This window comes from Streptococcus oralis, assembly GCF_001578935.1.
GTDB lineage: Bacteria > Bacillota > Bacilli > Lactobacillales > Streptococcaceae > Streptococcus > Streptococcus oralis_R.
Genome location: NZ_KQ969522.1, coordinates 239659 through 295660, shown reverse-complemented (window position 1 = coordinate 295660; position 56002 = coordinate 239659). Strand labels below are relative to the sequence as shown.

Below are 56002 nucleotides of genomic sequence, written 5' to 3'. Positions count from 1 at the left end.
TCTATCCAGACTTTATCAGACGTTGCATCCTCTTTGTGGAGAATGTAGGAGATTATCAAGTTAAGCAACATTCTGAGAAATTAGTGGAAGTTTGTCTAAGCCAACGAGATGAGGACGTAGAGACAGCAATTTTAGCACAGTTCCAACTCTTGGCCCAGCAAAAAGAGTTCATAGTTCCTCAAATCCAATTTTCAGATTATCACTGGGATACTAGCCGTAAACTCAAACGTATCCAACGCTTATGAAAGGAAAAAAGACAATGGCAGAAGTAAAAAGACATGTAGAAATCGCAGGTTATGGCATTTGCCTTCCAAAGCATACAGTGCAATTTAAAGATCAGACCCGTTATCGTGTAGTTGAAAATGAAGAAACGCAACTTGACTTGGCAGAAGGAGCTATCCAGCGTGCACTTGAACATGCAAATCTGGATATTAAAGATATCGATTGTCTTGTATCAGCTAGTGCAGTTGGTGTTCAGCCTATTCCTTGTACGGCTGCCTTGATTCATGAGCGCGTGGCAAAAGGACTCTCAATTCCAGCAATGGACATCAATACGACCTGTACCAGCTTTATTTCTGCTCTATCGACCATGTCCCACTTGATTGAGGCGGGCGAATACAATCGTGTCTTGATTGTGTCTAGTGAGGTTGGAAGTTTAGGGCTAAATCCCAAGCAAAAAGAAAGTTTTGAACTCTTTAGTGATGGGGCAGCAGCCTTTATTTTCCAAAAAAGTCATCAGGAAAAAGGGGTCATTGCGAGTCTCCAACGTACTTGGTCAGAAGGGGCTCACGATACGGAGATTCGTGGAGGTCTGACTTCTTTTCAACCAAAAGAGTACTCTGAAGCGACGAAGACCAACTATATGTTTGACATGAAGGGGAAGAAAATCCTCCTCTTGTCTGCTCGTAAAATCCCAGTCATGTTTGAAGAGTTTCAAGAAAAACACAGCTAGCCTTGGCAGACGTGGACTATATCATTCCTCACCAAGCAAGTCGTGCTCTTCCTTTGGTCATGGAAAAACTAGGTGTGGCCGAGAATCAGTACCCCAATCTCGTTACTGACTATGGAAATATGGTGTCAGTCTCTGTACCGTTTGCCTTGGCTTATTCTTTGGAGCATGGACTTATCAAGGAGGGAGATGTTGTCTACCTTATGGGGACTGCAGCTGGTATGACGGTCAATATGTTGGCTCTAAAATTGTAAGAATTACCTAAACACGGAACGACTGGAACTTGAGCAAAGGCAAAAGGTTGCCATCTACCCCTGAACTGAGGTATACTAGTAGAAACATTAGTTTATCAAGCAGTTAAGGAGAATGTTAGAAAAGGAAGGGGATGTATGACAGCTAGAAAAATGCAGCTACTCATGTCCAAATATGGTTTTAGTATTACCATCATGTTGGCAGAGTTGTTTATCGTCTTTGGTTTGTTTCTCTATCTAGGCCAGATGGCTCCAATTGTCTGGATTATCCTAGTCATTTTAGTGAGTTTAGCGACCATTGTATCGATTGTCAATCGATCTATGAATCCTGAGAGTAAGGTAACATGGCTGTTAGTAGCCTTTGTGCCAGTGTTTGGACCATTGCTCTATATCATGTTTGGAGAGCGTCGTTTATCTAAAAAAGAAATGAAGCAGCTAAAGCAGCTTCAATCAATGGTTGATCGAGAGGACAATAGCAGAGCTCTCCGTTTGGAGCTAAAAGAGCAGGACAAGTCGGCTTACGGAGTTATCAAATCGCTCCTCAGCATGGACACAAATGCAGATGTCTATAATCGAACGGATACCCATTTTTTCTCTTCAGGTGAGAATATGTGGCACCAGATGTTGGAGGATCTCAAAAAAGCCGAGAAGTTTATCTTCCTAGAATACTATATCATCGAAGAAGGATTGATGTGGAACAGCATCTTAGAGATTTTGGAAGAAAAGGCAGCTCAAGGAGTAGAGGTGAAACTTCTCTATGATGATATTGGTTGTATGGCAACCCTGCCAGGGGATTATACTACTCACCTTCGTAGTCGAGGGATCGAAGCTCATAAGTTTAATAAAGTGATTCCGCGATTGACTGTTGCCTATAATAACCGTGATCACCGTAAAATCATGATTATCGATGGTCAAATTGCCTATACAGGTGGTGTCAATCTGGCAGATGAATATATCAATCATGTCAAACGCTTTGGCTACTGGAAGGATAGTGGTATCCGCCTAGATGGATCGGCTGTCAAGGCTTTTACCAGACTCTTTTTATCAGCCTGGTATATCAACCGTGGAGAGATTAGTGACTTTGACCAATACCATCTTGAAAATCAACCCAAAGATGGGATGGGGCTCTGTATTCCCTATAGTAGTGGACCAAAGCCCATCTACAGAGCTCAAGTTGGAAAAACGGTCTATCAAAATCTTATCAATCAAGCTACAGATTACGTCTACATCACGACTCCCTATCTGATTGCTGACTACGATCTAACTGAAAGTATCAAAAATGCTGCTTTGAGAGGGGTAGATGTGAGAATTGTGACGCCGTGTATCCCAGATAAGAAGGTTATTCAGTTAGTTACCCGAGGAGCCTATCCAGACTTGTTATCTGCGGGGGTTCGAATTTATGAGTACAGTCCGGGATTCCTTCATAGCAAGCAAATGCTTGTCGATGGAGAGGTAGCTACTGTGGGAACCATCAATTTTGACTATCGGAGTTTGCTTCATCACTATGAAAATGCCGTCTTGCTTTATAGAACGCAGTCTATCATCGGTATTGAAAGGGACTTCGAAGAGATTTTTAAAGTTTCTCAAGAAATTTATCCCCACACTATCAAAACCAGCTGGTATCAAAGCCTCATCAAGGAAATTGTCCAGTTGTTTGCACCTATGCTCTAACTATTCATCAAGATCTAGCCCAAGGCTGGATCTTTTTTGTCTTCTTACGAATAGATAAGTAAAGGAGAAAACCATGCTTAATCTAGAAGATGATGATTTTATCAGAGAGTATAGAAATAGTCGATTCCACCGTTTTCGTGAAATCGAACGCTTTGCGCTATTGGATAAGAAATTCAGCAAATATCAATCCCAAGCTGACATTCCTGTAAGATTTTGATATACTAAAACAGATAAACTTAGAGGAGAAATTGAATGAACGTATACGGGAAAATAGATGAGAAGCAAGAAGAATCTCATTACCAAGACTGGTCGGTACCAGAAAAACGAGAAGGAGCTCCCATTCCCTTTTTTAGTATTTTGCTTTGGAGTTTAGTGGCCACAGCCATTTCGGTTGCCCTGTCTATTATTTTTGGTTTAGTCAGTCCGCAACAAACTCAAGAACTTTATACCGGTTGGGCCTTGCATCAAAATGGTCAAATGTATACAGATTACTTTGGGACGGAGGGATTGCTCTATTATGTGCTAACCTACCTTTTTCAAGGCAGCATTCTGATTGCTTTGGTTGAGTGGTTGGCCTTGTTTGGAGCAGGTGTTTTTCTTTTTAAGGCTGCGGATACTCTTGTCGGCCAAGAAAAGGAAGCGAAGCGAGTTGTCTTTATTTTATACTTGCTTGTAGCTGGCCTCGCTTTTGGTGGCGGTTATGCTCTCTTGCTAGCCCTACCTTTCCTATTTTATTCATTGAGTATCGTTACAAATTATCTAGCTTTTCCAAAGGATGACAAAGGATTTGTACGAGTGGGTATGAGCCTTGCTCTTGCTTTCTTCCTTGCACCAATCCCAACCGCCTTGTTTGCAGCTGTACTGGCCTTGGGCATCATCGGCTTTAATCTAGCTAAAGGTCACTTTGTTCATGGTCTATATCAGTTCTTTGCGTCAGCCCTCGGATTTTCACTCTTATTCTATCCTTTAGGCTACTATACAGTGTGGACAGGTAGTTTTGGGGATGCCATTAGCCAGACCTTGTATCCGGTACATACTCTTAGCCTCTTTTCAAATTCACATTTGCTTGAAAATGCAGCCTTCTATGGCTTGCTTGCTATTGGGTTAGGTTCCCTTGGTTTGCTCTTTGCAGGCTTGTTCCAGTCAAAACCAGCCAAGCAATATGCCTTATCGCTTGCTGCTAGTTTAGGATTCTTGGTTTCTTTGGGAATCTTGATTCTCTCCAAAGAACCCATCAATGGTACTCGTCTTGTGGTGCTGATTCCTTTCTTGGTCTTGCTCCTTCTAACAGGAATCAAGGAAGATGTTTCTGAGGGAGGGAGTCGTCGTAGAAGAAGACGTGAGAAACAAACTTCTTTCCTTAAAGGAAATTTCTATCTACCACTGATTGCCCTTGCCTATCTCATTGTTCTTCCTATCGTGAGTCGCTACCTTTCGCACCCAGCAACTTATCAGGAGAGAGAACGTCTTGCCAGCGTGGTCAAACAACAAACGAGTTCTGAGGATCGTGTCTATGCTTGGGATGATCGTCCTGATTTCTACCGTACAAGTGAACGCTTGGCGCCGACTTCTCTATCAACTCCAACACTCTATACTGCAAGCGATGAAAATAAAACTAAACTGATGAATGACCTGAAAGAGAATCAACCGAAGATGATTGTGGTCAATCAAAAAGTTGCCTTGTGGTCAGATGTAGAGAGCTGGATCAGTGAAAACTATGAGCTTGTTCAGACAGATACTAGCGAGTTCAAACTTTATAAATCAAAATAACAAAAAATCAATATCTTGTGGAATTTTAAAAATTTTAGGATTTTTAACACAAGATATTGATTTTTATTTTTAGAGTGGTATAATACTTCATAGAACAACATTTTAGAAAAGAGCATGGATATGATTGTATTAGAAGAAAAGCTTGCAACCGTTCCCACCTTGTTCGTTGAAAAACGAGATGGTAGACGTGTAGTGTTTGATGTAGACAAGATTGACAAGGCTCTCCACAAGGCAGCGGAAAAGGTTATGGACGTTACGCCTCTAGTAGAAAAACGCCTAAATGGTCTAGTTGAAAGAATCGTGACTGAAATTCACAGTCGCTTCCCTCAAGGTGTCAAGATTTACGAAATTCAAAATGTCGTGGAACATGAACTCCTTGAAGCCAAAGAATATGCGCTGGCTGAGGAGTATATCACTTATCGGACACAAAGGGATTTTGAGCGCTCAAAAGCGACAGATATCAACTTTAGTATCCATAAACTTCTCAATAAAGATCAAGCCGTTGTCAATGAAAATGCTAATAAAGACAGCGATGTCTTCAACACCCAGCGTGATTTGACAGCAGGGATTGTTGGGAAGTCAATCGGGCTGCAAATGCTTCCTAAGCACGTAGCTAATGCTCACCAAAAAGGGGATATCCACTATCATGATTTGGACTACAGCCCCTACACTCCGATGACCAACTGCTGTTTGATTGATTTTAAAGGCATGCTGGAAAATGGTTTTAAGATTGGAAATGCAGAGGTAGAGAGTCCCAAGTCTATCCAGACTGCGACAGCTCAGATTTCACAAATCATTGCCAATGTTGCTTCTAGCCAGTACGGGGGCTGTTCAGCTGACCGTATCGATGAAGTCTTGGCACCTTATGCAGAGAAGAATTACCAAAAGCACCTCAAAGATGCGGAAGAATGGGTCTTGCCTGAGAAACGGGATGATTATGCTTGGAAGAAAACCCAAAAAGACATCTACGATGCCATGCAATCTCTTGAGTATGAAATCAACACCCTCTTCACTTCAAATGGACAAACACCTTTTACTTCACTAGGTTTTGGTCTAGGAACTAGTCGTTTTGAGCGGGAAATTCAAAAAGCTATCTTGACCATTCGTATCAAGGGACTTGGTTCAGAACACCGCACAGCCATCTTCCCTAAACTCATCTTTACGCTTAAAAGAGGACTTAACTTAGAGGAAGGTTCACCTAACTACGACATCAAACAGTTGGCCCTAGAGTGTGCAACCAAGCGGATGTACCCAGATGTCTTGTCCTATGATAAGATTATCGAACTGACAGGTTCTTTCAAGGTTCCTATGGGATGCCGTTCTTTCCTTCAAGGATGGAAAGATGAAAATGGTGTTGAGGTCAATTCAGGTCGGATGAATCTAGGTGTTGTGACAGTCAATCTGCCTCGTATCGCCCTCGAGTCTGAAGGGGATCTGAATAAGTTTTGGGAAATCTTCAACGAACGGATGAACATCGCAGAAGATGCTTTGGTTTACCGTGTTGAACGGACCAAGGAAGCAACACCAGCGAATGCCCCTATCCTCTATCAGTACGGAGCCTTTGGTCGCCGTCTTGGAAAAGAAGAAAGTGTTGATCAGCTCTTTAAGAATCGCCGTGCAACAGTTTCGCTGGGTTACATCGGTTTGTACGAAGTGGCGACAGTCTTCTTTGGAAACAGCTGGGAAAGCAATCCTGAAGCCAAGGAATTCACACTGGATATTATTCGTGATATGAAACGTCGTGTGGAAGAGTGGTCTGACCAATATGGTTACCATTTCTCTATCTACTCCACACCGTCTGAAAGTCTGACAGACCGCTTCTGTCGCTTGGATACAGAGAAGTTTGGCTCTATTCCTGATATTACGGACAAGGAATACTACACCAACTCGTTCCACTATGATGTCCGTAAAAATCCAACACCGTTTGAAAAATTAGACTTTGAGAAAGTTTATCCAGAAGCAGGTGCGTCAGGTGGTTTCATCCATTATTGTGAGTATCCAGTTCTTCAACAAAATCCTAAAGCCCTGGAAGCTGTTTGGGACTATGCCTATGACCGTGTCGGCTATCTAGGAACCAATACTCCGATTGATCGTTGCTACAAGTGCGACTTTGAAGGGGATTTTGAACCAACTGAGAGAGGATTTGCTTGTCCCAACTGTGGCAATAGCGACCCTAAAACAGTAGATGTGGTCAAACGGACCTGTGGTTATCTGGGCAATCCTCAAGCACGTCCGATGGTTAACGGACGCCACAAGGAAATCGCTGCGCGTGTCAAACACATGAATGGCTCTACTATCAAAACAGCTGGACATGAAGTAACAAATTAGAAGGAAACGGAATGGGGAAATACCAATTAGACGATAAGGGACGCGCACAAGTGACCCGTTATCACGAGAAACACTCTAAAGGTGGGACAGGTAAAAAAGAACGCTTGCTCAACCTCAGAGAACAGTTTTTAAACAAGAACAAGAAAAAATGAAAGTGAGAGTCCGCTCTCGCTTTTCTCTTAGCGGGAGGTAAGGATGGAATTACGTAGACCAAGATTAGCAGATAAAGAAACAGTTTTAGAGATGATGGCAGAGTTTGAACAGACTCAATCAGCCCACGATGGGGGTTTTTGGGATGTTGAGGATTTTTCTTATGAAGAGTGGTTGGAAAGCAACCAGAATCAGGAAATGGGGATTAATCTGCCTGAAGGATGGGTCCCAGCAATTCAGTTAGTAGCTTTTTCCGAGAAAGGTCAAGCAGTTGGATTTCTTAATCTTCGATTGCGTCTCAGTGACTATTTGCTGGAAGAAGGTGGACATATCGGCTATTCTATCCGTCCATCTGAAAGAGGCAAAGGTTATGCCAAAGAGGCTCTTCGTCAAGGTCTGCAAGTTGCCAAGGAAAAGAATATCCCAAAAGCGCTTGTGACCTGTAGTGTGGAAAACTCTGCTAGTAGAGCGGTGATTGTATCAAATGGCGGGGTGTTTGAAGATGTTCGCAATGGCGTAGAACGTTACTGGATAGATTTGGAGTAAAAGGATGACATGGAATACACCAAAACCAGGTGAATGGAAAAGTGAGGAACTTAGTAAAGGACGGATCATTGATTATAAGGCCTTTAACTTTGTCGATGGAGAAGGTGTGCGCAACTCTCTCTATGTATCAGGCTGTATGTTTCACTGCGAGGGGTGCTATAATGTTGCGACTTGGTCTTTCAACGCAGGCATTCCTTATACATCAGAATTAGAAGAACAGATCATGGAAGATCTCGCTCAACCTTATGTTCAAGGATTGACCCTGCTGGGAGGAGAACCTTTTCTTAATACAGGCATTCTCTTGCCTCTCGTTAAACGCATTCGTAAGGAATTGCCAGATAAAGACATCTGGTCCTGGACAGGCTACACTTGGGAAGAAATGATGCTGGAGACGCCAGACAAGCTGGAGCTCTTGTCTTTGATTGACATTCTCGTCGATGGACGCTATGATCGCACCAAGCGCAATCTCATGCTCCAGTTTCGAGGTTCGACGAACCAACGAATTATCGATGTGCAAAAATCCCTCAAAAGTGGGCAAGTGGTGATTTGGGATAAGCTTAATGACGGAAAAGAAAGCTATGAACAGGTGAAGAGAGAATGAAGAAAAAAGACCTGATAGAACAACTGGTTTCAGAGATTGAAACGGGAAGAATTAGGACGCTAGGGATTTACGGTCATGGGGCTTCAGGTAAATCAACCTTTGCACAGGAATTGTACCAAGCTTTAGATTCCACAAAAGTAAATTTACTAGAGACAGACCCCTATATCACCTCAGAACGTCACCTGGTAGTACCAAAGCAAGCACCAGATCAAAAAGTGACAGCTTGTCTGCCAGTGGCGCATGAACTGGCAAGCTTACAGAGAGATATTCTCGCCTTGCAGGCAGGTATGGATGTCTTGACAATCGAGGAACCGTGGAAGGCTAGCGAGGTCTTGTCTGGAGCAAAACCGATTCTGATTGTTGAAGGGATGTCTGTGGGTTTTCTACCCAAGGAACTCTTTGACAAAACCATCTGTTTCTATACGGATGAAGAAACAGAATTAAAGAGGCGTCTCGCTCGAGATACGACTATGAGAAATCGCGATGCATCCTTTGTATTAGCTAGCCATCAGATGAGACGGGAACAGTATCTGCGATACTATAGAGAAACCGAGTTAAGGGCGGACATTCTAGTGGATCAATCAGACGATAAATTCAAGGTCAAGATGACGCATACTATATAGAAGAAAAGATTGATTTTTATAGATGTAAATCAGTAATCATAGGAAGATGAAATAGGAAAACAGTTTCATCCTAAAAAAACGAAAAAAAGCTCACAAATCCCTTGCAATCGTAGGGGCTTTGTGTTATTCTATTATGGTGCTGTAAATTACAGCCTTAGCTTTGATGCAAGAGGTTGCGACACGCTCGGTTGCATTGCCACGCAACGCGCGTCGGTTTTCTTGTGGAGCTAGCCTATTATCTTAAATAGACGAAAAGGAGAAAAAGATGGCAAACAAAAAAATCCGTATCCGTTTGAAAGCTTACGAACACCGTACGCTTGACACAGCGGCTGCAAAAATCGTAGAATCAGCTACTCGTACAGGTGCACAAGTTGCGGGTCCAATCCCACTTCCGACTGAACGTAGCCTCTACACAATCATTCGTGCGACTCACAAATACAAAGACTCTCGCGAACAATTTGAAATGCGTACACACAAACGTTTGATCGATATCGTTAACCCAACTCAAAAAACAGTTGATGCGTTGATGAAATTGGATCTTCCAAGTGGTGTAAACGTAGAAATCAAACTTTAATCTAAAGCTTGATACCTTGAGCATGAAAAACGCTCGTTAAAAACTTTTTGAATAAAAAATATAGAAAAGGAACTATTTTCTCATGACAAAAGGAATCTTAGGGAAAAAAGTGGGAATGACTCAAATCTTCACTGAAGCTGGCGAATTGATCCCTGTAACAGTTATTGAAGCAACTCCAAACGTTGTTCTTCAAGTTAAAACTGTTGAAACAGACGGATACAACGCTATCCAAGTTGGTTTCGATGACAAACGCGAAGTATTGAGCAACAAACCTGCTAAAGGACATGTAGCGAAAGCTAACACGGCTCCTAAGCGCTTCATTCGTGAATTCAAAAACGTTGAAGGCTTGGAAGTTGGTGCTGAAATCACAGTTGAAACATTCGCAGCTGGAGACGTTGTTGACGTAACTGGTACTTCTAAAGGTAAAGGTTTCCAAGGTGTTATCAAACGCCACGGACAATCACGTGGACCAATGGCTCACGGTTCTCGTTACCACCGTCGTCCAGGTTCTATGGGACCTGTTGCGCCTAACCGCGTATTCAAAGGTAAAAACCTTGCAGGACGTATGGGTGGCGACCGTGTAACAATTCAAAACCTTGAAGTGGTACAAGTTGTTCCAGAAAAGAACGTTATCCTTATCAAAGGTAACGTACCAGGTGCTAAGAAATCTCTTATCACTATCAAATCAGCAGTTAAAGCTGGTAAATAATAAAGAAAGGGGAAATCAGTCACAATGGCAAACGTAACATTATTTGACCAAACTGGTAAAGAAGCTGGCCAAGTTGTTCTTAACGATGCAGTATTTGGTATCGAGCCAAATGAATCAGTTGTGTTTGATGTGATCATCAGCCAACGCGCAAGCCTTCGCCAAGGAACACACGCTGTTAAAAACCGCTCTGCAGTATCAGGTGGTGGACGCAAACCATGGCGTCAAAAAGGAACTGGACGTGCTCGTCAAGGTTCTATCCGCTCACCACAATGGCGTGGTGGTGGTGTTGTCTTCGGACCAACTCCACGTTCATACGGCTACAAACTTCCACAAAAAGTTCGTCGCCTAGCTCTTAAATCAGTTTACTCTGAAAAAGTTGCTGAAAACAAATTCGTAGCTGTAGACGCTCTTTCATTTACAGCTCCAAAAACTGCTGAATTTGCAAAAGTTCTTGCAGCATTGAGCATCGATTCTAAAGTTCTTGTTATCCTTGAAGAAGGAAATGAATTCGCAGCTCTTTCAGCTCGTAACCTTCCAAACGTGAAAGTTGCAACTGCTACAACTGCAAGTGTTCTTGACATCGCAAATAGCGACAAACTTCTTGTCACACAAGCAGCTATCTCTAAAATCGAGGAGGTTCTTGCATAATGAATTTGTATGATGTTATCAAAAAACCTGTCATCACTGAAAGCTCAATGGCTCAACTTGAAGCAGGAAAATATGTATTTGAAGTTGACACTCGTGCACACAAACTTTTGATTAAGCAAGCTGTTGAAGCTGCTTTCGAAGGTGTTAAAGTTGCAAATGTTAACACAATAAACGTAAAACCAAAAGCAAAACGTGTCGGACGTTACACTGGTTTTACTAACAAAACTAAAAAAGCTATCATCACACTTACAGCTGATTCAAAAGCAATCGAGTTGTTCGCTGCTGAAGCTGAATAATCTAAGGAGGAAATATCGTGGGAATTCGTGTTTATAAACCAACAACAAACGGTCGCCGTAATATGACTTCTTTGGATTTCGCTGAAATCACAACAAGCACTCCTGAAAAATCATTGCTTGTTGCTTTGAAGAGCAAGGCTGGTCGTAACAACAACGGTCGTATCACTGTTCGTCACCAAGGTGGTGGACACAAACGTTTCTACCGTTTGGTTGACTTCAAACGTAACAAAGACAACGTTGAAGCAGTTGTTAAAACTATCGAGTACGATCCAAACCGTTCTGCAAACATCGCTCTTGTACACTACACTGACGGTGTGAAAGCATACATCATCGCTCCAAAAGGTCTTGAAGTTGGTCAACGTATCGTTTCAGGTCCTGAAGCAGATATCAAAGTCGGAAACGCTCTTCCACTTGCTAACATTCCAGTTGGTACTTTGATCCACAACATCGAGTTAAAACCAGGTCGTGGTGGAGAATTGGTACGTGCAGCTGGAGCTTCTGCTCAAGTATTGGGTCAAGAAGGTAAATACGTTCTTGTTCGTCTTCAATCTGGCGAAGTACGTATGATCCTTGGAACTTGTCGTGCTACAGTTGGTGTTGTCGGAAACGAACAACATGGACTCGTAAACCTTGGTAAAGCAGGACGTAGCCGTTGGAAAGGTATCCGCCCAACAGTTCGTGGTTCTGTAATGAACCCTAACGATCACCCACACGGTGGTGGTGAAGGTAAAGCACCAGTTGGTCGTAAAGCACCATCTACTCCATGGGGCAAACCTGCTCTTGGTCTTAAAACTCGTAACAAGAAAGCGAAATCTGACAAACTTATCGTTCGTCGTCGCAACGAGAAATAATAGTAAACTAGTCGCCTAAGCAACTAGGAAATCCGCCAGCTCGGTAGCGCTCCATGTGAGCGCAAGCCGCTGTGGTACAATATTTAAAGGAGAAAACATAAAAATGGGACGCAGTCTTAAAAAAGGACCTTTCGTCGATGAGCATTTGATGAAAAAAGTTGAAGCTCAAGCTAACGACGAAAAGAAAAAAGTTATCAAAACTTGGTCACGTCGTTCAACGATCTTCCCAAGTTTCATTGGTTACACTATTGCAGTTTATGACGGACGTAAACACGTACCTGTTTACATCCAAGAAGACATGGTAGGTCACAAACTTGGTGAATTTGCACCAACTCGTACTTACAAAGGTCACGCTGCAGACGACAAGAAAACACGTAGAAAATAAGGAGAACATAAATGGCAGAAATTACTTCAGCTAAAGCAATGGCTCGTACAGTACGTGTTTCACCTCGTAAATCACGTCTTGTTCTTGACAACATCCGTGGTAAAAGCGTAGCCGATGCTATTGCAATCTTGACATTCACACCAAACAAAGCTGCTGAAATCATCTTGAAAGTCTTGAATTCAGCTGTAGCTAACGCTGAAAACAACTTTGGTTTGGACAAAGCTAACTTGGTAGTATCTGAAGCATTCGCAAACGAAGGACCAACTATGAAACGTTTCCGTCCACGTGCGAAAGGTTCAGCTTCACCAATCAACAAACGTACAGCTCACATCACTGTGGCTGTTGCAGAAAAATAAGGAGGTAACATCGTGGGTCAAAAAGTACATCCAATTGGTATGCGTGTCGGCATCATCCGTGATTGGGATGCCAAATGGTATGCTGAAAAAGAATACGCGGATTACCTTCATGAAGATCTTGCAATCCGTAAATTCGTTCAAAAAGAACTTGCTGACGCAGCAGTTTCAACTATCGAAATTGAACGCGCAGTAAACAAAGTTAACGTTTCACTTCACACTGCTAAACCAGGTATGGTTATCGGTAAAGGTGGTGCTAACGTTGATGCACTTCGTGCAAAACTTAACAAATTGACTGGAAAACAAGTACACATCAACATCATCGAAATCAAACAACCTGATTTGGATGCTCACCTTGTAGGTGAAGGAATTGCTCGTCAATTGGAGCAACGTGTTGCTTTCCGTCGTGCACAAAAACAAGCAATCCAACGTGCAATGCGTGCTGGAGCTAAAGGAATCAAAACTCAAGTATCAGGTCGTTTGAACGGTGCAGATATCGCCCGTGCTGAAGGATACTCTGAAGGAACTGTTCCACTTCACACACTTCGTGCAGATATCGACTACGCTTGGGAAGAAGCAGATACTACATACGGTAAACTTGGTGTTAAAGTATGGATCTACCGTGGTGAAGTTCTTCCAGCTCGTAAAAACACTAAAGGAGGTAAATAACCAATGTTAGTACCTAAACGTGTTAAACACCGTCGTGAATTCCGTGGAAAAATGCGCGGTGAAGCAAAAGGTGGAAAAGAAGTAGCATTCGGTGAATACGGTCTTCAAGCTACAACTAGCCACTGGATCACTAACCGCCAAATCGAAGCTGCTCGTATCGCCATGACTCGTTACATGAAACGTGGTGGTAAAGTTTGGATTAAAATCTTCCCACACAAATCATACACTGCTAAAGCTATCGGTGTGCGTATGGGATCTGGTAAAGGGGCACCTGAAGGTTGGGTAGCACCAGTTAAACGTGGTAAAGTGATGTTCGAAATCGCTGGTGTATCTGAAGAAATCGCTCGCGAAGCGCTTCGTCTTGCAAGCCACAAATTGCCAGTTAAATGTAAATTCGTAAAACGTGAAGCAGAATAAGGAGAAGGCATGAAACTTAATGAAGTAAAAGAATTTGTTAAAGAACTTCGTGGTCTTTCTCAAGAAGAACTCGCGAAGCGCGAAAACGAATTGAAAAAAGAATTGTTTGAACTTCGTTTCCAAGCTGCTACTGGTCAATTGGAACAAACAGCTCGCTTGAAAGAAGTTAAAAAACAAATCGCTCGTATCAAAACAGTTCAATCTGAAGCGAAATAATAGACTAGGGAAGGAGAAATTTCAATGGAACGCAATAATCGTAAAGTTCTTGTTGGACGTGTTGTATCTGACAAAATGGACAAGACAATCACAGTTGTAGTTGAAACAAAACGTAACCACCCAGTCTATGGTAAACGTATTAACTACTCTAAGAAATATAAAGCACATGATGAAAACAATGTTGCCAAAGAAGGCGATATCGTACGTATCATGGAAACTCGTCCGCTTTCAGCTACAAAACGTTTCCGTCTTGTAGAAGTTGTTGAAGAAGCGGTCATCATCTAATCAAACCTGAAAGGAGAAAACTGAAATGATTCAAACAGAAACTCGTTTGAAAGTCGCAGACAACAGCGGTGCGCGCGAAATCTTGACTATCAAAGTTCTTGGTGGTTCAGGACGTAAATTTGCAAACATCGGTGATGTTATCGTGGCATCTGTAAAACAAGCTACTCCTGGTGGTGCGGTTAAAAAAGGTGACGTTGTAAAAGCTGTTATCGTTCGTACTAAATCAGGTGCTCGTCGTGCTGATGGTTCATACATCAAATTTGACGAAAACGCAGCAGTTATCATCCGTGAAGACAAAACTCCTCGCGGAACACGTATCTTTGGTCCAGTTGCACGCGAATTGCGTGAAGGTGGCTTCATGAAGATCGTGTCACTTGCTCCAGAAGTACTTTAATTGGTTGCTCAAAGAAAATTAAAACAAGTCTAGGAAGTAAGACGAAAGCATAACTTAAGTTAGGTGAGTTAAAACTGACGAAGGATTGCTTTGATTTTCGCAGAGCAAAAACAAACAAACTAGTCCCCTAGCTTCAAGCTAGGGTGCCCTTATGGGCGTAAGAAAAATCAAGGAGAGACCTAATGTTTGTAAAAAAAGGCGACAAAGTTCGCGTAATCGCTGGTAAAGATAAGGGAACAGAAGCTGTTGTCCTTACTGCCCTTCCAAAAGTAAACAAAGTTATCGTTGAAGGTGTTAACATCGTTAAGAAACACCAACGTCCGACTAACGAGCTTCCTCAAGGTGGTATCATCGAGAAAGAAGCAGCTATCCACGTATCAAACGTTCAAGTATTGGACAAAAATGGTGTAGCTGGTCGTGTTGGTTACAAATTTGTAGACGGTAAAAAAGTTCGCTACAACAAAAAATCAGGCGAAGTGCTTGATTAATCACGAAGGAAAGGAGAAGTATAATGGCAAATCGTTTAAAAGAAAAATATCTTAATGAAGTAGTTCCTGCTTTGACAGAACAATTCAACTACTCATCAGTGATGGCTGTGCCTAAAGTAGATAAGATCGTTTTGAACATGGGTGTTGGTGAAGCTGTATCAAACGCTAAAAGTCTTGAAAAAGCTGCTGAAGAATTGGCACTTATCTCAGGTCAAAAACCACTTATCACTAAAGCTAAAAAATCAATCGCCGGCTTCCGTCTTCGTGAAGGTGTAGCGATCGGTGCAAAAGTTACCCTTCGTGGTGAACGTATGTACGAATTCTTGGACAAATTGGTTTCAGTTTCACTTCCACGTGTGCGTGACTTCCACGGTGTTCCAACAAAATCATTTGATGGACGCGGAAACTACACTCTTGGTGTGAAAGAACAATTGATCTTCCCAGAAATTAACTTTGATGACGTTGACAAAACTCGTGGTCTTGACATCGTTATCGTAACAACTGCTAACACTGACGAAGAGTCACGTGCATTGCTTACAGGCCTTGGAATGCCTTTTGCAAAATAATATAGGAGGTAAATCTAATGGCTAAAAAATCAATGATTGCTAAGAACAAACGTCCAGCGAAGTTCTCTACTCAAGCTTATACTCGTTGTGAAAAATGTGGTCGTCCACATTCAGTTTACCGCAAATTTAAACTTTGCCGTGTTTGCTTCCGTGAATTAGCTTACAAAGGACAAATTCCTGGTGTAACAAAAGCATCTTGGTAATTTAAGATATCAAGGGCGTCAAAACTCTAGGTGAAAATAGGAAAGTTTATCTTTTTCATGCAGAGTTTAGCCCGGGTTCAGTTGGGCTTGCCAATTTGAACACGAGCTACAGCTTTGGCAAAAAAGACCAATTTTCTTTGGAGCATCGCTCTTGCATCAAATTGCCTATTTTTGCTCTTGCTGTTACGCTCTTTGTATCATGTATTAACTAGCAAGTGCAACTTGCAAACTACTAGTAAGAGGAGAAAAACAAAATGGTTATGACTGACCCAATCGCAGACTTCCTAACTCGTATTCGTAACGCTAACCAAGCGAAACACGAAGTACTTGAAGTACCTGCATCAAACATCAAAAAAGGGATTGCTGAAATCCTTAAACGCGAAGGTTTTGTAAAAAACGTTGAAATCATCGAAGATGACAAACAAGGCATCATCCGTGTATTCCTTAAATACGGACCAAACGGTGAAAAAGTTATCACTAACTTGAAACGTGTTTCTAAACCAGGACTTCGTGTCTACAAAAAACGTGAAGATCTTCCAAAAGTTCTTAACGGACTTGGAATTGCTATCCTTTCAACTTCTGAAGGTTTGCTTACTGATAAAGAAGCTCGTCAAAAGAACGTTGGTGGTGAGGTTATCGCTTACGTTTGGTAAAATCAAGATACAAAGCTCGTAAAGAACAAAGCAAAATTAGGAAGTTGGAGAAGTTTGTTTACAAACAAGCCAACTTATCTATTTTGCACAGTTCTTAGAGCGTGTTCAATTTAGCTATTGAACTCAATAAGTATCTTTAACCCCCGTGAAAACTGGCCGTTATGGCCTGACAATTTAACAGGAGAATAAAAACATGTCACGTATTGGTAATAAAGTTATCGTGTTGCCTGCTGGTGTTGAAATCACTAACAATGACAACCTTGTAACTGTAAAAGGACCTAAAGGAGAACTTACTCGTGAGTTCTCAAAAGATATTGAAATTCGTGTGGAAGGTACTGAAGTAACTCTTCACCGTCCAAACGATTCAAAAGAAATGAAAACAATCCATGGAACTACTCGTGCCCTTTTGAACAACATGGTAATTGGTGTATCAGAAGGATTCAAGAAAGAACTTGAAATGCGTGGGGTTGGTTACCGTGCACAACTTCAAGGTAAAAAACTTGTTTTGGCTGTTGGTAAATCTCATCCAGACGAAGTTGAAGCTCCAGAAGGAATTACTTTTGAACTTCCAAACCCAACAACAATCGTTGTTAGCGGAATTTCAAAAGAAGTAGTTGGTCAAACAGCTGCTTACGTACGTAGCCTTCGTTCACCAGAACCATATAAAGGTAAAGGTATCCGTTACGTTGGTGAATTCGTTCGCCGTAAAGAAGGTAAAACAGGTAAATAATGTTGAGTGGTTGATTTTCAACCACCAACCTATTTTCCAACTTAGTGCATAGCACACGATTTAAAACTAAAGAGGTGAAAACTGTGATTTCTAAACCAGATAAAAACAAACTCCGCCAAAAACGCCACCGTCGCGTTCGCGGAAAACTCTCTGGAACTGCTGATCGCCCACGTTTGAACGTATTCCGTTCTAATACAGGCATCTACGCTCAAGTGATTGATGACGTAGCGGGTGTAACGCTCGCAAGTGCTTCAACTCTTGACAAAGAAGTTTCAAAAGGAACTAAAACTGAACAAGCCGTTGCTGTCGGTAAACTCGTTGCAGAACGTGCAAACGCTAAAGGTATTTCAGAAGTGGTGTTCGACCGCGGTGGATATCTATATCACGGACGTGTGAAAGCTTTGGCTGATGCAGCTCGTGAAAACGGATTGAAATTCTAATAGGAGGACACTAGAAAATGGCATTTAAAGACAATGCAGTTGAATTAGAAGAACGCGTAGTTGCTGTTAACCGTGTTACAAAAGTTGTTAAAGGTGGACGTCGTCTTCGTTTCGCAGCTCTTGTTGTTGTTGGTGACCACAACGGTCGCGTAGGATTTGGTACTGGTAAAGCTCAAGAAGTTCCAGAAGCAATCCGCAAAGCAGTAGAAGATGCTAAGAAAAACTTGATTGAAGTTCCTATGGTTGGAACAACAATCCCACACGAAGTTCTTTCAGAATTCGGTGGAGCTAAAGTATTGTTGAAACCTGCTGTAGAAGGTTCTGGAGTTGCCGCTGGTGGTGCCGTTCGTGCCGTTGTGGAATTGGCAGGTGTGGCAGATATTACATCTAAATCACTTGGCTCTAACACTCCAATCAACATTGTTCGCGCAACTGTTGAAGGTTTGAAACAATTGAAACGCGCTGAAGAAGTTGCTGCCCTTCGTGGTATTTCAGTTTCTGATTTGGCATAAGAAAGGGGATAAAATGGCTCAAATTAAAATTACTTTGACTAAGTCTCCAATCGGACGCATTCCATCACAACGTAAAACTGTTGTAGCACTTGGACTTGGCAAATTGAATAGCTCTGTTATCAAAGAAGACAACGCTGCTATCCGTGGTATGATCACTGCAGTATCTCACTTGGTAACAGTTGAAGAAGTAAACTAATGAATTTTTAGGGGATGTGGCAATACTCATCCCCTAAAACTAGGTATAGTCATCTAAGATGACCATGTATAGGCGAGTTGATAAGGGAGACAACCTTTTCTCTCTTATCGGCGCTAGCATTTTACAAAAGAGGAGAAAATAATAATGAAACTTCATGAATTGAAACCTGCAGAAGGTTCTCGTAAAGTACGTAACCGTGTTGGTCGTGGTACTTCATCAGGTAACGGTAAAACATCTGGTCGCGGTCAAAAAGGTCAAAAAGCTCGTAGCGGTGGCGGAGTTCGCCTTGGTTTTGAAGGTGGACAAACTCCATTGTTCCGTCGTCTTCCAAAACGTGGATTCACTAACATCAACGCTAAAGAATACGCAATTGTAAACCTTGACCAATTGAACGTCTTTGAAGACGGTGCAGAAGTAACTCCAGTTGTACTTATCGAAGCAGGAATTGTGAAAGCTGAAAAATCAGGAGTTAAAATTCTTGGTAACGGTGAGTTGACTAAGAAATTGACTGTGAAAGCAGCTAAATTCTCTAAATCAGCTGAGGAAGCTATCACTGCTAAAGGTGGTTCTGTAGAAGTCATCTAAGAGAGGTGACCCATGTTTTTTAAATTACTAAAAGAAGCGCTCAAGGTTAAACAAGTTCGATCAAAAATTCTCTTTACGATTTTTATCATTCTTGTTTTCCGTATTGGGACAAGTATTACTGTTCCAGGGGTGAATGCAAAAAGTTTAGAAGCTCTCAGTGGTTTATCTTTCTTAAACATGCTTAGTCTTGTTTCAGGGAATGCCATGAAGAACTTCTCCGTTTTTGCACTTGGTGTAAGTCCGTACATCACTGCTTCAATCGTTGTTCAATTGCTACAAATGGATATTTTACCGAAGTTTGTAGAATGGGGCAAACAAGGGGAAGTAGGACGGAGAAAACTAAACCAAGCTACTCGTTATATTGCACTTGTGCTTGCATTTGTTCAATCTATCGGGATTACAGCAGGATTTAACACTCTATCTGGAGCGAAATTATTAACGACAGCGTTAACTCCACAGGTTTTTGTTACCATTGGTATTATCCTCACAGCAGGTAGTATGATTGTAACTTGGCTCGGGGAACAAATTACAGATAAGGGATACGGAAACGGTGTTTCTATGATCATCTTTGCAGGTATTGTCGCTTCAATCCCTGAGATGATTAAAGGAATCTATGTTGACTACTTCGTCAATATTCCAAGTAGCCGTTTGACTTCATCTATTATCTTTGTCGTTATTTTGATTATCGCTGTCTTGTTGATTGTATACTTTACAACCTATGTTCAACAGGCAGAATATAAAATTCCAATCCAATATACAAAAGTTGCTCAAGGAGCCCCATCAAGTTCATACCTTCCATTGAAGGTAAACCCAGCGGGGGTTATCCCAGTTATCTTTGCAAGTTCCATTACAGCAGCACCTGCAGCCATTCTTCAATTTTTGAGTGCTACAGGTCATGATTGGGCTTGGGTACGTACAGCACAGGAAATGTTATCTACAACATCTCCGACAGGTGTTGCTATGTATGCCTTGTTAATCATTCTCTTTACATTCTTCTATACATTTGTACAGATCAATCCAGAGAAAGCAGCAGAAAACTTGCAAAAGAGTGGAGCCTACATTCATGGTGTCCGTCCTGGTAAGGGTACTGAAGAGTTTATGTCGAAACTTCTTCGTCGCCTTGCGACTGTCGGATCAATCTTCCTTGGTGTGATTTCAATCTTGCCGATTGTGGCAAAAGATGTCTTTGGTCTTTCAGAGGCTGTTGCTTTTGGGGGAACTAGTCTTTTGATTATTATCTCAACTGGTATCGAAGGAATCAAACAGCTAGAAGGTTACCTATTGAAACGTAAGTATGTTGGTTTCATGGACAAAACAGAATAAAAGCAAAATTACTTTTGCTTAGAGAGTGGAGTATGAAGATCTATCTATCAGAGAGATTTTCGTCTCCCCTCTTCTATTTTGTTTTTAAATAGGGGTTGAAACGAATTTCTGCTTCTATTTAAATACAAAATAAGGAGATCCTATCATGAATTTTTTGATTATGGGCTTACCTGGAGCAGGTAAGGGAACGCAAGCGGCTAAAATTGTGGAGCAATTCCACGTGGCACACATTTCAACTGGAGATATGTTCCGTGCTGCTATGGCAAATCAAACTGAAATGGGTGTACTTGCAAAGTCATATATTGACAAAGGTGAGTTGGTTCCAGATGAAGTTACAAATGGAATTGTTAAAGAACGCCTTTCACAGGACGACATCAAGGAAACAGGTTTCTTGTTGGATGGTTACCCACGTACGATTGAACAAGCCCATGCCTTGGACAAAACATTGGCGGAACTTGGTATCGAACTAGAAGGTGTGATCAATATCGAAGTGAACCCAGATTGTCTCTTGGAACGTTTGAGTGGCCGTATCATCCACCGCGAAACAGGTGAAACCTTCCACAAAGTTTTCAACCCACCTGTTGACTACAAAGAGGAAGATTATTACCAACGTGAGGATGACAAACCTGAGACAGTGAAGCGTCGTTTGGATGTGAATATCGCCCAAGGTGAACCAATCATTGCTCACTACCGTGCCAAAGGTTTGGTCCACGATATCGAAGGAAATCAAGATATCAATGATGTGTTCAAAGACATCGAAAAAGTATTGACAAATTTGAAATAAAGCGTTTTTCACACTTGCAAAAAATCGCTACAAATGTTATACTGAGATAGTCTGACTTATAATTGTTGTCTCTGTTTTCAGAGGCATCGAATCGAAATTTATGGAGGTGCTTTTGCGTGGCAAAAGACGATGTGATTGAAGTTGAAGGCAAAGTAGTCGATACAATGCCTAACGCAATGTTTACGGTTGAACTTGAAAATGGACATCAGATTTTAGCAACAGTTTCTGGTAAAATTCGTAAAAACTATATTCGTATTTTAGCGGGAGATCGTGTTACTGTCGAGATGAGTCCATATGACTTGACACGTGGACGTATCACTTACCGCTTTAAATAATCGAAAAACTTGGAGGGATAAGAAATGAAAGTAAGACCATCGGTCAAACCAATTTGCGAATACTGTAAAGTAATTCGTCGTAATGGTCGTGTTATGGTAATTTGCCCAGCAAATCCAAAACACAAACAACGTCAAGGATAAGATAGAAAGGAGAAAACATGGCTCGTATTGCTGGAGTTGACATTCCAAATGACAAACGCGTAGTAATCTCATTGACTTACGTTTATGGTATCGGACTTGCAACATCTAAGAAAATTTTGGCTGCTGCTGGAATCTCAGAAGATGTTCGTGTACGTGACCTTACATCAGATCAAGAAGATGCTATCCGTCGTGAAGTGGATGCAATCAAAGTTGAAGGTGACCTTCGTCGTGAAGTAAACTTGAACATCAAACGTTTGATGGAAATCGGTTCTTACCGTGGTATTCGTCACCGTCGTGGACTTCCTGTCCGTGGACAAAACACTAAAAACAACGCTCGCACTCGTAAAGGTAAAGCTGTTGCGATCGCTGGTAAGAAAAAATAATATAGGAGGTAAAAGTCTTGGCTAAACCAACACGTAAACGTCGTGTGAAAAAGAATATCGAATCTGGTATTGCTCATATTCACGCTACATTTAATAACACTATTGTTATGATTACTGATGTGCATGGTAATGCAATTGCTTGGTCATCAGCGGGTGCTCTTGGTTTCAAAGGTTCTCGTAAATCTACACCATTCGCTGCTCAAATGGCTTCTGAAGCTGCTGCTAAATCTGCACAAGAACACGGTCTTAAATCAGTTGAAGTTACTGTAAAAGGTCCAGGTTCTGGTCGTGAGTCAGCTATTCGTGCGCTTGCTGCCGCTGGTCTTGAAGTAACAGCAATTCGTGATGTGACTCCAGTGCCACACAATGGTGCTCGTCCTCCAAAACGTCGCCGTGTATAATCATCGCATTACACTGCTTTTCGTTTAAGAGGGAGTAACTAAATGATTGAGTTTGAAAAACCAAATATAACAAAAATTGATGAAAATAAAGATTATGGCAAGTTTGTAATCGAACCACTTGAACGTGGCTACGGTACAACTCTTGGTAACTCTCTTCGTCGTGTACTACTAGCTTCTCTACCAGGAGCAGCAGTGACATCTATCAACATTGAAGGTGTCTTGCATGAGTTTGACACAGTTCCAGGTGTTCGTGAAGACGTGATGCAAATCATTCTGAACATTAAAGGGATTGCAGTGAAATCATACGTTGAAGACGAAAAAATCATTGAGCTTGACGTTGAAGGCCCTGCTGAAATTACAGCTGGAGACATTTTGACTGATAGTGATATTGAGATTGTAAATCCAGATCATTATCTTTTTACAATCGGTGAAGGTTCTTCTCTAAAAGCGACAATGACTGTTAACAGTGGTCGTGGATATGTACCTGCTGATGAAAACAAAAAAGATAATGCCCCAGTTGGAACACTTGCTGTAGATTCTATTTATACACCAGTTACAAAAGTCAACTATCAAGTAGAGCCTGCTCGTGTAGGTAGCAACGATGGTTTTGACAAATTAACCCTTGAAATCTTGACTAATGGAACAATTATTCCAGAAGATGCTTTAGGGCTTTCAGCACGTATCTTGACAGAACATCTTGATTTGTTTACAAATCTTACTGAGATTGCTAAGTCAACTGAAGTGATGAAAGAAGCTGATACTGAATCTGACGATCGTATTTTGGATCGTACGATTGAGGAACTGGACTTGTCTGTGCGTTCATACAACTGTTTGAAACGTGCCGGTATCAATACTGTGCATGATTTGACAGAGAAATCTGAAGCAGAGATGATGAAAGTACGAAATCTTGGACGCAAGAGTTTGGAAGAAGTGAAACTCAAACTCATTGATTTGGGTCTTGGATTAAAAGATAAATAAAGGAGGAATACATGGCTTACCGTAAACTAGGACGCACTAGCTCACAACGTAAAGCAATGCTTCGCGATTTGACAACTGACCTTTTGATCAACGAATCAATCGTGACAACTGAAGCTCGTGCTAAAGAAATCCGTAAAACTGTTGAAAAAATGATTACTCTAGGTAAACGTGGTGATTTGCATGCACGTCGTCAAGCAGCAGCTTTCGTACGTAATGAAATCGCATCTGAAAACTATGATGAAGCAACTGATAAGTACACTTCTACTACAGCACTTCAAAAATTGTTCTCAGAAATCGCACCTCGTTATGCTGAACGTAACGGTGGATACACTCGTATCCTTAAAACTGAACCACGTCGTGGTGATGCTGCGCCAATGGCAATCATCGAATTAGTATAAAATCATCAATTTTGTTGAGTGTTATGATGATGGAGTCTTGTGCTCTTAGTCTAGCTCTGGTCTACCGCTGGGACTTCGGTCCTAGCGGGAACACTCATCATCATTTGATAGGGTAGACGCTTGTTTACGAAATTGTTTTTTTCTTAAGAACAACTTCGTAAGCAGGCGTTTTTTAGTATTTTCTATGGAAATATGCTATACTAGGAAAAAAGAAAATCAAAAACGTTCAGGTTTTCTAAAAATCGTAGAAATGGGGTATAAGGATGAAGGCTATTATTACAGTGGTTGGTAAGGACAAGGCTGGGATTGTTGCAGGCGTGTCTACTAAGATTGCAGAGTTGGGGTTGAATATTGACGATATTTCTCAGACGGTGTTGGATGAATACTTTACCATGATGGCGGTCGTTTCTAGTAACGAAAAACAGGATTTCACTTATCTGCGAAATGAGTTTGAAACATTTGGTCAAACCTTGAATGTTAAAATCAATATTCAGAGTGCAGCGATTTTTGATGCTATGTACAATATCTAGGAGGTTATCATGGATATTAGACAAGTTACGGAAACCATTGCCATGATCGAAGAGCAGAACTTCGATATCAGAACCATCACCATGGGAATTTCTCTTTTGGACTGTATTGATCCAGACATCGAACGTGCTGCTGAAAAGATTTACCAAAAAATCACCACTAAAGCTGCAAATCTAGTGGCTGTAGGAGATGAAATTGCTGCAGAACTTGGGATTCCTATTGTTAATAAACGGGTATCGGTGACTCCGATTTCTTTAATTGGTGCTGCGACTGATGCGACAGACTATGTTGTTTTGGCAAAGGCTCTTGATAAGGCTGCCAAGGAGATTGGTGTTGACTTTATTGGTGGATTCTCAGCTTTGGTACAAAAAGGCTACCAAAAAGGAGATGAAATTCTCATCAATTCTATCCCCCGTGCTCTAGCTGAGACAGACAAGGTCTGTTCGTCTGTCAATATTGGCTCAACCAAGTCAGGTATCAACATGACTGCAGTTGCAGATATGGGACGTATCATCAAAGAAACAGCGAACTTATCAGATATGGGTGCTGCCAAATTGGTCGTATTTGCTAACGCTGTTGAGGATAATCCTTTTATGGCGGGGGCCTTCCATGGTGTCGGTGAAGCAGATGTTATCATTAATGTCGGGGTTTCGGGTCCTGGTGTGGTCAAGCGTGCCTTGGAAAAAGTTCGTGGACAGAGCTTTGATGTAGTAGCGGAAACAGTCAAGAAAACGGCCTTCAAGATTACTCGTATCGGTCAATTAGTTGGTCAGATGGCCAGCGAGAGACTAGGTGTTGATTTTGGAATTGTCGACCTAAGCTTGGCACCTACTCCCGCAGTTGGTGATTCTGTAGCTCGTGTCCTTGAGGAAATGGGCCTAGAAACAGTTGGTACGCATGGGACGACGGCTGCCCTCGCTCTTTTGAATGACCAAGTTAAGAAGGGCGGAGTGATGGCTTGTAATCAAGTCGGTGGCTTGTCAGGTGCTTTTATCCCCGTTTCTGAAGATGAGGGGATGATTGCTGCGGTGCAAGATGGTTCTCTGAATTTAGAGAAACTAGAAGCCATGACGGCTATCTGTTCAGTTGGACTGGATATGATTGCCATTCCAGAAGATACGCCTGCTGAAACCATTGCGGCTATGATTGCAGATGAGGCGGCAATCGGTGTGATTAACATGAAAACAACGGCTGTCCGTATTATTCCAAAGGGCGAGGAAGGCGATATGATTGAGTTTGGTGGCTTGCTAGGGACAGCTCCAGTAATGAAGGTCAACGGGGCTTCGTCTGTTGATTTCATCTCTCGCGGTGGGCAAATCCCAGCTCCAATCCATAGTTTTAAAAATTAATAAAAAAGAGAGAAGATTTAAGTTGAGTTTAAGGATGACTGTGTATACTATAATCATTAAATAAAGACCTCCTAACTTTATTTAATAGAAATCCTAAACTTTTTCATAATAATCTCCTAGGGAAGCTACCATGAGGGTAGCTTTTCTTTTGGATAATTTACAAATGTTGGCTTTGCTTTTGAAAGCCGAATATTTCTTTAATCCATGATATAATAGAAGAAATGGAGGATAGAAAATGTCTAAAGTAAGATTGTATTTGATTCGTCATGGGAAAACGATGTTTAACACGATTGGACGTGCTCAAGGATGGAGTGATACACCTCTGACTGTAGAAGGTGAGTTGGGAATCCATGAACTGGGAATTGGTTTGAGAGAGTCTGGTTTACAGTTTGACCGCGCTTATTCCAGTGATTCAGGGCGCACTATTCAAACTATGGGAATTATCCTAGAAGAACTTGGCTTGCAGGGGAAAATCCCTTACCGCATGGACAAGCGCATCCGTGAGTGGTGTTTTGGTAGTTTTGATGGGGCCTATGATGGGGATCTCTTTATGGGCTTGATTCCGAGAATTTTCAATGTGGACCATGTTCATCAGTTGTCCTATGCAGAACTAGCAGAAGGTCTAGTTGAGGTTGATACAGCTGGCTGGGCTGAAGGTTGGGAAAAACTCAGTGGTCGAATCAAGGAAGGCTTTGAAGCGATTGCCAAAGAAATGGAAGAACAAGGTGGGGAGAATGCCCTCGTCGTAAGCCATGGAATGACCATTGGGACCATTGTTTATCTGATTAATGGCATGCATCCGCATGGTCTCGATAATGGTAGCGTGACGATTCTTGAATATGAGGATGGCCAGTTTAGTGTAGAAGTTGTTGGCGACCGTAGTTATCGAGAACTCGGACGTGAGAAGATGGAAGAAATAAAAAATTGATAGAAGTTAGCTCCGATTAGGAGCTAATTTTTTTCCTGCTAAATAAGCTGGATTTGCGATTCAGTATTTCTTGTTATCCAAGTCTAAAAGAACATTTCTCGTCTTTCAAATTCCCTCAAAAATGGTATAATAGTAACATCATAAAATTGGAGAAATAGCATGAGTTTTTACAATCATAAAGAAATTGAGCCTAAGTGGCAGGGCTACTGGGCGAAACATCATACATTTAAGACAGGAACAGATGCCTCAAAACCGAAGTTCTATGCTCTCGATATGTTCCCATATCCGTCTGGAGCGGGTCTGCACGTAGGACACCCAGAAGGCTACACTGCAACCGATATCCTCAGCCGTTACAAACGTGCGCAAGGCTACAATGTCCTTCACCCAATGGGATGGGATGCCTTTGGTTTGCCAGCTGAGCAGTACGCTATGGATACGGGGAATGACCCAGCAGAATTTACAGCGGAAAATATTGCCAACTTCAAACGTCAAATCAACGCGCTTGGCTTCTCTTACGACTGGGATCGTGAAGTCAATACAACAGATCCAAACTACTACAAATGGACTCAGTGGATCTTCACCAAGCTTTACGAAAAAGGTTTGGCCTATGAAGCCGAAGTACCGGTAAACTGGGTTGAGGAACTAGGAACAGCTATCGCCAACGAAGAAGTTCTTCCTGACGGAACTTCTGAGCGTGGTGGCTATCCAGTTGTCCGCAAACCGATGCGTCAATGGATGCTTAAAATCACGGCCTATGCAGAGCGCTTGCTCAATGACTTGGATGATCTTGACTGGCCAGAGTCTATCAAGGATATGCAACGTAACTGGATTGGGAAATCAACTGGTGCTAATGTTACTTTCAAAGTTAAGGGAACTGACAAGGAATTTACCGTCTTTACTACTCGTCCGGATACTCTTTTCGGTGCGACCTTCACAGTCTTGGCTCCTGAGCATGAGCTGGTGGATGCCATCACAAGTCCTGAACAAGCTGAGGCTGTTGCCGACTACAAACACCAAGCTAGCCTCAAGTCAGACTTGGCTCGTACCGACCTTGCCAAGGAAAAAACAGGGGTTTGGACTGGTGCTTATGCCATCAACCCTGTTAACGGTAAAGAAATCCCAATCTGGATTGCAGACTATGTTCTTGCTAGTTATGGAACAGGTGCTGTCATGGCCGTACCTGCCCATGACCAACGTGACTGGGAATTTGCCAAACAATTTGACCTTCCAATCGTAGAAGTGCTAGAAGGTGGAAATGTAGCAGAAGCTGCTTACACAGAAGATGGCTTTCATATCAATTCAGACTTCCTAGATGGATTGAACAAAGAAGATGCTATTGCTAAGATTGTGGCTTGGCTGGAAGAAAAAGGTTGTGGACAAGAGAAGGTCACCTACCGTCTCCGCGACTGGCTCTTTAGTCGTCAACGTTACTGGGGTGAGCCAATTCCAATCATTCATTGGGAAGATGGAACTTCAACAGCTGTCCCTGAAAATGAATTGCCACTTGTCTTGCCTGTAACCAAGGACATTCGCCCTTCAGGTACTGGGGAGAGTCCATTGGCTAACTTGACTGACTGGTTGGAAGTAACTCGTGAAGATGGCGTTAAAGGTCGTCGTGAAACAAATACTATGCCACAATGGGCAGGCTCAAGTTGGTACTACCTCCGCTATATCGATCCACACAACACAGAGAAATTGGCTGATGAGGATCTCCTCAAACAATGGTTGCCAGTAGATATTTATGTCGGTGGTGCAGAGCATGCTGTTCTTCACTTGCTTTATGCTCGTTTCTGGCACAAATTCCTCTATGACCTCGGTGTTGTTCCGACTAAGGAACCATTCCAAAAACTCTTTAACCAAGGGATGATTTTGGGGACAAGCTACCGCGACCACCGTGGGGCACTTGTGGCGACTGATAAGGTTGAAAAACGTGCCGGATCCTTCTTCCATGCGGAAACAGGAGAAGAGTTGGAGCAAGCACCAGCCAAGATGTCTAAATCGCTCAAGAACGTTGTCAACCCAGACGATGTGGTGGAACAATATGGTGCCGATACCCTTCGTGTTTATGAGATGTTCATGGGGCCACTTGACGCTTCTATCGCTTGGTCAGAAGAAGGTTTGGAAGGAAGTCGTAAGTTCCTCGACCGTGTTTACCGTTTGATTACAAGTAAGGAAATTGTTGCGGAAAACAATGGCACTCTCGACAAGGTTTATAATGAAACCGTTAAAGCTGTCACAGAGCAAATAGAATCATTGAAATTCAACACAGCCATTGCCCAACTTATGGTCTTTGTCAACGCTGCTAATAAGGAAGACAAACTCTATGTAGACTACGCCAAAGGCTTTATCCAATTGATTGCCCCATTTGCACCTCACTTGGCAGAGGAACTCTGGCAAACTGTTGTTGCAACAGGTGAGTCCATCTCTTACGTAGCTTGGCCAAGATGGGATGAAAGCAAACTCGTCGAAGACGAAATTGAAATCGTCGTCCAAATCAAAGGAAAAGTCCGTGCCAAACTCATGGTCGCTAAAGACCTATCACGCGAAGAATTGCAAGAAATCGCTCTAGCGGATGAAAAAGTTAAAGCAGAAATTGACGGTAAGGAAATCGTGAAGGTAATTAGTGTACCAAATAAATTGGTTAATATTGTTGTGAAATAACCAATTTATTTGCTGATTTCCAACCTCAAACAGTTCCCCAAACTGTTTGAGCCAACTAAACTCGATAATATCGTTGTGAAATAAGATAGGAATCCTTCAGAGTAGAATCTGGAGGATTTTTATTTGACAAGAAGTTTCTATTTTGTTAATATGATTAACAAAGAAAAGAGAGATTATGGATAAAAAAGAATTTATTACATTTAATAATCGTTTCAATAGATTTATTTTAGCATTTGAACAGCTAAAAAAAAATCAACATAAAATTAGTATTGACAAATCCATTACGTTGAATGAGGTACATTTGATTGTTGTGATTGGGAAAAATCAGCCCTTAAATCTAGTGAAATTATCTGAATTATTAAAAGTTTCGAGAAGTGCAATAACTCAAAGTGTTAGGAGATTAATTCAAAAAAATTTAGTTGTTTTTGATTTTGCTCCGAATAATGGGAAAAATAAATATTTGAGATTATCTGAAAAAGGCATCGAAGTTTTTAAAATCCATAAGGAGCAACAAGCATATATTGAAGAATCAGTCTTTTCAGTTTTAAACAACTATAGCGAGGAGGAGCTTCAAACAGTTGTGAAATTGATGGATGATATTGAAAATGTATGGGGAGGATTGCCGTGGTGAAAGTCACGGTAAATTTTAAATTTGGTTGTTAAGTATATTAACAAAAGGAGAAGATATGACTGTAAACATTGAACTGATTTCACAAACTGACTTAGCAGATGAATCTTTTTATATTACTATCAATGGTTTAGAACAAAGGACAAGGTATTGTGTAGAAATGTACCTGTCTGATTATTACTGTATAAACGCTCCCTTACTTTTAGATCATGATGTCATGTGGAAATCAACTGCAATTTTTTTATCTGATCAGGACGGTATGATTGACACCTCTCAAACAGCATCTATTTCGGGATCTTATAAAGGAGTTTCAGAAATGGGCTTGTTCTTTAATGCGAAACCGTTGAAGGATAGGAAAAGGAGATTACCCAGTTCTCTTGATAGAATTCTTTTGCGAGATTGTTTTGGTGTTGAAATTAAAATCAGGCTGGGGAAAGATGTGGTCGCGGAGCAAAGTTTTGTAAGGCGTTATATGAATCTGGGAATAAGGTATCAAGATATTTATGATAAGCATTTTCAAGGTCGATTATTTTATGATGAAAAGTTAAAAAAGGCGCCGGCTGTGATTATTGTTAGTGGTAGTGAGGGAAGAATTGAAAAAGCTCAGAACATTGCCCAACTTTTATCTTCTAGAGGCTATATTTGTCTTGCGATAGCTTATTTTGGTTTAGAGGGATTACCCCAAAACTTAGAACGAATTCCGATAGAATGTCTGGAGGAAGCGAAAGATTTTCTATATCATCATCCTCAAGTTGATAATACAAAAATAGGAATATATGGTCGTTCTAAAGGAGCAGAGCTTGTTCTGGCTGGACAAAGTATTTTGGATGATGTGCAATGTTTGGTACTCAATTCCCCCTCAAATATAATATTTGAGGGAATAAAGGGAAAACTCAATTCTCATTCATCTTCTTGGACATATTTGCAAAAAGAACTTCCGTATCAAAAATTTCAACTAGGAAATTATTTGTTAAACAAGTTTTTTGGAAAACATATTCCTGAAGATAGTAGGGCTCAGATTGATGTGAGTAAAATTGCCTCTCCTTTATTATTGCTAGGAAGCGATGTTGATGAAATATGGAATGCGTCATCCGCGATAGATGATATTATTTCACATTATAAAGGGAAATCCATTTTGTTTAAAAAATACCATGAAACGGGGCATATGTTGACGGTTGCTTATCAACCGAATCATCGTTATCGAAAAGATTGGCGCTTATTAATGAAAGAAAGTGTAGACTCTTGGTTTGCTACGATAAATTTTTTTGATACACATTTGAAAAATTTGTAGATAGTGCTGAACCGTGCTATAATAGTCCCAACTAAGATAACAACACAGTTCTGGTTGGTAGTCCAGACGTAGGCAAGCCTATCAGTAACCTTCCTCCTTGGTTGTCCATTCTTAGGGATAGATTTAAGGAGGTGCTGTCATGGAAATCGTTTCAATTGGCTTGACAGTTTATTTTGAAGATGGATTTTGGCATGGATTGTTTGAACAAGAGTATGAGGGAACTTATCAAGTTTGTCGAGTGACATTTGGTCAGGAACCAAAAGAGGATGAAATTTTGAAACTTTTACAGACTCAGTTTGTTCGGTTATCTTTTAGTCCAGAGGCAACAGTCAAACAGCATGTGAAGATTAAGAATCCGAAGCGTCTGCAGCGAGCTGTAAAGAAACAGGTGAAGCAGAAAGTTTCTTCTAAGTCACAAGAGCTCCTGCAGTTGCAGTACGAGGAACGAAAAAAGCATTCAAAACAACAGTCTAGTCTCCAAAAGCAATTGCTCAAGCAAGAGAAATTTGAACGCAAACAGCAAAAACGTAAAGAGAAGCACAAGGGTCACTAGTGACTTTCTCTTTCATAAAATAGAACAGCTCTTCTTGGATAACAAGAGCTGTTTTTGCTTGTATTGAAGATTTCTTTCCTAATAGATAGACTTATCGTTAATGGCAGTTTCAAATTCAGGACCATACTTGCTTCAAATTCAATCATATCCTATTCAGCAGTTTCATTTTGATAGAAGGGGTGTGTGCCATGATTTCTGATTCATTTTTTATTGTTTGGTTTAGCGAGAACAATACTACCGACTCTTGGATTTTTCTGCCGGATGCTATAAAACACCTCTTTTATAGCGCATATTTAAAAATATAATGTGTGGTTGTAAGTGTTTTTCAACTTCCTCTAGTGATTCGATAGGAGAAAAACGGTTGCAGTCTGCACCACTTTAACTTAACCCCCATTATTTTACCACTTGGCCTTTCATTTTAACTGCTTATCTCAAAAGTCGATTTTTCTTTCATACTTTTTGTTAAACTAGTGTGGTAAAGAGGAGGGGAAAATATGATTTTACAAGCTAAACATTTGACTAAACGGTACGGCAATCATATGGCTGTCGATGATATTCAGTTAGAGTTTGAAACAGGAAGTTTCAATGCTATTTTGGGTCCCAATGGTGCAGGGAAATCAACCACTATTTCCATGTTAATCGGTTCGAAAAAGCCGACACAAGGTCAGATTCGATATGCGCCAAATACGAAAATCGGAGTTGTTTTTCAAGCTAGTGTACTGGATGAGATGTTGACGGTTAGGGAAAATCTCACGATTCGCGCTCAACAGTATAAGGAGATTGCAGCAAGTCGTGTGGATGATTTGATCCATCAACTGGGTTTGACGGCTTTCCAGAAACAACTCTATGGGACTTTGTCAGGTGGGCAAAAACGTCGGGTTGATATTGCGCGTGCTCTTCTTTCGCGACCAGATATTCTTTTCTTGGATGAACCAACGACAGGTCTTGATATTCAGACGCGCAAATCCATCTGGAATCTACTGTATCGACTACAAAAGGATGAAGGGATGACTATTATCTTAACGACTCATTATCTGGATGAAGCGGATGAAGCAGATCAGATCTATATCGTTGATCATGGGAAAGTGATTGCGCAAGGTTCTGCGACTGCTATTAAAAGTCAGTATGCATCTAATATCCTAAAAATTCGTTTTAAGGAAATGAAGGATCTAGAAAAATTGTTACAGGCTGGAATGACAGTAGAGGAAGAAAATGAGTTGGAATATCTTTTTTATCCAAGGACGTCACAGGAAGCCATTGAATATTTGGCAAAAGTTCGAGAAGAAATTGATTCTTTTGAGTTTCGTCCGGGCACTATGGATGATGCCTTTATTGCACTTACAGGAAGAGAGGTTCGCTAATGCTAGCTTTATTGAAACGGAATTTTATCTTATATTTTCGTAATCGTTCGGGAGTATTTTTCTCATTATTGGGGGCATTGATTTCCTTCCTCCTTTATATCATTTTTTTGCAGAAGAATTTGACGGATTCTTGGTCCCAACTCCCTAATAGTACGAACCTTTTAAATAACTGGCTGATGGGTGGGACATTGGCTGTGACTGGGATGACAACCAGTTTTACGGCTCTTAAACAAATGGTACAGGACCGCGAAAATCAAGTGGATCAAGATCTTTTCTTGACTGATTTAGGTAACTGGGGCTTACAGGCCTCCTATCTAATCAGTAGTATTGTTATTTCTTTTGTTATGCAGGTGTTTATGTATGCTGTTATGAGTTTTTATTTTAAAGAGAGCCCAGTTATCAGCCATTTACCGGAAATCGCTTTGATTATGTTGTTAAGCAGTCTGCTTTCAAGTTTGGTAAATGTTCTCTTGATTTACCGTTTTCAATCTGTAGATAGCCTTGGTAAACTAGCAACGATAGTGGGAACTGCTTCTGGATTTTTAGTAGGAACTTATATCCCTATTGGAGTATTACCTGATTCTGCACAGCTTTTCATGAAATGTACCCCTGCAACTTATATTGCTTCTCTTTATCGACAAGTCTTGATGGAAGAGCGGTTAGAGACCGCATTTTCAGGAAATAACAGTCTGTTACAGGAATTTCAAGAAAAAATGGGAATCCAAATCAACTGGCAAGAACTATTGACAAAGGGAGAAACATACTTTATAGTGGTTATTATCAGTCTCGTCGCTATTCTTCTTTGGCTTTTATTTGTTAAAGTGTTTAGCAAGAGAAAATAAAGATGTATTGGAGAGAAAATGAAGATTCGTTTTGAAATGAAGACAGAGTTTTCAGAAAAAGACCCACACATTTTAATTCAGGCAGCTCAGTTAACTGACCAAGCAAGAGAAGTCATGGAGTATTTAGAACAATTTTCAACGACTAATCAGGTGGTCATTCCTATTCGAACGGATGATCATCTGGTTATGGTGAAAATTGAGGATCTTATTCTAGCAGATATCGATAAGAATTTGTTGACCATTTATACGGTAGACGGGATTTATAAAACTAAGGAAACATTGACAAACTTTCAGAATCGGATTAACCGGCGTAACTTTATACAGATATCGCGTCATTCAGTTATAAACATTGACCATTTAGAGTCATTATCGGATAGCTTTTCAGGAAACATGATGGCTAAGATGACTCGGGGTATCAAATCGAGTGTGAGTCGGAAATACGTTAAGTCCTTAATGGATTATCTAGGTTTATAGGAGAAAATCATGAAGCGATTGATTGCTTATTTTGTATCGGGAATGCGTACGGCCTCCTTTGTTTATTTGAGTTTGGTGTTATTGGCTCAGTTTTATTCAGGTATTACCTATCCCGCACCAACGACAAAAAATATTCTAGCTTTGTTTTTGATGAGTGGAATTATGGGGGTATTGACCTTAATCCTTGAAAGGCTAGAGTTTCTTGCTTATAGTATGCGTGTAGGAGTTCATTTATTAGCGACAGCTACTATTTTAGTATTGACCTACCTATTTTTTGGCTGGGGTTCAGCATTGTTGAGTCCCTTGCTTTGGTTCTTTTTCTTATTAATTTATGGACTGATATGGTTGTACCAGATCTGGCAAACTCACAAGCTCACCCAACGAATTAACCAAGCCTTAGAAGATAAAAGAAAGAAAACGAATCATTAATGTAGTGTTGAGGATGAAGTTTGGGGAGAGTGCTAGTTTCCATATAGAGCAAATTATGATATAGTATTTTCAGCGTAAAATAAGGAGAAAACGATGCCAGTAAATGAATATGGTCAGATGATTGGTGAGTCAATGGAAGGTTATACACCAGGTGAATTGCCTTCCATTGATTTCTTAGAAGGGCGTTACGCTCGGATAGAGGCTCTTTCGGTGGAAAAGCATGCGGAGGATTTATTAGCTGTTTATGGTCCAGATACACCTCGGGAAATGTGGACCTACCTTTTTCAGGAACCAGTGGCAGATATGGAAGAACTGGTTGCCGTCTTAAATCAGATGTTGGCTCGTAAGGACCGTTTTTACTATGCGATTATAGACAAGGCAACTGATAAGGTTTTTGGAACATTTTCTCTCATGCGCATTGATCAGAATAACCGAGTAATAGAAGTGGGCGCTGTCACCTTTTCACCTGCGCTCAAGAGGACGAGAATAGGAACAGAAGCCCAGTATCTCTTGGCACGCTATGTTTTTGAGGACTTGGGATATCGCCGCTATGAGTGGAAGTGCGACCAGCTCAATGGGCCTTCACGCAAGGCTGCCCTACGCTTGGGATTTACCTTTGAGGGAACCTTTAGACAGGCGGTGATTTACAAGGGACGGACGCGAGATACGGATTGGTTTTCCATGCTAGATACAGAATGGCCTGCCCGAAAAGTGCGCTTTGAAAATTGGTTGGAGCCTGATAATTTTGATGAAGAAGGTCGCCAATATAAACGACTGGAGGATTGCTCATGACAGACAAAGAAAAACAAATCCAACGTGCACAGACTTTTCAAGCCTTGCACAAGAAGGACGATTTGCTCCTGCTACCCAATATCTGGAATGTCGGTTCAGCCCTAGTTTTTGAAAAAGAGGGAGCAAAAGCTCTGGCTACTTCTAGTGCTGGTATCGCTTTTGATCTGGGCTATCCGGATGGTGAGGATATTACCTTTGATGATTTACTGGAAATGGTGAGCAAAATCTGTCGCCGTGTGACGGTACCTGTCTCAGTGGATTTTGAACGGGGCTATGCAGAAACAGGAGCAGAAGTAAAAGAAAATGCCCGCAAGCTCTTAGAGGCTGGGGCAGTGGGAGTCAATATCGAAGATGGCTGCTCAGACGGCAGTCTGTCTTCCCTTGATTTGCAGCTTGAAAAGATTCAGGCTTTGGTTGCCTTAAAAGAAGAAACCGGCATTCCTTTTGTCATCAATGCCCGGACCTGCGCTTTCTGGTATGACGTGGCAGGAGAAGAGGAGAATCTCTCCATTGCGATTGAGCGTGGCCGAGCCTTTGCACAAGCTGGGGCGGATTGTGTCTTTGTCCCAGGGGCTATGTCCCTGGTGGCAGCAAAAACACTCATCCAGGAAATTCCTTGTCCGCTCAACCTGATCCTGACACCGCAAACACAAGATATCCAAGTTCTTAACCAGGCAGGTTTGGCGCGACTCAGTCTGGGCTCGGGTCCTGTACGGGCCACCTATCAAGGGGTCATACAGCTGGCACAAAAGATTCAGCAAGAACAGGATTTTACAGCCTTGCTTCAGACGCCACTGACCTATGCTAAGGCCAATGAGTATTTTAAGGAGTAACATTCTTGGCATGAGGCCAGCAGTGCAAGAGCTTGAGAGAATTCTAATAGGAGATGACATGATTCGGATTAAGAGGGAAGAAATGGTCAAGTTGGAGGATGTTTTGCATCTCTATCAGGCAGTTGGTTGGACCAACTATACCCAACAGCCCCAGATGCTGGAGAAGGCTCTGTCTCACTCACTAGCGATTTATTTGGCGCTTGATGGCGATGCTGTGGTGGGCTTGATTCGTTTGGTCGGAGATGGTTTTTCATCCGTCTTTGTCCAGGATTTGATCGTTTTGCCTAGCTATCAGCGCCAAGGGATTGGCAGTACCTTAATGAAAGAGGCTTTAGGGGACTACAGAGATGCCTATCAAGTCCAATTAGTGACCGAAGAGACAAAAAAAAACTTGGGATTCTATCGTTCTCTGGGATTTGGAACCTTATCTACTTATGATTGTACAGGAATGAGTTGGGTGGATCGAAAAAGATAAAAAAATTATTTTTTCTTAAGTAAAGTTTAAGTCTCCTCGTGTATTATATAGTTATTAGATAAAGACCTCCTAATACTCTTCGAAAATCTCATCAACCTTCGTTAGAGTCGACTTAGCTAACTATAGTTATGCTTGCGTCTATCTGCCTAGTCTGATTTCGATTTTCATTGAGTACCCTTTATTTAATGAAATCCCAAACTTTTCTTTTTCATCATAATCTCCTAAAGAAGTCACCCAATCAGGTGGCTTTTTTTGTAGCTTAAAGAGGAAAAGTCCATTTGAAAAAAATTTTTTAAAAAATGATAAATCAGAGAAAAAGTTAAGTTAGCTTTAAGATTCATCTTGTATTATATAACCATTAAATAAAGACCTCCTAACTTTATTTAATGAAATCCTAAACTTTTCTTTTTCATAATAATCTCCCTAATGAAGCCACCAAATTCGGTGGCTTTTTTGTTTGAAAAAACTCCTTAGAAAAGACTAAGGAGAAAGAATCATGTTTTCTTTTTAAGTTGTTGATTTCGATACTGTCTAGGTGTTAAGTAATAGTGCTGCTTAAATTGACGGTTGAAGTTTGAAAGGTTGGTGAAACCGACCTGGCTTGCAATTTCTTGAATGCTGAGGTTGGTTTGGACAAGTTTCTCACAGGATTTCTCAAGACGTAACTGGAGCAGGTAGTCCATACAACTGGCTCCAGTATGTTGCTTGAAAATACTCATAAAGTGATTTTTACTATATCCAAATGTTGCAGCCAGTTGCTCAATATGAATGGGTTCTGAGTAGTGCTGTTCAAGGTAGCAAATCACTTCTTTTAGTTTTTGGTATTTTTGGTAGGTATCATCTGTATAGTGTCGATTGACGTATCTATACTTAAAGAGAAGATGAAGCAATTCGTATAGTTTAGATTTTATGAGTAGATCGTAGTATATGCCTTTTTCTTCAAGGATAGAAAAGAGGGAAAGAAGGCAGGATTGAATTTGATCATAGGCCTTATCGCCTGGTGATATTTGAGGAGTAAAGCAAAAGTGACCGGAGTGGAGGGGTTGGATATAGCGTTGACTAAAGCTGTCTATTTGACTTCTCCCAAGATAATCTAGATGAATCCGAAAGCTGGTAGAAAATAGTTCTTGATCTTTATGAGAATAGATAGCATGGAGAGAGGTCGGCTGGATAAGAAATATATCTCCTTTGCGACTTTCAAAGCGTTCTGAGTTGATATGAACGATGGCAGAACCCTTTGTAACATAAATAATCTCTAGCTCGGGATGACAATGATAGATTGTGTCAGGAGATGTTTTGGATAAGATTTGTTTTTCAAAATCATATGGGAAGTCAGATGGGTTATCTCGTAAGAAACGTGAACGGTCTGCCATGGTAAATCCTCCCAATATACTATTACTACTTTTATTATACCAAAAAAACTTCCGTATATAGGAAGTTTTCGGGCTTTAAGCTTTCTTTTTCATATAAAAAATAGTAAGCATAAGTCCAATGAAGGCCAAAGCAATAGCAACATAAAAAGCTACACTATAATTTCCATTATTAGCCATTGCCATTTGAACAGCGACTTTGGGAGCGAAAAATGCTGCTAAAGAATATCCAGTGAAGACGATACCGTAGTTGACCCCTTGATTTGCAGAACCGTAATTTTCCATGACGATAGATGGGAAGACCCCCATAACACCACCAAAGCAGATACCAAGCCCTATAATTCCTAAGGTAAACCCGAATTGACCAGGAACGATAGTTAGGGAGAATAAAGCTAGGACAATGACAGAATAGATAATCAATAAGGTCTTTGAACGGCCAATTTTATCAGAAAGCGATCCCCAGATAAAGCGACCACTAGAGTTTGCGATTGAATAAAGAGAGACATAGAGAGCTGCAGTGCCTGCAGAGAGTCCAAACATTGATTGACCGATTGGTGATGCCTGAGAGGCAATCATCAAACCAGAAAAGGCGCCGACAAAGAACATGCTAATGATAATGTAAAACAGAGGACTTCGTAGCATTTGTTTCCAGGTTTTATTAGTAGGTCCTTGCTTCGTTTGTACTGGAGCTTTCCAGCCTGCTGGTTGGTAGCCGCTTGGAGCTGCCTTGATAAAGAAAATTGCACAGATGATAACAACAATATAGACTAGCCCAATTGTACGAAAAGCAAAGAAGGCATCTTGTTGTTGAATGAGATTGCTTGCGACTGGAGAAGCGATGACTGCAGCAAATCCCATTCCGCCTGTCAGAATTCCAGAGGCTAAGCCACGTTTATCAGGGAAGAAGCGAAGTGAATTGGAGAGGGCACCTGAATAGGCAAAACCTTGACCAAGTCCAGCCATTAATCCATAGGTCAAATAAAGCATGGCTGGTGAATTGACATAGCCGGTTAAGTAAAATCCACTAGCAAATAGGAGAGCGCCGAGGGCGATGGTCCATTTTACATAACCTTTGTCAACTAAATAACCTCCGAGAATCATGGGGATAGGGCCGATTGCAGAGTTGATAGCAAAAGCTAACATAATATCTGACATGGACCAGCCTGTTGAACTGCTAAGTGGTCCGGCAAAAACAGAAAAGGAATAGACGGCACCTGTACAAAGAAGAATGGCCGTAGACGCGACTAAAATCCTCCAACGATTGAATGTCTCTTTCATAAAAACATCCTCCTTAAATGTATATTTTTTCACCAAGACTATATCATAGTTAAGGAAGCCGGTCAATAGTTTACGGAGATATTTTGTTAATTTTTTCACGAACTTGTACTAAAGCACGATAATCTGATAGAATAACACGGTCTTTATTACCAAGGATTTACAAGATTTTCTAAAGTAGTATAATGAAAGTAGATTAAATAAATGAAAGGGGTACCAAGATGAAACTAGTTGCTATCGTTGGAACCAATTCAGAACGCTCAACCAATCGGAAACTATTGAAATTTATGCAAAAGCACTTTTCGGATAAAGCCGACATTGAGGTATTGGAAATCAAACAATTGCCAGCATTTAACGAACCTGAGGACAAGCAAGCGCCAGCTGAAGTTCAAGCTTTTTCAGAAAAAATTCTTGCCGCAGATGGTGTGATTATTTCAACACCTGAGTACGACCACACGGTACCAGCACCTCTGGCCTCTGCTTTAGAGTGGATTGCTTATACCAGTCGTGCTTTAATCAATAAACCAACTATGATTGTAGGTGCTTCTCTCGGTTTGCTAGGAACATCTAGAGCGCAGGCACATTTACGTCAGATTTTAGATGCGCCGGAGCTTAAAGCAAGAGTTATGCCGGGTACAGAGTTCTTTCTAGGTCATTCTGAGCAAGTCCTAGATGATGAGTGTCATTTGAACAATCCTGAAAAGGTTGTAGAACTAGAAGAACATTTTTCAGAGTTTCAAAATTTTGTTGAATTAACAAAAGCTTTAGTAAAACCTGAAGATACAAATCGAAAAAAATCATTCATCTGGGAAGAATGGTTGAAAGCATAGGTATTTCAAGAAAGGAGAACAATCCATGAAATTAGTAGCTATTGTTGGGACTAATGCAAAAAAATCCTATAATCGCAACCTGTTGCAATTTATGAAAAGACATTTTGCTCAGAAAGCGGATATTGAGATTTTAGAAATAACAGATGTACCAATGTTCAATGAAACAGATGATCAAACAGATACACCTATTATTCAGAAGTGTAATCAAGCTATTTCAGAAGCTGATGGTGTCATTATCTCGACACCTGAGCACAATCATACGATTCCATCAAGTTTGAATAGTTTGCTCGAGTGGTTATCTTTTAACATTCATCCACTAGATGGAAAGCCGACAATGATTGTCGGAGCTTCTTACGATATTCAAGGTTCTTCACGTGCCCAACTTCATCTTCGTCAGATTCTAGATGCTCCTGGGGTAAATGCAACAGTTATGCCAGGTAGTGAGTTTTTACTTGGTCGAGCGCATCGAGCGTTTGATGACAATGGAGATTTGATTGATGAGCGAACCGTTGATTTCCTAGATAGTTGTTTTTATCGCTTCCTTCGCTTTGTATCTATTGCAAACCAACTAAATCTTCCTGAAGAAGTTCGCTTTGAACCGGGGACTTACCATGTTACAACTGAAGGCCATAATGGTAAATTGCCGATGGATGTAACGGTTTCTGAGGACCGTATTGAAAAAATTGAAATCGATTCTTCTGGAGAATCTTCAGGAATCGCAGATGTCGTATTTACCCGTATCCCAGCAGAAATCATTGAGGGACAGACCTTGAACGTCGATGCGGTGTCAGGAGCTTCTGTGACTTCAAATGGTGTTTTAGATGGAGTTGCGCGTGCAGTCAAACAAGCCGGTGCAAATCCGGATGTTTTACGCAAGCGTTCAAAAGCGCCATCTGCCCTAGATAAAGAAGATAAAACCTATCAGGCAGACGTTGTCATCGTCGGAGGCGGAGGAGCTGGATTAGCTGCAGCGGTTGCAGTCTTACAAGCTGGTAAGAAACCAATTGTGGTAGAGAAATTTCCTGCAATTGGAGGAAATACTGTTCGTGCAGGTGGTCCAATGAATGCACCAGATCCAGCATGGCAAGGGACCTTCGCAGCTCATCCAGGTGAGGCACATACGCTTCAAGAGTTGATTGCGACAGATGAATCAACGATTGACCCAGAATATCTAGAGGACTTTAGAGCCTTGAAAGTTGAGGTTGAGCAGTATTTGCAGAACCCGAGCTATTTGTTTGACTCTACCTTACTTTACCGTATCCAAACCTATATCGGTGGGAAACGAAAAGATTTACGAGGACATGAAATTCATGGCCAGTATGATTTAGTATCTGTCCTAACTGAGCGGGCTCTAGAGTCTGTTCGTTGGTTGGAAGACATCGGCGTTGAATTTGTTCGTAGTGAAGTGACAATGCCAGTTGGAGCCCTTTGGCGTCGTGGTCATAAGCCGGTTCAACCAATGGGGTATGCCTTTATATCCGTCCTACAAAAATATGTTCTAGAAAATGGTGGCAAGATCTTGACAGATTCTCCAGTTAAAGAATTGCTTGTAAAAGACGGGGCTGTCAAGGGTGTCAGAGCAGAAGGCCGAAACGGTCAAACCATCATTGTCAATGCAGATGCCGTTGTTCTAGCTTCTGGAGGATTTGGTGCCAATACCAAGATGCTACAAAAATACAATACCTACTGGACTGAAATTGCAGATGATATTGCTACATCTAATACACCAGCTGTAACAGGGGATGGTATTCTTTTAGGGCAAAGTGTAGGTGCAGATTTGGTAGGTATGGGCTTTAGTCAAATGATGCCAGTATCCGATCCAGTGACAGGAGCCCTTTTCTCAGGACTTCAAGTTCCTCCAGCAAACTTCATCATGGTAAATACTCAAGGGAAGCGCTTTGTAGATGAGTACGGTAGCCGAGACAAGCTATCTCAAGCAGCGATTGATAATGGAGGCTTGTTCTATCTAATTGCAGATGAACGTATCAAGGAAACTGCCTACAACACTAGCCAAGAAAAAATCGATGCCCAAGTTAAAGCAGGCACTCTCTACCGTGCAGATACGATAGAAGAGTTAGCGATTCAGATTGGTATGGCCCCACAAGTTCTAGTGGAAACGATTAAGAATTACAATTCCTATGTTGATGCAGGTTTTGATCCTGAATTTAATAAAGGTAGCTTCGATCTCAAGTGTGAGGTTGCGCCATTTTACGCAACACCGAGAAAACCAGCTGTTCACCATACAATGGGTGGGCTCAAGATTGATACTTCAACACACGTTTTGAATGAACAAGGTCAGATTATCCATGGTTTATATGCTGCTGGTGAAGTCGCAGGTGGACTCCATGCAGGTAACCGTCTAGGAGGAAATTCACTTACGGATATCTTTACTTTTGGACGTATTGCAGGTCAAACAGCTGTTCAAGAAAAGTGTTAGTAATGGATTTAAAAATTAAGGGAATTTTAAGTCTCCTTGTGTATTATATAATCATTAAATAAAGACCTCCTAATACTCTTCGAAAATCTCACCATACTTCGTTAGAGTCGACTTAGCTAACCATAGTTATGCTTGCGTCTATCTGCCTAGTCTGATTTCGATTTTCATTGAGTACCCTTTATTTAATGAAATCCTAAACTTTTCTTTTTCATAATAATCTCCCTAAAGAGGCCACCCAATCAGGTGGCTTTTTTGTTTGTGGCTTGGATTTTTGATATAATAGAGCCATGAGTAGAATTTTAGATAATGAAATCATGGGGGATGAGGAGTTAGTAGAACGTACGCTTCGTCCTCAGTATTTACGTGAATATATTGGGCAGGACAAGGTCAAGGACCAGCTGCAAATCTTTATTGAAGCTGCCAAAATGCGGGATGAAGCACTGGATCATGTACTCTTATTTGGGCCTCCAGGTTTGGGGAAAACGACCATGGCCTTTGTTATTGCCAATGAACTGGGAGTCAATCTCAAGCAGACGTCAGGTCCTGTCATTGAAAAAGCGGGTGATCTGGTAGCTATTTTGAATGATTTGGAACCTGGAGACGTCCTTTTTATTGACGAGATTCATCGCTTGCCCATGTCGGTGGAAGAGGTGCTTTATAGTGCCATGGAGGACTTCTACATTGACATCATGATTGGGGCTGGAGAGGGCAGTCGCAGTGTTCATTTGGACTTGCCACCATTTACCTTGATTGGGGCTACGACACGTGCGGGGATGCTCTCAAATCCTCTGCGGGCACGTTTTGGGATTACAGGTCATATGGAATACTATGCCCACGCTGACTTGACGGAGATTGTTGAGCGGACAGCAGATATTTTTGAGCTGGAAATCACTCATGAAGCTGCAGCTGAGTTGGCCTTACGCAGTCGTGGAACTCCTCGTATCGCCAATCGTCTCCTCAAGCGCGTGCGCGACTTTGCCCAGATTATGGGGAATGGGGTTATCGATGATGTTATTACTGATAAGGCCTTGACCATGCTGGACGTTGACCATGAAGGTTTGGACTATGTGGACCAAAAAATCCTTCGTACCATGATTGAGATGTACGGTGGTGGACCTGTCGGACTGGGAACACTTTCTGTTAATATTGCTGAGGAGCGCGAGACGGTGGAAGACATGTATGAGCCTTACTTGATTCAAAAAGGTTTTATCATGCGAACACGGTCTGGACGAGTTGCGACTGCTAAGGCTTACGAACATTTGGGGTATGAGTATAATGAAAAATAAACAAGAAATCTTAGATAGTGTTAGAGAAAATCCTGACATGATGACCATTCTGACTATCATCCGAGACCTTGATTTAAAAGACTCGTGGTTGGCAGCGGGTTCGGTACGAAATTTCATCTGGAATCTCTTGTCAGACAGACCAGCTTTTGACCGGGAGACGGATGTGGATGTGATTTTCTTTGATTCAGATATTTCCTATGAGGAAACGGTATCCTTAGAGAACAAGCTGAGAGAAAATTTCCCTCAGTATCAGTGGGAGTTGAAAAATCAGGTCTATATGCATCTGCACAGTCCCCACACTGTGCCTTATACGAGTTCTCGTGATGCCATGAGTAAATATCCTGAACGATGTACGGCGATAGGACTCCGCTTGCATGTCGACGCAACTTTAGAGCTCTTTGCGCCTTATGGTATAGAGGATATTTTAAAGTTTCAGGTTTCCCCAACTCCTCATTTTTTAGAGAATGAGGATCGAATGAAGCTCTATCAAGAACGCTTGTCCAAGAAAAATTGGCAAGAAAAATGGAAAAATCTCACTTTTTCAAAAAACTTAAGAAAAATTTAAGCTAGGGGGGCTATACTAGGTTCATAAGTTAAGAGGAACTTAACTTAAACTCCTAAAACTTTTTCATAATAATCTCCCTATAAAACTAAGTCGCCCAATCAGGTGGCTTATTTTTTGTCTGTACGGAGAGCTAATAACTTAGCAATAGAAGAAAATAGGGAAATATGATATAATGAAACGATAGATTTTTGAATAGGAATAAGAACATGTTTGGATTTTTTAAGAAAGATAAAGCTGTAGAAGTCGAGGTTCCAACACAGGTTCCTGCTCATATTGGCATCATCATGGATGGGAATGGCCGTTGGGCTAAAAAACGGATGCAACCACGGGTTTTTGGTCATAAGGCAGGGATGGAAGCCCTCCAAAAGGTGACCAAGGCAGCTAACAAGATGGGAGTTAAGGTCATCACAGTCTATGCCTTTTCGACGGAAAATTGGACACGCCCAGATCAAGAGGTCAAGTTTATTATGAACTTGCCAGTCGAATTTTATGATAACTACGTCCCTGAATTGCACGCAAATAACGTTAAGATTCAGATGATTGGAGAGACGGACCGTCTGCCTAAGCCGACTTTTGAAGCTTTGAAAAAAGCAGAGGAGTTGACCAAGAACAATACGGGTTTGATCCTCAATTTTGCGCTCAATTATGGTGGTCGTGCTGAAATTACGCAAGCTCTTAAGGGCTTGGCTCAAGATGTTCTAGATGCTAAAATCAACCCTGGTGACATCACAGAAGATATGATTGGGGACTATCTTTTCACGCAACACCTGCCAAAGGATTTGCGAGATCCTGATTTGATTATCCGTACGAGTGGTGAGTTGCGTTTGAGTAATTTTTTGCCATGGCAAGCAGCCTATAGTGAGCTTTACTTTACGGATACCTTGTGGCCTGATTTTGATGAAGCCGCCTTGCAGGAAGCTATTGCTGCTTTTAACCATCGCAATCGCCGTTTTGGAGGAGTTTAGGAGAAGATATGACCAAGGATTTACAAAAGAGAACATTGTTTGCGGTATTGGCCCTGGCGATTTTCCTTCCAATCTTGTTTGCAGGAGGCCTCTTGTTGCAGATAGGGATTGGCTTGTTAGCGATGCTAGGCGTCCATGAACTCTTGCACATGAAGGGCCTAAAGACTATGACCATTGAGGGCGCTTTGACTCTCTTTGCGACCTTCGCCCTCACAGTCCCTTTAGAAAATTACCTAACTTTTTTGCCGGTTGATGGCAATGTAGTTGCCTACAGTGTTTTGATTACAATAATGTTAGGAACGACTGTTTTCAGTAAAAACTATACGATTGAAGATGCTGCCTTTCCAATTGCTGTGAGTTTCTATGTTGCTTTTGGTTTCAATGCCTTACTAGATGCTCGTATAGCTGGATTTGATAAGGTTCTTCTGGCTCTCTTTATCGTTTGGGCGACAGATAGTGCAGCTTATCTGACGGGGGTGAATTTTGGTAAACATAAGTTGGCTCCGAGAGTTTCTCCTAATAAGAGTATTGAGGGCTTTGTCGGGGGCATTCTAGGTGCGGTACTGATAACAGTGATTTTCATGTTAGTGGACAGCACAGTTGCTCTTCCTTATGGGATTTATAGAATGAGTCTCTTTGCTGCCTTCTTCAGTGTGGCGGGTCAGTTTGGTGACTTGATTGAGAGTGCCATGAAACGCCATTTCGGTGTTAAGGATTCTGGGAAATTTATCCCTGGACATGGCGGTGTGTTGGATCGCTTTGACAGCATGCTGATTGTGTTTCCAATGATGCACTTATTTGGCCTGTTTTAAAGAAAGGAATATTGAATGATTGGATTGCTAACCTTTATCCTCGTTTTTGGGATTATTGTGGTGGTGCATGAGTTTGGACATTTTTATTTTGCCAAGAAATCAGGCATTCTAGTTCGTGAATTTGCCATTGGTATGGGGCCCAAGATTTTTTCCCATATCGGTAAGGATGGCACTGCTTATACCATTCGAATCCTTCCTCTAGGAGGCTATGTTCGCATGGCAGGCTGGGGTGATGATGCGACAGAAATCAAGACAGGAACTCCGGTTAGTTTGACACTTGCCGACGATGGTAAAGTCAAACGGATTAACCTCTCAGGGAAGAAACTGGATCAAACGGCTCTTCCTATGCAGGTAACCCAGTTTGACTTTGAAGACAAGCTCTTTATCAAGGGGTTGGTCCTGGAAGAAGAAAAGACTTTTACAGTGGATCATGATGCAACGGTTGTTGAAGAAGATGGAACCGAAGTGCGCATCGCTCCTCTGGATGTACAGTATCAAAATGCTTCTATCTGGGGCAAGCTCATCACCAACTTTGCAGGTCCTATGAATAACTTTATCTTAGGTGTTGTTGTTTTTTGGATCTTGATCTTTTTGCAGGGCGGTGTTAGAGATACTCAGACCAATCTCTTTCATGTCATGCCAGAGGGAGCTTTGGCTAAGGTGGGCGTAGCTGAGACAGCTCAAATCACCAAGGTCGGCTCGCATGAGGTTAAGAATTGGCAAGACTTGACCCAAGCTGTGGAAGCAGATACCAAGGACAAGACAGCCCCGACCTTAGATGTGACCATTTCTGAAAATGGTAGCGAAAAACAAGTTACTGTGACTCCAGAAGAGAATCAAGGACGTTACATTCTCGGGGTTCAACCAGGAGTCAAGTCAGATCTCCTATCCATGTTTGTAGGTGGTTTTACAACCGCTACTGACTCGGCTCTCCGAATTCTATCGGCTCTGAAAAATCTGATTTTTCAACCGGATTTGAACAAGCTAGGTGGACCTGTTGCCATCTTTAAGGCAAGTAGTGATGCTGCTAAAAATGGAATTGAAAATGTCTTGTACTTCTTGGCAATGATTTCCATCAATATCGGGATTTTTAACCTTATTCCGATTCCAGCTCTGGATGGTGGAAAGATTGTGCTCAATATCCTAGAGGCTATCCGCCGCAAACCATTGAAACAAGAAATTGAAACCTATGTCACCTTGGCCGGAGTGGTCATCATGGTTGTCTTGATGATTGCTGTGACCTGGAATGACATTATGCGACTCTTCTTTTAGATAATCGAGGAATATTATGAAACAAAGTAAAATGCTAATCCCAACGCTTCGTGAAATGCCAAGCGATGCCCAAGTTATCAGTCACGCTCTCATGTTGCGTGCTGGTTATGTTCGTCAAGTTTCTGCCGGCGTTTACTCTTACCTGCCACTTGCTAACCGCGTGATTGAAAAGGCTAAGAATATCATGCGCCAAGAATTTGATAAGATTGGTGCGGTGGAGATGTTGGCTCCTGCCCTTCTCAGTGCCGATCTTTGGCGTGAATCAGGTCGTTATGAAACCTATGGTGAAGACCTTTATAAACTGAAAAATCGTGAAAAATCAGACTTCATTCTGGGTCCGACACACGAAGAAACTTTTACAGCTATTGTTCGTGACTCTGTCAAGTCTTACAAGCAATTGCCACTCAACCTCTACCAAATCCAGCCTAAGTATCGTGATGAAAAACGCCCACGTAACGGTCTTCTCCGTACGCGTGAATTTATCATGAAAGACGGCTATAGTTTTCATGCTAATTACGATAGTTTGGATGTAACTTATGATGAGTACAAGGCGGCCTACGAACGTATTTTCACTCGTAGTGGCTTGGACTTCAAGGCCATCATCGGTGATGGTGGAGCCATGGGTGGTAAGGATAGCCAAGAATTTATGGCCATTACACCAGCCCGTACAGACCTCGACCGCTGGGTTGTCTTAGATAAGTCAGTTGCCTCATTTGATGAGATTCCTGCAAAAGTGCAAGAAGAAATCAAGGCAGAATTGCTCAAATGGATGGTTTCTGGTGAAGACACCATTGCCTACTCAAGTGAGTCTAGCTATGCAGCTAACTTAGAAATGGCAACAAATGAGTACAAACCAAGTAACCGTGTCGTTGCGGAAGAAGAAGTGACTCGAGTGGAAACTCCAGGTGTTAAATCCATCGATGAAGTGGCAGCCTTCCTCAACGTGCCAGAAGAGCAAACAATCAAAACCCTCTTTTACATGGCAGATGGAGAACTTGTTGCTGCCCTTCTAGTTGGAAATGACCAACTTAACGAAGTCAAGTTGAAAAACCACTTGGGTGCAGCCTTCTTTGACGTTGCTAGCGAAGAAGAAGTGGCAAGTGTCATCCCAGCAGGCTTTGGTTCTCTTGGCCCAGTTGGTTTGCCAGAAAATGTGAAAATCATTGCAGACCGTAAGGTGCAAGATGTTCGCAATGCTGTTGTGGGGGCTAACGAAGATGGCTACCACTTGACTGGTGTCAACCCAGGTCGTGACTTTACTGCAGAATATGTGGATATCCGTGAAGTTCGTGAGGGTGAAATTTCTCCAGACGGACAAGGTGTCCTTAACTTTGCGCGTGGTATTGAGATCGGTCATATTTTCAAACTCGGGACTCGCTACTCAGCAAGCATGGGTGCAGATGTTTTGGATGAAAATGGTCGTGCTGTGCCAATCATCATGGGTTGTTACGGTATCGGTGTCAGCCGTCTCCTTTCAGCAGTTATGGAGCAACACGCTCGCCTCTTTGTCAACAAAACGCCAAAAGGTGAATACCGTTACGCTTGGGGAGTTAACTTCCCTAAAGAATTGGCGCCATTTGATGTGCACTTGATCACTGTCAATGTCAAAGATGAAGAAGCACAAGCCTTGACAGAAAAACTTGAAGCAAGCTTGATGGGTGCTGGTTACGAAGTCTTGACAGACGACCGTAACGAACGTGTCGGTGTTAAATTCAGCGATAGCGACTTGATTGGCCTTCCAATCCGCATCACTGTTGGGAAAAAAGCAGCCGATGGCATCGTAGAAGTTAAGATTAAGGCGACTGGTGACACCATCGAAGTTCATGCAGACAACTTGCTTGAAACGCTTGAAATCCTCGGCAAGAAATAAAACTATAATCAGAAGAAAAACAAGGCAAAAATGTAACTAGTTTTTACCTTGTTTTTTCTATATAATGGGGAAAATGAGTAAATGAAGAGGTAAAGCTATGCTAAAATTTCCAAAGGATTTTGTTTGGGGTTCCTCCACTTCTGGACCACAGACAGAAGGACGAGTGCTTGGTGATGGTAAAGGAGATAATCTCTGGGATTATTGGTATCAGGTGGAACCCAATCGCTACTACAATGGAATTGGACCTGACAAAACATCGACTTTCTATGAAAACTGGGAAAAGGATATTGAGCTTCTGGTAGAGACTGGGCATACAGCCTTCCGAACTTCTATTCAGTGGTCTCGTATTTTCCCGCAAGGTCGTGGAGAGGTCAATCCGCAAGGGGTGGCTTTCTACCGTCAGGTTTTTGAGGCTATTAAGGCTAAGGGAATTCGTCTGTTAGTCAATCTCTATCACTTCGACCTGCCTTTTACCCTCCAAGAAGACGGCGATGGATGGGAAAATAAGGCAACTGTCGAGGCTTATGAAGACTATGCTCGTTTTTGTTTTGAAACTTACGGTGACTTGGTGGACCAATGGATTACATTCAATGAACCCATTGTCCCCGTAGAGTTTGGCTATTTCTATGATGCCCATTATCCTCACAAGGTAGATGCCAAAGCAGCGGTTAAGGTTGCTTATCATACGCAATTGGCTAGCAGTCTTGCGGTTAAGGCCTGTCATGAGATTTTGCCTGATTCTAAGATTGGGATTGTCCTTAACTTGACACCAGCTTACCCACGTAGCCAGCATCCCGCGGATGTCAAGGCTGCTCGCATTGCCGACCTCTTCCAAGCTCAATCTTTCCTAGATCCGTCTGTCTTGGGAGCTTATCCAGAAGAGTTAGTAGAGATTTTAGCTGAGCATGATTTGCTACCAGAGTACACTGTTGAAGAGTTAGAACTCATTCGCGAGAATACAGTTGATTTCCTTGGGGTCAACTACTACCAACCTTTGCGTGTCATGGCGCCACGTTTTGCTAAACATCCTGATAGCCCGCTTTTGCCAGAGCATTTCTACGAACCTTACATCATGCCGGGCCGTAAAATCAATCCTCACCGCGGTTGGGAAATCTACGAGCAGGGGATTTATGATATCGCTCAAAATATCAAGGAAAATTATGGTAATATTGAGTGGATGTTGACCGAAAACGGCATGGGTGTTGAAGGGGAAGACAAGTTCCGTGAGAATGGCATGATTCAGGACGACTATCGTATCGACTTTGTAAAAGGTCATCTTCGTGAACTTCACCGTGCCATTGAAGATGGAGCAAACTGTAAAGGATACTTAATCTGGACCTTTATCGACTGCTGGTCATGGCTCAATAGTTATAAAAATCGCTACGGTTTGGTTGAGCTTGACTTGGAAACGCAGGAACGACGCCTGAAGAAATCAGGCCACTGGTTCAAGGAACTAAGTGATAATAATGGATTTTAAAAATAAAAAGAGTGAGATGGCATTCATCTCACTTTTTATTACAATATCATCACCAAGGTCCCAATCGTAATCAGGATACAGCCAATAATTGTTTTAAACGTCAGGACATCCTGTAGGAAGAAAAAGGCTAGAACGAGGGTAATGACGAGACTGAATTTATCGACAGCGGATACCTCAGTCGCATTGCCCATCTGCAAGGCCTTGTAGTAGCAGAGCCAGGAGGCGCCAGTGGCCAGGCCTGATAAGATGAGAAAGAGCCAACTTTTTTTACTGATGTTGACAATTTCGGTCTGACTATTGGTCAAGAAAACCATGGCCCAGGCCATAAGAATGACGACGACTGTACGAATAGCGGTTGCTAGATTGGATGGAACTCCCTCAATCCCAATCTTGGCTAAAATTGACGTTAAGGCTGCAAAGACAGCTGATAAAAGTGCGAAGAAAAACCACATGGCAAATACCTCCTCTTTTTATTATAAGTAATTGATGCTGACTTGTCAGGTATCAAGTGAAGTCTTGATAAAATACCAGATGGAAAAACTATACCAATTTTTATCCTTGACAAGTGAGAAAAACAAGTATATACTGTTTTTGCTGATTCTGTAAAAGGGGAATCAGACTATACCAATTTAAGGGGAAAGCACAGCTGGTCTGTGTCGTATATACTATGTGTGGAATTGTTGGTGTTGTTGGAAACACAAATGCAACTGATATTTTGATTCAAGGGCTTGAAAAGCTCGAGTACCGTGGCTATGATTCTGCGGGGATTTTTGTCCTAGGTGGTGCTGAAAACCATCTAGTCAAGGCTGTCGGTCGTATCGCAGAATTATCTGCTAAGACAGCTGGTGTTGAGGGAACAACTGGTATTGGGCATACGCGTTGGGCAACTCACGGGAAACCAACGGAAGACAATGCTCACCCACACCGCTCTGAGACAGGACGTTTTGTCTTAGTGCACAATGGGGTCATTGAAAACTACCTTGAAATCAAGGAAGAATACCTTGCAGGTCACCATTTCAAGGGGCAAACAGATACAGAAATCGCTGTTCACTTGATTGGGAAATTTGTTGAAGAAGATGGCTTGTCAGTTCTTGAAGCCTTCAAAAAAGCCCTCCACATCATCCGTGGTTCTTATGCCTTTGCCTTGATTGACTCTGAAAATCCAGATGTCATCTATGTCGCTAAGAACAAATCACCACTCTTGATTGGTCTTGGAGAAGGCTACAACATGGTCTGCTCAGATGCTATGGCCATGATTCGTGAGACCAACCAATACATGGAAATTCATGACCAAGAGTTGGTAATCGTCAAGGCTGATAGTGTGGAAGTTCAAGACTATGATGGCAATCGCCGTGAACGTGCTAGCTATACTGCGGAGCTTGACTTGTCAGATATCGGTAAGGGAACTTACCCTTACTACATGCTCAAGGAAATTGATGAGCAACCAACGGTTATGCGTAAACTCATCCAAGCCTACACAGATGAGGTAGGTCAAGTAGTGGTTGACCCTGCTATCATTAAGGCTGTTCAAGATGCAGACCGCATTTACATCCTTGCAGCTGGAACATCGTACCACGCAGGATTTGCTTCTAAGAAGATGCTGGAAGAGTTGACGGATACACCTGTTGAACTTGGAATTTCATCTGAGTGGGGCTATGGTATGCCACTTCTCGGCAAAAAACCACTCTTCATCTTTATCAGCCAGTCTGGTGAAACAGCTGATAGCCGTCAGGTGCTTGTCAAGGCCAATGAAATGGGTATCCCAAGCTTGACAGTGACAAACGTTCCAGGTTCAACTCTTTCTCGTGAAGCCAACCATACTATGCTTCTTCACGCGGGTCCTGAAATTGCTGTGGCATCAACCAAGGCCTACACAGCACAAATTGCAGCTCTCGCCTTCCTTGCAAAAGCAGTCGGAGAAGCAAACGGCAATGCTAAAGCGCAAGCCTTTGACCTGGTTCATGAGTTGTCAATCGTAGCTCAGTCTATCGAATCAACCCTTTCTGAAAAAGAAACCATTGATGCCAAGGTTCGTGACCTTCTTGAAACCACTCGCAATGCCTTTTACATTGGACGTGGTCAAGACTACTATGTAGCCATGGAAGCCAGTCTCAAACTCAAAGAGATTTCTTACATCCAGTGTGAGGGCTTTGCGGCAGGAGAACTCAAGCATGGAACCATTGCCTTGATTGAAGAAGGGACACCTGTCTTGGCTCTCTTGTCAGATTCAGTCCTTGCCAACCATACTCGTGGAAATATCCAAGAGGTCGCAGCCCGTGGTGCCAAGGTTCTCACTATCGCAGAAGAAAATGTTGCTAAAGAGACAGACGATATCGTCCTTACGACCGTCCACCCTTACCTCTCACCAATCTCCATGGTCGTACCAACGCAATTGGTCGCTTACTTTGCAACACTCCACCGTGGCCTTGATGTGGACAAACCACGTAACCTTGCTAAGTCAGTAACAGTAGAATAAACTAAGAAAGTCTAGTTGATCTAGGCTTTTTCTAATGAGCAAATTTATTGAAGATAAAACTAATTAGTGATAAAATACTCTAAAAACTAAAAGAGATAGCGAGGAAACAGGATGGTAGAATTAGGAATTTCAACATTTGGTGAAACAACAGTTCTAGAAGCGACTGGGCAGATTTACAGTCATGATGAACGCATTCGTCAGTTGGTGGCAGAAATTGAGCTAGCTGATAAGGTTGGTTTGGATGTGTACGGGATTGGGGAGCATCATCGGGAGGACTTTGCGGTATCGGCGCCAGAGATTGTTCTTGCAGCTGGTGCGGTTAATACCAAGAAAATCCGTTTAACCAGTGCAGTCAGCATTCTCTCGAGTATGGATCCGATTCGCTTGTTCCAACAATATGCTACCATCGATGCCTTGTCAAATGGCCGTGCGGAGATTATGGCTGGTCGTGGTTCATTCACCGAGTCTTTTCCGCTCTTTGGTTATGACTTGAAAGACTATGAAGCTCTCTTTGATGAAAAGTTAGATCTGCTTCAGCTGGCAAATGAAAACACCAAAGTGAACTGGCAGGGGCAATTGACCCAAAGCATTGCTGGAAAAGAAGTCTATCCCCGTCCAGTTCAGGACAAATTGCCATTGTGGGTGGCGACAGGTGGTCATGTCGAATCAACAGTGAAGATTGCTCAGGCGGGGCTACCGATTGTCTATGCCATTATCGGTGGTAATCCACGTTATTTTAAAAAGCTGCTTCAAGCTTATCGTGAGATTGGTAGGGAAGCCGGTCATGCGGATAAAAACCTGAAAGTGGGCGCTCATTCTTGGGGCTGGATTGCTGAAGATGGCGAGCAGGCGGTCAAAGATTATTTCCATCCGACCAAGCAAGTGGTGGATGCGATTTCCAAGGGCCGTCCACACTGGCAGGAGTTGACCTATGAGCAATATTTGGAGCAAGTTGGGCCAAATGGAGCCATGTTTGTGGGAAATCCAGATCAGGTCGCAGAAAAATTGATTCGCATGATTGAGGATTTAGACTTGGACCGTTTCATGCTCCATCTACCGCTTGGTTCTATGCCACATGATCAAGTTTTGAGAGCGATTGAACTTTTTGGCACACAAGTGGCGCCCAAAATACGCGCTTACTTTGCCATGAAAGAGGGGATATAAAAAAATCCAATCGGCTTGATAGAAAATCTATAACCCCCATCCAAAAAGCCAGTCTCAAAAATTAAATAACAGCCTAGAATGTCCATTATATCGGGTGTTCTAGGCTGTTTTCTTTGCCTAGCGATAATCAAAGCCAATCAATGTGATAGGGAAAATATATTTGGATTGATAAGAAAGGAGTGATAAGATAGTTTCCATAAAACGAAGGGAGAACTAGATGATAAGCAAAAGAGACTTAGTATTAAGCGCGATTCGTGGAGAAGAAGTGGAACGTGTTCCGGTTGGGTTTTGGTTTCATTTCGTAACCTTGGAAGAAAAAGGCCAAGGCTTGAATAACCCAAGAATCTTTAAAAAAAGTGTAGATGGGCATAGACGCTATGTGGAAGCAATCAAACCAGACTTTGTAAAAATCATGAGCGATGGCTTTTTCATCTATCCAAGCAAGCTCTACTCTCCGACTATTCAGTCTATTAAAGAATTGGCAGGTAGTGAATCCATTGGGGAGAATCACCCTTGGATTGAGCAACAGGTGGAGGTTGTCAAGACTATTCGCGAAACTTTTCCAGAAGAGATCGCCTCTTTTTACAACATTTTTTCACCGATTTCCTATCTCAAACGTTGGTTCCGTACGGGAACTTCCAGAGGGGATCGTGAAATTGCAAATTTCCTCTTGGAAGATCCAGATTTGTTAAAGGGTGTCCTTGAAGTAATCGCTAAAGATATTGCTGTTTTGAGTGAGAAAATCATTCAAGAAGGTGGAGCAGATGGTATCTACTTTAGTACTCAGGAAATTCAGGACGAACGGATCAGTCCTGAAATCTATGAAACCTACATCAAACCGAGTGACCAAATTGTTTTAGAAGCCGCTAAAAATGCGGGGGGTGTGGATATTCTTCACATCTGTGGTTTCGAAGGAGCAACCAATCACGTGACCATCTTTAAGGATTATCCAGTTCATGTGTTCAACTGGGCAACCCATCACGAACATTTGACTCTAAAAGAAGGACAAGAAATTTTTGGAGACAAGGCTGTTCTCGGTGGCTTTGAAAATGGAAAAACAGGATTTTTAAATACAGCCAGCAAGGAAGAGTTAGAAAAGGAAACCAAACGTCTTCTAGCAGAGTCTGGGGGGCGTGGCGTAATCTTGGGAGCTGACTGTACGGTACCAGATGATTTTGAACTCGAGAGATTGGACTGGATCAGGCAGGCAGCAGTCCTGTAAAAGGAGGAGCTATGAAAAGTAAAAGATGGGGTATC

At 41.8% G+C, this 56002-nt stretch carries 67 protein-coding genes and 1 pseudogene (1 of these 68 cut by a window edge); 65 read left to right on the top strand and 3 right to left on the bottom strand.

Annotation, left to right across the window (positions count from 1 at the left end; translation table 11 throughout):
- The 53 genes and pseudogenes from SORDD15_RS07815 to SORDD15_RS07560 form a co-directional block, all read left to right on the top strand.
- Positions 1-245, top strand: partial view of a F390 synthetase-related protein gene (locus SORDD15_RS07815; RefSeq protein ID WP_061416113.1) — the end only. Its footprint begins 1018 nt before the window's first position; the window shows 245 of its 1263 coding nt (coding positions 1019-1263); its start codon lies beyond the left edge, outside the window; the stop codon is at positions 243-245.
- A gap of 14 nt (positions 246-259) precedes the next feature.
- Positions 260-1203: pseudogene (locus SORDD15_RS07810) on the top strand (3-oxoacyl-[acyl-carrier-protein] synthase III C-terminal domain-containing protein).
- A gap of 135 nt (positions 1204-1338) precedes the next feature.
- Complete coding sequence (cls, locus tag SORDD15_RS07805; protein WP_061416111.1) at positions 1339-2871, top strand: cardiolipin synthase; 1533 nt, start codon at positions 1339-1341, stop codon at positions 2869-2871.
- Positions 2872-2944: 73 nt separating this feature from the next.
- Positions 2945-3088 (top strand): hypothetical protein, encoded by a 144-nt coding sequence (locus tag SORDD15_RS10300; protein WP_000933184.1) that lies wholly within the window; start codon positions 2945-2947, stop codon positions 3086-3088.
- A gap of 35 nt (positions 3089-3123) precedes the next feature.
- Positions 3124-4641 (top strand): hypothetical protein, encoded by a 1518-nt coding sequence (locus SORDD15_RS07800; RefSeq protein WP_061416109.1) that lies wholly within the window; start codon positions 3124-3126, stop codon positions 4639-4641.
- Positions 4642-4761: 120 nt separating this feature from the next.
- Complete coding sequence (gene nrdD / locus SORDD15_RS07795) at positions 4762-6969, top strand: anaerobic ribonucleoside-triphosphate reductase (protein WP_061416107.1); 2208 nt, start codon at positions 4762-4764, stop codon at positions 6967-6969.
- 11 nt (positions 6970-6980) lie between these two features.
- Positions 6981-7121, top strand: a complete 141-nt coding sequence (locus tag SORDD15_RS07790) for a hypothetical protein (RefSeq protein WP_000521625.1) — start codon at positions 6981-6983, stop codon at positions 7119-7121.
- Positions 7122-7164: 43 nt separating this feature from the next.
- Entirely contained in the window at positions 7165-7665 is a 501-nt protein-coding gene (locus SORDD15_RS07785; RefSeq protein WP_061416105.1) for a GNAT family N-acetyltransferase, read from the top strand.
- 4 nt (positions 7666-7669) lie between these two features.
- Positions 7670-8266, top strand: coding sequence for an anaerobic ribonucleoside-triphosphate reductase activating protein (gene nrdG, locus SORDD15_RS07780; protein ID WP_061416103.1), 597 nt, complete (start codon positions 7670-7672; stop codon positions 8264-8266).
- Complete coding sequence (locus tag SORDD15_RS07775; RefSeq protein ID WP_061416101.1) at positions 8263-8889, top strand: uridine kinase family protein; 627 nt, start codon at positions 8263-8265, stop codon at positions 8887-8889. The genes nrdG and SORDD15_RS07775 overlap by 4 nt, the downstream gene beginning before the upstream one ends.
- 265 nt (positions 8890-9154) lie before the next feature.
- On the top strand, positions 9155-9463 hold the full coding sequence (gene rpsJ, locus SORDD15_RS07770) for a 30S ribosomal protein S10 (RefSeq protein WP_001284513.1): 309 nt from the start codon (positions 9155-9157) through the stop codon (positions 9461-9463).
- A gap of 82 nt (positions 9464-9545) precedes the next feature.
- Positions 9546-10172 (top strand): 50S ribosomal protein L3, encoded by a 627-nt coding sequence (gene rplC / locus SORDD15_RS07765; RefSeq protein WP_000160197.1) that lies wholly within the window; start codon positions 9546-9548, stop codon positions 10170-10172.
- Positions 10173-10196: 24 nt separating this feature from the next.
- On the top strand, positions 10197-10820 hold the full coding sequence (rplD, locus tag SORDD15_RS07760; RefSeq protein ID WP_000024537.1) for a 50S ribosomal protein L4: 624 nt from the start codon (positions 10197-10199) through the stop codon (positions 10818-10820).
- On the top strand, positions 10820-11116 hold the full coding sequence (locus SORDD15_RS07755) for a 50S ribosomal protein L23 (RefSeq protein ID WP_001055347.1): 297 nt from the start codon (positions 10820-10822) through the stop codon (positions 11114-11116). The genes rplD and SORDD15_RS07755 overlap by 1 nt, the downstream gene beginning before the upstream one ends.
- Positions 11117-11133: 17 nt before the next feature.
- Positions 11134-11967: a 50S ribosomal protein L2 gene (gene rplB / locus SORDD15_RS07750; protein ID WP_000512910.1), complete on the top strand. Its 834-nt coding sequence runs from the start codon at positions 11134-11136 to the stop codon at positions 11965-11967.
- Between the two features lie 103 nt (positions 11968-12070).
- Entirely contained in the window at positions 12071-12352 is a 282-nt protein-coding gene (gene rpsS / locus SORDD15_RS07745) for a 30S ribosomal protein S19 (protein WP_000533766.1), read from the top strand.
- An 11-nt stretch (positions 12353-12363) separates the two neighbouring features.
- Entirely contained in the window at positions 12364-12708 is a 345-nt protein-coding gene (gene rplV / locus SORDD15_RS07740) for a 50S ribosomal protein L22 (protein WP_000818137.1), read from the top strand.
- Between the two features lie 12 nt (positions 12709-12720).
- A complete protein-coding gene (rpsC, locus tag SORDD15_RS07735) occupies positions 12721-13374 on the top strand; it encodes a 30S ribosomal protein S3 (RefSeq protein ID WP_000529936.1) in 654 nt (217 codons plus the stop codon).
- Positions 13375-13377: 3 nt separating this feature from the next.
- On the top strand, positions 13378-13791 hold the full coding sequence (gene rplP / locus SORDD15_RS07730; RefSeq protein ID WP_000960946.1) for a 50S ribosomal protein L16: 414 nt from the start codon (positions 13378-13380) through the stop codon (positions 13789-13791).
- A gap of 9 nt (positions 13792-13800) precedes the next feature.
- Entirely contained in the window at positions 13801-14007 is a 207-nt protein-coding gene (gene rpmC / locus SORDD15_RS07725; RefSeq protein WP_000772918.1) for a 50S ribosomal protein L29, read from the top strand.
- 24 nt (positions 14008-14031) lie between these two features.
- Positions 14032-14292: a 30S ribosomal protein S17 gene (gene rpsQ / locus SORDD15_RS07720; protein ID WP_000440801.1), complete on the top strand. Its 261-nt coding sequence runs from the start codon at positions 14032-14034 to the stop codon at positions 14290-14292.
- 25 nt (positions 14293-14317) lie between these two features.
- Positions 14318-14686: a 50S ribosomal protein L14 gene (rplN, locus tag SORDD15_RS07715; protein ID WP_000616545.1), complete on the top strand. Its 369-nt coding sequence runs from the start codon at positions 14318-14320 to the stop codon at positions 14684-14686.
- Between the two features lie 182 nt (positions 14687-14868).
- On the top strand, positions 14869-15174 hold the full coding sequence (gene rplX, locus SORDD15_RS07710) for a 50S ribosomal protein L24 (RefSeq protein ID WP_000497691.1): 306 nt from the start codon (positions 14869-14871) through the stop codon (positions 15172-15174).
- A gap of 23 nt (positions 15175-15197) precedes the next feature.
- The gene (gene rplE, locus SORDD15_RS07705) at positions 15198-15740 is read left to right on the top strand and encodes a 50S ribosomal protein L5 (protein ID WP_000013542.1); all 543 of its coding nucleotides are present in this window, start codon (positions 15198-15200) and stop codon (positions 15738-15740) included.
- 17 nt (positions 15741-15757) lie between these two features.
- Positions 15758-15943 carry a type Z 30S ribosomal protein S14 gene (locus SORDD15_RS07700; RefSeq protein ID WP_001085697.1) on the top strand — a complete coding sequence of 62 codons (186 nt, stop codon included), beginning with the start codon at positions 15758-15760 and terminating at the stop codon, positions 15941-15943.
- Positions 15944-16197: 254 nt separating this feature from the next.
- On the top strand, positions 16198-16596 hold the full coding sequence (gene rpsH, locus SORDD15_RS07695; RefSeq protein WP_000245504.1) for a 30S ribosomal protein S8: 399 nt from the start codon (positions 16198-16200) through the stop codon (positions 16594-16596).
- Positions 16597-16789: 193 nt separating this feature from the next.
- On the top strand, positions 16790-17326 hold the full coding sequence (rplF, locus tag SORDD15_RS07690) for a 50S ribosomal protein L6 (protein WP_061416099.1): 537 nt from the start codon (positions 16790-16792) through the stop codon (positions 17324-17326).
- A gap of 83 nt (positions 17327-17409) precedes the next feature.
- Positions 17410-17766, top strand: coding sequence for a 50S ribosomal protein L18 (gene rplR / locus SORDD15_RS07685; RefSeq protein WP_000624044.1), 357 nt, complete (start codon positions 17410-17412; stop codon positions 17764-17766).
- Between the two features lie 17 nt (positions 17767-17783).
- Positions 17784-18278 (top strand): 30S ribosomal protein S5, encoded by a 495-nt coding sequence (gene rpsE, locus SORDD15_RS07680; RefSeq protein WP_000874204.1) that lies wholly within the window; start codon positions 17784-17786, stop codon positions 18276-18278.
- A 13-nt stretch (positions 18279-18291) separates the two neighbouring features.
- Complete coding sequence (rpmD, locus tag SORDD15_RS07675; protein WP_000057241.1) at positions 18292-18474, top strand: 50S ribosomal protein L30; 183 nt, start codon at positions 18292-18294, stop codon at positions 18472-18474.
- 144 nt (positions 18475-18618) lie between these two features.
- Positions 18619-19059: a 50S ribosomal protein L15 gene (gene rplO, locus SORDD15_RS07670; RefSeq protein ID WP_000766089.1), complete on the top strand. Its 441-nt coding sequence runs from the start codon at positions 18619-18621 to the stop codon at positions 19057-19059.
- Positions 19060-19071: 12 nt separating this feature from the next.
- Positions 19072-20382 carry a preprotein translocase subunit SecY gene (gene secY / locus SORDD15_RS07665; RefSeq protein WP_000465387.1) on the top strand — a complete coding sequence of 437 codons (1311 nt, stop codon included), beginning with the start codon at positions 19072-19074 and terminating at the stop codon, positions 20380-20382.
- A gap of 145 nt (positions 20383-20527) precedes the next feature.
- Positions 20528-21166: an adenylate kinase gene (locus SORDD15_RS07660; RefSeq protein WP_061416097.1), complete on the top strand. Its 639-nt coding sequence runs from the start codon at positions 20528-20530 to the stop codon at positions 21164-21166.
- Positions 21167-21282: 116 nt separating this feature from the next.
- Entirely contained in the window at positions 21283-21501 is a 219-nt protein-coding gene (infA, locus tag SORDD15_RS07655; RefSeq protein WP_001029883.1) for a translation initiation factor IF-1, read from the top strand.
- Positions 21502-21525: 24 nt separating this feature from the next.
- Complete coding sequence (gene rpmJ / locus SORDD15_RS07650) at positions 21526-21642, top strand: 50S ribosomal protein L36 (protein ID WP_001808836.1); 117 nt, start codon at positions 21526-21528, stop codon at positions 21640-21642.
- Between the two features lie 17 nt (positions 21643-21659).
- A complete protein-coding gene (gene rpsM / locus SORDD15_RS07645) occupies positions 21660-22025 on the top strand; it encodes a 30S ribosomal protein S13 (RefSeq protein WP_000090781.1) in 366 nt (121 codons plus the stop codon).
- Between the two features lie 17 nt (positions 22026-22042).
- Entirely contained in the window at positions 22043-22426 is a 384-nt protein-coding gene (gene rpsK / locus SORDD15_RS07640) for a 30S ribosomal protein S11 (RefSeq protein ID WP_001118385.1), read from the top strand.
- Between the two features lie 42 nt (positions 22427-22468).
- Positions 22469-23404 (top strand): DNA-directed RNA polymerase subunit alpha, encoded by a 936-nt coding sequence (locus SORDD15_RS07635; RefSeq protein ID WP_000568993.1) that lies wholly within the window; start codon positions 22469-22471, stop codon positions 23402-23404.
- An 11-nt stretch (positions 23405-23415) separates the two neighbouring features.
- Entirely contained in the window at positions 23416-23802 is a 387-nt protein-coding gene (gene rplQ / locus SORDD15_RS07630) for a 50S ribosomal protein L17 (RefSeq protein ID WP_000331493.1), read from the top strand.
- Positions 23803-24065: 263 nt separating this feature from the next.
- Positions 24066-24332, top strand: coding sequence for an ACT domain-containing protein (locus SORDD15_RS07625; protein WP_000644114.1), 267 nt, complete (start codon positions 24066-24068; stop codon positions 24330-24332).
- Between the two features lie 9 nt (positions 24333-24341).
- The gene (locus SORDD15_RS07620; RefSeq protein ID WP_061416095.1) at positions 24342-25679 is read left to right on the top strand and encodes a PFL family protein; all 1338 of its coding nucleotides are present in this window, start codon (positions 24342-24344) and stop codon (positions 25677-25679) included.
- Positions 25680-25914: 235 nt separating this feature from the next.
- On the top strand, positions 25915-26607 hold the full coding sequence (locus SORDD15_RS07615; RefSeq protein WP_061416093.1) for a histidine phosphatase family protein: 693 nt from the start codon (positions 25915-25917) through the stop codon (positions 26605-26607).
- Between the two features lie 159 nt (positions 26608-26766).
- Positions 26767-29268, top strand: a complete 2502-nt coding sequence (leuS, locus tag SORDD15_RS07610; protein WP_061416091.1) for a leucine--tRNA ligase — start codon at positions 26767-26769, stop codon at positions 29266-29268.
- 175 nt (positions 29269-29443) lie between these two features.
- Positions 29444-29899 carry a MarR family winged helix-turn-helix transcriptional regulator gene (locus SORDD15_RS07605; protein ID WP_007519020.1) on the top strand — a complete coding sequence of 152 codons (456 nt, stop codon included), beginning with the start codon at positions 29444-29446 and terminating at the stop codon, positions 29897-29899.
- Positions 29900-29954: 55 nt separating this feature from the next.
- Positions 29955-31187 (top strand): acyl-CoA thioesterase/bile acid-CoA:amino acid N-acyltransferase family protein, encoded by a 1233-nt coding sequence (locus SORDD15_RS07600; protein WP_061416089.1) that lies wholly within the window; start codon positions 29955-29957, stop codon positions 31185-31187.
- 139 nt (positions 31188-31326) lie between these two features.
- On the top strand, positions 31327-31740 hold the full coding sequence (locus SORDD15_RS07595; RefSeq protein WP_061416087.1) for a YjdF family protein: 414 nt from the start codon (positions 31327-31329) through the stop codon (positions 31738-31740).
- Positions 31741-32234: 494 nt separating this feature from the next.
- Positions 32235-33101 carry an ABC transporter ATP-binding protein gene (locus SORDD15_RS07590; protein WP_061416085.1) on the top strand — a complete coding sequence of 289 codons (867 nt, stop codon included), beginning with the start codon at positions 32235-32237 and terminating at the stop codon, positions 33099-33101.
- Complete coding sequence (locus SORDD15_RS07585; RefSeq protein WP_061416083.1) at positions 33101-33943, top strand: ABC transporter permease; 843 nt, start codon at positions 33101-33103, stop codon at positions 33941-33943. Before SORDD15_RS07590 ends, SORDD15_RS07585 begins: the two co-directional genes overlap by 1 nt.
- Positions 33944-33961: 18 nt before the next feature.
- On the top strand, positions 33962-34417 hold the full coding sequence (locus SORDD15_RS07580; RefSeq protein ID WP_000701938.1) for a LytTR family DNA-binding domain-containing protein: 456 nt from the start codon (positions 33962-33964) through the stop codon (positions 34415-34417).
- 9 nt (positions 34418-34426) lie between these two features.
- Complete coding sequence (locus tag SORDD15_RS07575; RefSeq protein WP_000825486.1) at positions 34427-34846, top strand: DUF3021 domain-containing protein; 420 nt, start codon at positions 34427-34429, stop codon at positions 34844-34846.
- 93 nt (positions 34847-34939) lie between these two features.
- Positions 34940-35638 (top strand): GNAT family N-acetyltransferase, encoded by a 699-nt coding sequence (locus SORDD15_RS07570; RefSeq protein WP_061416081.1) that lies wholly within the window; start codon positions 34940-34942, stop codon positions 35636-35638.
- Entirely contained in the window at positions 35635-36471 is an 837-nt protein-coding gene (locus SORDD15_RS07565; RefSeq protein WP_061416079.1) for an isocitrate lyase/PEP mutase family protein, read from the top strand. The genes SORDD15_RS07570 and SORDD15_RS07565 overlap by 4 nt, the downstream gene beginning before the upstream one ends.
- Before the next feature lie 58 nt (positions 36472-36529).
- Entirely contained in the window at positions 36530-36946 is a 417-nt protein-coding gene (locus SORDD15_RS07560) for a GNAT family N-acetyltransferase (RefSeq protein WP_061416077.1), read from the top strand.
- 494 nt (positions 36947-37440) lie between these two features.
- On the opposite strand, the gene SORDD15_RS07555 is transcribed toward SORDD15_RS07560, so the two are convergent.
- Both SORDD15_RS07555 and SORDD15_RS07550 read right to left on the bottom strand, forming a co-directional pair.
- Positions 37441-38319 carry an AraC family transcriptional regulator gene (locus SORDD15_RS07555; protein ID WP_061416075.1) on the bottom strand — a complete coding sequence of 293 codons (879 nt, stop codon included), beginning with the start codon at positions 38317-38319 and terminating at the stop codon, positions 37441-37443.
- Between the two features lie 75 nt (positions 38320-38394).
- Positions 38395-39594 (bottom strand): L-lactate MFS transporter, encoded by a 1200-nt coding sequence (locus SORDD15_RS07550; RefSeq protein ID WP_061416073.1) that lies wholly within the window; start codon positions 39592-39594, stop codon positions 38395-38397.
- Positions 39595-39812: 218 nt separating this feature from the next.
- On the opposite strand from SORDD15_RS07550, the gene SORDD15_RS07545 reads away from it, so the two are divergent.
- The 9 genes from SORDD15_RS07545 to SORDD15_RS07505 all read left to right on the top strand — a co-directional run bounded on the left by SORDD15_RS07545 (position 39813) and on the right by SORDD15_RS07505 (position 51105).
- Entirely contained in the window at positions 39813-40421 is a 609-nt protein-coding gene (locus tag SORDD15_RS07545; RefSeq protein WP_061416071.1) for an NADPH-dependent FMN reductase, read from the top strand.
- 25 nt (positions 40422-40446) lie between these two features.
- Complete coding sequence (locus SORDD15_RS07540) at positions 40447-42858, top strand: flavocytochrome c (RefSeq protein ID WP_061416070.1); 2412 nt, start codon at positions 40447-40449, stop codon at positions 42856-42858.
- 287 nt (positions 42859-43145) lie between these two features.
- A complete protein-coding gene (ruvB, locus tag SORDD15_RS07535; protein WP_081102399.1) occupies positions 43146-44144 on the top strand; it encodes a Holliday junction branch migration DNA helicase RuvB in 999 nt (332 codons plus the stop codon).
- Positions 44125-44709 (top strand): nucleotidyltransferase family protein, encoded by a 585-nt coding sequence (locus SORDD15_RS07530; RefSeq protein WP_061416067.1) that lies wholly within the window; start codon positions 44125-44127, stop codon positions 44707-44709. The genes ruvB and SORDD15_RS07530 overlap by 20 nt, the downstream gene beginning before the upstream one ends.
- 206 nt (positions 44710-44915) lie before the next feature.
- Positions 44916-45674, top strand: a complete 759-nt coding sequence (locus tag SORDD15_RS07525) for an isoprenyl transferase (protein ID WP_000466705.1) — start codon at positions 44916-44918, stop codon at positions 45672-45674.
- Positions 45675-45682: 8 nt separating this feature from the next.
- The gene (locus tag SORDD15_RS07520; protein WP_061416065.1) at positions 45683-46486 is read left to right on the top strand and encodes a phosphatidate cytidylyltransferase; all 804 of its coding nucleotides are present in this window, start codon (positions 45683-45685) and stop codon (positions 46484-46486) included.
- A gap of 15 nt (positions 46487-46501) precedes the next feature.
- A complete protein-coding gene (rseP, locus tag SORDD15_RS07515) occupies positions 46502-47758 on the top strand; it encodes an RIP metalloprotease RseP (RefSeq protein ID WP_061416063.1) in 1257 nt (418 codons plus the stop codon).
- A gap of 16 nt (positions 47759-47774) precedes the next feature.
- Positions 47775-49628: a proline--tRNA ligase gene (locus SORDD15_RS07510; RefSeq protein ID WP_061416061.1), complete on the top strand. Its 1854-nt coding sequence runs from the start codon at positions 47775-47777 to the stop codon at positions 49626-49628.
- 97 nt (positions 49629-49725) lie between these two features.
- On the top strand, positions 49726-51105 hold the full coding sequence (locus tag SORDD15_RS07505) for a glycoside hydrolase family 1 protein (RefSeq protein WP_061416059.1): 1380 nt from the start codon (positions 49726-49728) through the stop codon (positions 51103-51105).
- Positions 51106-51143: 38 nt separating this feature from the next.
- On the opposite strand, the gene SORDD15_RS07500 is transcribed toward SORDD15_RS07505, so the two are convergent.
- Positions 51144-51557: an EamA family transporter gene (locus tag SORDD15_RS07500; protein WP_061416057.1), complete on the bottom strand. Its 414-nt coding sequence runs from the start codon at positions 51555-51557 to the stop codon at positions 51144-51146.
- Between the two features lie 215 nt (positions 51558-51772).
- Here SORDD15_RS07500 and glmS point away from each other — a divergent pair, with 215 nt between their 5' ends.
- The 3 genes from glmS (at position 51773) to SORDD15_RS07485 (ending at position 55967) form a co-directional block, all read left to right on the top strand.
- Positions 51773-53581 carry a glutamine--fructose-6-phosphate transaminase (isomerizing) gene (glmS, locus tag SORDD15_RS07495; RefSeq protein ID WP_061416055.1) on the top strand — a complete coding sequence of 603 codons (1809 nt, stop codon included), beginning with the start codon at positions 51773-51775 and terminating at the stop codon, positions 53579-53581.
- Positions 53582-53692: 111 nt separating this feature from the next.
- A complete protein-coding gene (locus SORDD15_RS07490; protein ID WP_061416053.1) occupies positions 53693-54745 on the top strand; it encodes an LLM class flavin-dependent oxidoreductase in 1053 nt (350 codons plus the stop codon).
- A gap of 217 nt (positions 54746-54962) precedes the next feature.
- Positions 54963-55967, top strand: a complete 1005-nt coding sequence (locus tag SORDD15_RS07485; RefSeq protein ID WP_061416051.1) for a uroporphyrinogen decarboxylase family protein — start codon at positions 54963-54965, stop codon at positions 55965-55967.
- Positions 55968-56002 lie beyond the last annotated feature (35 nt).

Excerpts from the sequence above, each read along its gene's own strand:
- cls (WP_061416111.1), top strand. The coding sequence starts at position 1,339 with ATGACAGCTAGAAAAATGCAGCTACTCATGTCCAAATATGGTTTTAGT.
- SORDD15_RS10300 (WP_000933184.1), top strand. The coding sequence starts at position 2,945 with ATGCTTAATCTAGAAGATGATGATTTTATCAGAGAGTATAGAAATAGT.
- SORDD15_RS07800 (WP_061416109.1), top strand. The coding sequence starts at position 3,124 with ATGAACGTATACGGGAAAATAGATGAGAAGCAAGAAGAATCTCATTAC.
- nrdD (WP_061416107.1), top strand. The coding sequence starts at position 4,762 with ATGATTGTATTAGAAGAAAAGCTTGCAACCGTTCCCACCTTGTTCGTT.
- SORDD15_RS07790 (WP_000521625.1), top strand. The coding sequence starts at position 6,981 with ATGGGGAAATACCAATTAGACGATAAGGGACGCGCACAAGTGACCCGT.
- SORDD15_RS07785 (WP_061416105.1), top strand. The coding sequence starts at position 7,165 with ATGGAATTACGTAGACCAAGATTAGCAGATAAAGAAACAGTTTTAGAG.
- nrdG (WP_061416103.1), top strand. The coding sequence starts at position 7,670 with ATGACATGGAATACACCAAAACCAGGTGAATGGAAAAGTGAGGAACTT.
- SORDD15_RS07775 (WP_061416101.1), top strand. The coding sequence starts at position 8,263 with ATGAAGAAAAAAGACCTGATAGAACAACTGGTTTCAGAGATTGAAACG.
- rpsJ (WP_001284513.1), top strand. The coding sequence starts at position 9,155 with ATGGCAAACAAAAAAATCCGTATCCGTTTGAAAGCTTACGAACACCGT.
- rplC (WP_000160197.1), top strand. The coding sequence starts at position 9,546 with ATGACAAAAGGAATCTTAGGGAAAAAAGTGGGAATGACTCAAATCTTC.
- rplD (WP_000024537.1), top strand. The coding sequence starts at position 10,197 with ATGGCAAACGTAACATTATTTGACCAAACTGGTAAAGAAGCTGGCCAA.
- SORDD15_RS07755 (WP_001055347.1), top strand. The coding sequence starts at position 10,820 with ATGAATTTGTATGATGTTATCAAAAAACCTGTCATCACTGAAAGCTCA.
- rpsS (WP_000533766.1), top strand. The coding sequence starts at position 12,071 with ATGGGACGCAGTCTTAAAAAAGGACCTTTCGTCGATGAGCATTTGATG.
- rplV (WP_000818137.1), top strand. The coding sequence starts at position 12,364 with ATGGCAGAAATTACTTCAGCTAAAGCAATGGCTCGTACAGTACGTGTT.
- rplP (WP_000960946.1), top strand. The coding sequence starts at position 13,378 with ATGTTAGTACCTAAACGTGTTAAACACCGTCGTGAATTCCGTGGAAAA.
- rpmC (WP_000772918.1), top strand. The coding sequence starts at position 13,801 with ATGAAACTTAATGAAGTAAAAGAATTTGTTAAAGAACTTCGTGGTCTT.
- rpsQ (WP_000440801.1), top strand. The coding sequence starts at position 14,032 with ATGGAACGCAATAATCGTAAAGTTCTTGTTGGACGTGTTGTATCTGAC.
- rplN (WP_000616545.1), top strand. The coding sequence starts at position 14,318 with ATGATTCAAACAGAAACTCGTTTGAAAGTCGCAGACAACAGCGGTGCG.
- rplX (WP_000497691.1), top strand. The coding sequence starts at position 14,869 with ATGTTTGTAAAAAAAGGCGACAAAGTTCGCGTAATCGCTGGTAAAGAT.
- rplE (WP_000013542.1), top strand. The coding sequence starts at position 15,198 with ATGGCAAATCGTTTAAAAGAAAAATATCTTAATGAAGTAGTTCCTGCT.
- SORDD15_RS07700 (WP_001085697.1), top strand. The coding sequence starts at position 15,758 with ATGGCTAAAAAATCAATGATTGCTAAGAACAAACGTCCAGCGAAGTTC.
- rpsH (WP_000245504.1), top strand. The coding sequence starts at position 16,198 with ATGGTTATGACTGACCCAATCGCAGACTTCCTAACTCGTATTCGTAAC.
- rplF (WP_061416099.1), top strand. The coding sequence starts at position 16,790 with ATGTCACGTATTGGTAATAAAGTTATCGTGTTGCCTGCTGGTGTTGAA.
- rpsE (WP_000874204.1), top strand. The coding sequence starts at position 17,784 with ATGGCATTTAAAGACAATGCAGTTGAATTAGAAGAACGCGTAGTTGCT.
- rpmD (WP_000057241.1), top strand. The coding sequence starts at position 18,292 with ATGGCTCAAATTAAAATTACTTTGACTAAGTCTCCAATCGGACGCATT.
- rplO (WP_000766089.1), top strand. The coding sequence starts at position 18,619 with ATGAAACTTCATGAATTGAAACCTGCAGAAGGTTCTCGTAAAGTACGT.
- secY (WP_000465387.1), top strand. The coding sequence starts at position 19,072 with ATGTTTTTTAAATTACTAAAAGAAGCGCTCAAGGTTAAACAAGTTCGA.
- SORDD15_RS07660 (WP_061416097.1), top strand. The coding sequence starts at position 20,528 with ATGAATTTTTTGATTATGGGCTTACCTGGAGCAGGTAAGGGAACGCAA.
- rpmJ (WP_001808836.1), top strand. The coding sequence starts at position 21,526 with ATGAAAGTAAGACCATCGGTCAAACCAATTTGCGAATACTGTAAAGTA.
- rpsM (WP_000090781.1), top strand. The coding sequence starts at position 21,660 with ATGGCTCGTATTGCTGGAGTTGACATTCCAAATGACAAACGCGTAGTA.
- SORDD15_RS07635 (WP_000568993.1), top strand. The coding sequence starts at position 22,469 with ATGATTGAGTTTGAAAAACCAAATATAACAAAAATTGATGAAAATAAA.
- rplQ (WP_000331493.1), top strand. The coding sequence starts at position 23,416 with ATGGCTTACCGTAAACTAGGACGCACTAGCTCACAACGTAAAGCAATG.
- SORDD15_RS07625 (WP_000644114.1), top strand. The coding sequence starts at position 24,066 with ATGAAGGCTATTATTACAGTGGTTGGTAAGGACAAGGCTGGGATTGTT.
- SORDD15_RS07620 (WP_061416095.1), top strand. The coding sequence starts at position 24,342 with ATGGATATTAGACAAGTTACGGAAACCATTGCCATGATCGAAGAGCAG.
- SORDD15_RS07615 (WP_061416093.1), top strand. The coding sequence starts at position 25,915 with ATGTCTAAAGTAAGATTGTATTTGATTCGTCATGGGAAAACGATGTTT.
- leuS (WP_061416091.1), top strand. The coding sequence starts at position 26,767 with ATGAGTTTTTACAATCATAAAGAAATTGAGCCTAAGTGGCAGGGCTAC.
- SORDD15_RS07605 (WP_007519020.1), top strand. The coding sequence starts at position 29,444 with ATGGATAAAAAAGAATTTATTACATTTAATAATCGTTTCAATAGATTT.
- SORDD15_RS07600 (WP_061416089.1), top strand. The coding sequence starts at position 29,955 with ATGACTGTAAACATTGAACTGATTTCACAAACTGACTTAGCAGATGAA.
- SORDD15_RS07595 (WP_061416087.1), top strand. The coding sequence starts at position 31,327 with ATGGAAATCGTTTCAATTGGCTTGACAGTTTATTTTGAAGATGGATTT.
- SORDD15_RS07590 (WP_061416085.1), top strand. The coding sequence starts at position 32,235 with ATGATTTTACAAGCTAAACATTTGACTAAACGGTACGGCAATCATATG.
- SORDD15_RS07585 (WP_061416083.1), top strand. The coding sequence starts at position 33,101 with ATGCTAGCTTTATTGAAACGGAATTTTATCTTATATTTTCGTAATCGT.
- SORDD15_RS07580 (WP_000701938.1), top strand. The coding sequence starts at position 33,962 with ATGAAGATTCGTTTTGAAATGAAGACAGAGTTTTCAGAAAAAGACCCA.
- SORDD15_RS07575 (WP_000825486.1), top strand. The coding sequence starts at position 34,427 with ATGAAGCGATTGATTGCTTATTTTGTATCGGGAATGCGTACGGCCTCC.
- SORDD15_RS07570 (WP_061416081.1), top strand. The coding sequence starts at position 34,940 with ATGCCAGTAAATGAATATGGTCAGATGATTGGTGAGTCAATGGAAGGT.
- SORDD15_RS07565 (WP_061416079.1), top strand. The coding sequence starts at position 35,635 with ATGACAGACAAAGAAAAACAAATCCAACGTGCACAGACTTTTCAAGCC.
- SORDD15_RS07560 (WP_061416077.1), top strand. The coding sequence starts at position 36,530 with ATGATTCGGATTAAGAGGGAAGAAATGGTCAAGTTGGAGGATGTTTTG.
- SORDD15_RS07555 (WP_061416075.1), bottom strand. The coding sequence starts at position 38,319 with ATGGCAGACCGTTCACGTTTCTTACGAGATAACCCATCTGACTTCCCA.
- SORDD15_RS07550 (WP_061416073.1), bottom strand. The coding sequence starts at position 39,594 with ATGAAAGAGACATTCAATCGTTGGAGGATTTTAGTCGCGTCTACGGCC.
- SORDD15_RS07545 (WP_061416071.1), top strand. The coding sequence starts at position 39,813 with ATGAAACTAGTTGCTATCGTTGGAACCAATTCAGAACGCTCAACCAAT.
- SORDD15_RS07540 (WP_061416070.1), top strand. The coding sequence starts at position 40,447 with ATGAAATTAGTAGCTATTGTTGGGACTAATGCAAAAAAATCCTATAAT.
- ruvB (WP_081102399.1), top strand. The coding sequence starts at position 43,146 with ATGAGTAGAATTTTAGATAATGAAATCATGGGGGATGAGGAGTTAGTA.
- SORDD15_RS07530 (WP_061416067.1), top strand. The coding sequence starts at position 44,125 with ATGAGTATAATGAAAAATAAACAAGAAATCTTAGATAGTGTTAGAGAA.
- SORDD15_RS07525 (WP_000466705.1), top strand. The coding sequence starts at position 44,916 with ATGTTTGGATTTTTTAAGAAAGATAAAGCTGTAGAAGTCGAGGTTCCA.
- SORDD15_RS07520 (WP_061416065.1), top strand. The coding sequence starts at position 45,683 with ATGACCAAGGATTTACAAAAGAGAACATTGTTTGCGGTATTGGCCCTG.
- rseP (WP_061416063.1), top strand. The coding sequence starts at position 46,502 with ATGATTGGATTGCTAACCTTTATCCTCGTTTTTGGGATTATTGTGGTG.
- SORDD15_RS07510 (WP_061416061.1), top strand. The coding sequence starts at position 47,775 with ATGAAACAAAGTAAAATGCTAATCCCAACGCTTCGTGAAATGCCAAGC.
- SORDD15_RS07505 (WP_061416059.1), top strand. The coding sequence starts at position 49,726 with ATGCTAAAATTTCCAAAGGATTTTGTTTGGGGTTCCTCCACTTCTGGA.
- SORDD15_RS07500 (WP_061416057.1), bottom strand. The coding sequence starts at position 51,557 with ATGTGGTTTTTCTTCGCACTTTTATCAGCTGTCTTTGCAGCCTTAACG.
- glmS (WP_061416055.1), top strand. The coding sequence starts at position 51,773 with ATGTGTGGAATTGTTGGTGTTGTTGGAAACACAAATGCAACTGATATT.
- SORDD15_RS07490 (WP_061416053.1), top strand. The coding sequence starts at position 53,693 with ATGGTAGAATTAGGAATTTCAACATTTGGTGAAACAACAGTTCTAGAA.
- SORDD15_RS07485 (WP_061416051.1), top strand. The coding sequence starts at position 54,963 with ATGATAAGCAAAAGAGACTTAGTATTAAGCGCGATTCGTGGAGAAGAA.